The organism is Paenibacillus sp. Y916, from assembly GCF_056786435.1.
Genome location: NZ_JBXCJA010000020.1, coordinates 1 through 48,229, shown reverse-complemented (window position 1 = coordinate 48,229; position 48,229 = coordinate 1). Strand labels below are relative to the sequence as shown.

At 41.9% G+C, this 48,229-nt stretch carries 49 protein-coding genes, 1 tRNA gene, 1 rRNA gene, 1 other RNA gene and 2 riboswitches; of the genes, 35 read left to right on the top strand and 17 right to left on the bottom strand.

Translation table 11 applies throughout. The annotated features are described in order from the left end of the window. The 10 genes from rrf to AC1TO9_RS24315 all read left to right on the top strand — a co-directional run. Positions 1 to 106, top strand: a 5S ribosomal RNA gene (rrf, locus tag AC1TO9_RS24360); the annotation flags it as partial. A 921-nt stretch (positions 107 to 1,027) separates the two neighbouring features. After that, positions 1,028 to 2,485 carry an IMP dehydrogenase gene (gene guaB, locus AC1TO9_RS24355; RefSeq protein ID WP_482057840.1) on the top strand — a complete coding sequence of 486 codons (1,458 nt, stop codon included), beginning with the start codon at positions 1,028 to 1,030 and terminating at the stop codon, positions 2,483 to 2,485. Positions 2,486 to 2,625: 140 nt separating this feature from the next. Then, positions 2,626 to 4,011, top strand: a complete 1,386-nt coding sequence (locus AC1TO9_RS24350) for a D-alanyl-D-alanine carboxypeptidase family protein (RefSeq protein WP_482060720.1) — start codon at positions 2,626 to 2,628, stop codon at positions 4,009 to 4,011. Positions 4,012 to 4,116: 105 nt separating this feature from the next. Next, positions 4,117 to 4,998 (top strand): pyridoxal 5'-phosphate synthase lyase subunit PdxS, encoded by an 882-nt coding sequence (pdxS, locus tag AC1TO9_RS24345; RefSeq protein WP_482057842.1) that lies wholly within the window; start codon positions 4,117 to 4,119, stop codon positions 4,996 to 4,998. Positions 4,999 to 5,017: 19 nt separating this feature from the next. Next, positions 5,018 to 5,593 carry a pyridoxal 5'-phosphate synthase glutaminase subunit PdxT gene (gene pdxT, locus AC1TO9_RS24340; RefSeq protein ID WP_482057843.1) on the top strand — a complete coding sequence of 192 codons (576 nt, stop codon included), beginning with the start codon at positions 5,018 to 5,020 and terminating at the stop codon, positions 5,591 to 5,593. Positions 5,594 to 5,674: 81 nt separating this feature from the next. Beyond that, entirely contained in the window at positions 5,675 to 6,952 is a 1,278-nt protein-coding gene (gene serS / locus AC1TO9_RS24335) for a serine--tRNA ligase (protein WP_482060719.1), read from the top strand. 293 nt (positions 6,953 to 7,245) lie between these two features. Then, positions 7,246 to 7,334: transfer RNA gene (locus AC1TO9_RS24330), tRNA-Ser, on the top strand. A gap of 99 nt (positions 7,335 to 7,433) precedes the next feature. After that, positions 7,434 to 7,637 (top strand): hypothetical protein, encoded by a 204-nt coding sequence (locus tag AC1TO9_RS24325; RefSeq protein WP_482060718.1) that lies wholly within the window; start codon positions 7,434 to 7,436, stop codon positions 7,635 to 7,637. A 47-nt stretch (positions 7,638 to 7,684) separates the two neighbouring features. After that, positions 7,685 to 7,840, top strand: a complete 156-nt coding sequence (locus AC1TO9_RS24320) for a small acid-soluble spore protein P (protein WP_482057846.1) — start codon at positions 7,685 to 7,687, stop codon at positions 7,838 to 7,840. A gap of 234 nt (positions 7,841 to 8,074) precedes the next feature. Further along, positions 8,075 to 9,154 carry a hypothetical protein gene (locus tag AC1TO9_RS24315; protein WP_482057847.1) on the top strand — a complete coding sequence of 360 codons (1,080 nt, stop codon included), beginning with the start codon at positions 8,075 to 8,077 and terminating at the stop codon, positions 9,152 to 9,154. A 73-nt stretch (positions 9,155 to 9,227) separates the two neighbouring features. Here the strand turns inward: AC1TO9_RS24315 and tadA are convergent, their stop codons facing one another. Continuing rightward, positions 9,228 to 9,725 carry a tRNA adenosine(34) deaminase TadA gene (gene tadA / locus AC1TO9_RS24310; RefSeq protein WP_482057848.1) on the bottom strand — a complete coding sequence of 166 codons (498 nt, stop codon included), beginning with the start codon at positions 9,723 to 9,725 and terminating at the stop codon, positions 9,228 to 9,230. A gap of 450 nt (positions 9,726 to 10,175) precedes the next feature. Here tadA and AC1TO9_RS24305 point away from each other — a divergent pair, with 450 nt between their 5' ends. Further along, the gene (locus AC1TO9_RS24305; RefSeq protein ID WP_482057849.1) at positions 10,176 to 10,877 is read left to right on the top strand and encodes a pseudouridine synthase; all 702 of its coding nucleotides are present in this window, start codon (positions 10,176 to 10,178) and stop codon (positions 10,875 to 10,877) included. Between the two features lie 108 nt (positions 10,878 to 10,985). On the opposite strand, the gene AC1TO9_RS24300 is transcribed toward AC1TO9_RS24305, so the two are convergent. Further along, positions 10,986 to 11,792 (bottom strand): flagellar motor protein MotB, encoded by an 807-nt coding sequence (locus AC1TO9_RS24300; RefSeq protein WP_482060717.1) that lies wholly within the window; start codon positions 11,790 to 11,792, stop codon positions 10,986 to 10,988. After that, complete coding sequence (gene motA, locus AC1TO9_RS24295) at positions 11,776 to 12,576, bottom strand: flagellar motor stator protein MotA (protein WP_482057851.1); 801 nt, start codon at positions 12,574 to 12,576, stop codon at positions 11,776 to 11,778. The genes AC1TO9_RS24300 and motA overlap by 17 nt, the downstream gene beginning before the upstream one ends. Positions 12,577 to 12,770: 194 nt before the next feature. On the opposite strand from motA, the gene AC1TO9_RS24290 reads away from it, so the two are divergent. Together AC1TO9_RS24290 and AC1TO9_RS24285 are read left to right on the top strand one after the other, a co-directional pair. Beyond that, on the top strand, positions 12,771 to 13,064 hold the full coding sequence (locus AC1TO9_RS24290) for a hypothetical protein (protein WP_482057852.1): 294 nt from the start codon (positions 12,771 to 12,773) through the stop codon (positions 13,062 to 13,064). Positions 13,065 to 13,205: 141 nt separating this feature from the next. Continuing rightward, a complete protein-coding gene (locus AC1TO9_RS24285; protein ID WP_482060716.1) occupies positions 13,206 to 13,508 on the top strand; it encodes a 4a-hydroxytetrahydrobiopterin dehydratase in 303 nt (100 codons plus the stop codon). Positions 13,509 to 13,577: 69 nt separating this feature from the next. On the opposite strand, the gene AC1TO9_RS24280 is transcribed toward AC1TO9_RS24285, so the two are convergent. The 6 genes from AC1TO9_RS24280 to AC1TO9_RS24255 all read right to left on the bottom strand — a co-directional run bounded on the left by AC1TO9_RS24280 (position 13,578) and on the right by AC1TO9_RS24255 (position 19,142). Next, on the bottom strand, positions 13,578 to 13,934 hold the full coding sequence (locus AC1TO9_RS24280) for a c-type cytochrome (RefSeq protein WP_482057854.1): 357 nt from the start codon (positions 13,932 to 13,934) through the stop codon (positions 13,578 to 13,580). 127 nt (positions 13,935 to 14,061) lie between these two features. Further along, positions 14,062 to 14,562, bottom strand: coding sequence for a GNAT family N-acetyltransferase (locus tag AC1TO9_RS24275; protein ID WP_482060715.1), 501 nt, complete (start codon positions 14,560 to 14,562; stop codon positions 14,062 to 14,064). Between the two features lie 130 nt (positions 14,563 to 14,692). Continuing rightward, positions 14,693 to 15,166: a C40 family peptidase gene (locus AC1TO9_RS24270; RefSeq protein WP_482057856.1), complete on the bottom strand. Its 474-nt coding sequence runs from the start codon at positions 15,164 to 15,166 to the stop codon at positions 14,693 to 14,695. A gap of 3 nt (positions 15,167 to 15,169) precedes the next feature. Further along, positions 15,170 to 15,307: riboswitch (cyclic di-AMP (ydaO/yuaA leader) on the bottom strand. A 195-nt stretch (positions 15,308 to 15,502) separates the two neighbouring features. After that, positions 15,503 to 15,970, bottom strand: coding sequence for a C40 family peptidase (locus AC1TO9_RS24265; RefSeq protein WP_482057857.1), 468 nt, complete (start codon positions 15,968 to 15,970; stop codon positions 15,503 to 15,505). Positions 15,971 to 15,974: 4 nt separating this feature from the next. Beyond that, a riboswitch (cyclic di-AMP (ydaO/yuaA leader) is annotated at positions 15,975 to 16,115 on the bottom strand. Positions 16,116 to 16,317: 202 nt separating this feature from the next. Then, entirely contained in the window at positions 16,318 to 17,142 is an 825-nt protein-coding gene (locus tag AC1TO9_RS24260) for a hypothetical protein (RefSeq protein ID WP_482057858.1), read from the bottom strand. A gap of 11 nt (positions 17,143 to 17,153) precedes the next feature. Beyond that, positions 17,154 to 19,142: a M1 family metallopeptidase gene (locus AC1TO9_RS24255; protein WP_482060714.1), complete on the bottom strand. Its 1,989-nt coding sequence runs from the start codon at positions 19,140 to 19,142 to the stop codon at positions 17,154 to 17,156. 153 nt (positions 19,143 to 19,295) lie between these two features. On the opposite strand from AC1TO9_RS24255, the gene AC1TO9_RS24250 reads away from it, so the two are divergent. Further along, entirely contained in the window at positions 19,296 to 19,805 is a 510-nt protein-coding gene (locus AC1TO9_RS24250) for a YwhD family protein (RefSeq protein ID WP_482057860.1), read from the top strand. A 470-nt stretch (positions 19,806 to 20,275) separates the two neighbouring features. On the opposite strand, the gene AC1TO9_RS24245 is transcribed toward AC1TO9_RS24250, so the two are convergent. Next, positions 20,276 to 20,860: an AraC family transcriptional regulator gene (locus AC1TO9_RS24245; RefSeq protein WP_482060713.1), complete on the bottom strand. Its 585-nt coding sequence runs from the start codon at positions 20,858 to 20,860 to the stop codon at positions 20,276 to 20,278. Between the two features lie 198 nt (positions 20,861 to 21,058). Here AC1TO9_RS24245 and AC1TO9_RS24240 point away from each other — a divergent pair, with 198 nt between their 5' ends. Beyond that, complete coding sequence (locus tag AC1TO9_RS24240; protein WP_482060712.1) at positions 21,059 to 21,400, top strand: hypothetical protein; 342 nt, start codon at positions 21,059 to 21,061, stop codon at positions 21,398 to 21,400. Between the two features lie 225 nt (positions 21,401 to 21,625). Here AC1TO9_RS24240 and AC1TO9_RS24235 read toward each other — a convergent pair whose 3' ends face one another. Further along, on the bottom strand, positions 21,626 to 21,835 hold the full coding sequence (locus tag AC1TO9_RS24235; protein ID WP_482057863.1) for a helix-turn-helix transcriptional regulator: 210 nt from the start codon (positions 21,833 to 21,835) through the stop codon (positions 21,626 to 21,628). Between the two features lie 6 nt (positions 21,836 to 21,841). After that, the gene (locus AC1TO9_RS24230) at positions 21,842 to 22,144 is read right to left on the bottom strand and encodes a hypothetical protein (protein ID WP_482060711.1); all 303 of its coding nucleotides are present in this window, start codon (positions 22,142 to 22,144) and stop codon (positions 21,842 to 21,844) included. A gap of 151 nt (positions 22,145 to 22,295) precedes the next feature. Between AC1TO9_RS24230 and AC1TO9_RS24225 the strand changes: the two genes are divergently transcribed. From AC1TO9_RS24225 to AC1TO9_RS24215, 3 genes are read left to right on the top strand one after another with little or no spacing between them, the layout of a single operon-like run. Next, entirely contained in the window at positions 22,296 to 22,640 is a 345-nt protein-coding gene (locus tag AC1TO9_RS24225; RefSeq protein ID WP_482060721.1) for an FtsW/RodA/SpoVE family cell cycle protein, read from the top strand. 43 nt (positions 22,641 to 22,683) lie between these two features. Then, positions 22,684 to 22,815, top strand: coding sequence for an FtsW/RodA/SpoVE family cell cycle protein (locus tag AC1TO9_RS24220; protein ID WP_482060710.1), 132 nt, complete (start codon positions 22,684 to 22,686; stop codon positions 22,813 to 22,815). Between the two features lie 49 nt (positions 22,816 to 22,864). Then, a complete protein-coding gene (locus AC1TO9_RS24215; RefSeq protein WP_482060709.1) occupies positions 22,865 to 22,993 on the top strand; it encodes an FtsW/RodA/SpoVE family cell cycle protein in 129 nt (42 codons plus the stop codon). Positions 22,994 to 23,070: 77 nt separating this feature from the next. Here AC1TO9_RS24215 and AC1TO9_RS24210 read toward each other — a convergent pair whose 3' ends face one another. The 3 genes from AC1TO9_RS24210 to AC1TO9_RS24200 all read right to left on the bottom strand — a co-directional run bounded on the left by AC1TO9_RS24210 (position 23,071) and on the right by AC1TO9_RS24200 (position 28,212). Continuing rightward, positions 23,071 to 25,251: a heavy metal translocating P-type ATPase gene (locus AC1TO9_RS24210; protein WP_482060708.1), complete on the bottom strand. Its 2,181-nt coding sequence runs from the start codon at positions 25,249 to 25,251 to the stop codon at positions 23,071 to 23,073. Beyond that, complete coding sequence (locus tag AC1TO9_RS24205) at positions 25,238 to 25,636, bottom strand: ArsR/SmtB family transcription factor (RefSeq protein ID WP_482060707.1); 399 nt, start codon at positions 25,634 to 25,636, stop codon at positions 25,238 to 25,240. The genes AC1TO9_RS24210 and AC1TO9_RS24205 overlap by 14 nt, the downstream gene beginning before the upstream one ends. Before the next feature lie 524 nt (positions 25,637 to 26,160). Then, positions 26,161 to 28,212, bottom strand: coding sequence for a transglycosylase domain-containing protein (locus tag AC1TO9_RS24200; RefSeq protein ID WP_482060706.1), 2,052 nt, complete (start codon positions 28,210 to 28,212; stop codon positions 26,161 to 26,163). 246 nt (positions 28,213 to 28,458) lie between these two features. On the opposite strand from AC1TO9_RS24200, the gene speB reads away from it, so the two are divergent. The 3 genes from speB to argS all read left to right on the top strand — a co-directional run bounded on the left by speB (position 28,459) and on the right by argS (position 31,749). Continuing rightward, positions 28,459 to 29,328, top strand: a complete 870-nt coding sequence (gene speB / locus AC1TO9_RS24195) for an agmatinase (protein ID WP_482057868.1) — start codon at positions 28,459 to 28,461, stop codon at positions 29,326 to 29,328. 319 nt (positions 29,329 to 29,647) lie between these two features. After that, the gene (locus AC1TO9_RS24190) at positions 29,648 to 30,070 is read left to right on the top strand and encodes a YwiB family protein (RefSeq protein WP_482057869.1); all 423 of its coding nucleotides are present in this window, start codon (positions 29,648 to 29,650) and stop codon (positions 30,068 to 30,070) included. Further along, positions 30,070 to 31,749, top strand: coding sequence for an arginine--tRNA ligase (argS, locus tag AC1TO9_RS24185; protein ID WP_482057870.1), 1,680 nt, complete (start codon positions 30,070 to 30,072; stop codon positions 31,747 to 31,749). Before AC1TO9_RS24190 ends, argS begins: the two co-directional genes overlap by 1 nt. Before the next feature lie 144 nt (positions 31,750 to 31,893). Here argS and AC1TO9_RS24180 read toward each other — a convergent pair whose 3' ends face one another. Continuing rightward, the gene (locus AC1TO9_RS24180) at positions 31,894 to 33,102 is read right to left on the bottom strand and encodes a S8 family peptidase (protein ID WP_482060705.1); all 1,209 of its coding nucleotides are present in this window, start codon (positions 33,100 to 33,102) and stop codon (positions 31,894 to 31,896) included. A 410-nt stretch (positions 33,103 to 33,512) separates the two neighbouring features. On the opposite strand from AC1TO9_RS24180, the gene rpoE reads away from it, so the two are divergent. From rpoE to rpmE, 8 genes are all read left to right on the top strand, one after another. Then, complete coding sequence (gene rpoE, locus AC1TO9_RS24175; RefSeq protein ID WP_482057872.1) at positions 33,513 to 34,043, top strand: DNA-directed RNA polymerase subunit delta; 531 nt, start codon at positions 33,513 to 33,515, stop codon at positions 34,041 to 34,043. Between the two features lie 294 nt (positions 34,044 to 34,337). After that, on the top strand, positions 34,338 to 35,939 hold the full coding sequence (locus AC1TO9_RS24170; protein WP_482057873.1) for a CTP synthase: 1,602 nt from the start codon (positions 34,338 to 34,340) through the stop codon (positions 35,937 to 35,939). A 219-nt stretch (positions 35,940 to 36,158) separates the two neighbouring features. Then, positions 36,159 to 36,542, top strand: coding sequence for a response regulator (locus tag AC1TO9_RS24165; protein ID WP_482057874.1), 384 nt, complete (start codon positions 36,159 to 36,161; stop codon positions 36,540 to 36,542). A 182-nt stretch (positions 36,543 to 36,724) separates the two neighbouring features. After that, a complete protein-coding gene (gene fba / locus AC1TO9_RS24160; RefSeq protein WP_482057875.1) occupies positions 36,725 to 37,579 on the top strand; it encodes a class II fructose-1,6-bisphosphate aldolase in 855 nt (284 codons plus the stop codon). Positions 37,580 to 37,794: 215 nt separating this feature from the next. Further along, positions 37,795 to 39,048: a UDP-N-acetylglucosamine 1-carboxyvinyltransferase gene (locus tag AC1TO9_RS24155; protein WP_482057876.1), complete on the top strand. Its 1,254-nt coding sequence runs from the start codon at positions 37,795 to 37,797 to the stop codon at positions 39,046 to 39,048. A 171-nt stretch (positions 39,049 to 39,219) separates the two neighbouring features. After that, positions 39,220 to 40,590, top strand: a complete 1,371-nt coding sequence (gene rho / locus AC1TO9_RS24150) for a transcription termination factor Rho (protein WP_482057877.1) — start codon at positions 39,220 to 39,222, stop codon at positions 40,588 to 40,590. A 72-nt stretch (positions 40,591 to 40,662) separates the two neighbouring features. Next, positions 40,663 to 41,940, top strand: coding sequence for a radical SAM family protein (locus tag AC1TO9_RS24145; protein WP_482057878.1), 1,278 nt, complete (start codon positions 40,663 to 40,665; stop codon positions 41,938 to 41,940). A 95-nt stretch (positions 41,941 to 42,035) separates the two neighbouring features. Continuing rightward, positions 42,036 to 42,233 carry a 50S ribosomal protein L31 gene (gene rpmE, locus AC1TO9_RS24140; RefSeq protein ID WP_438348243.1) on the top strand — a complete coding sequence of 66 codons (198 nt, stop codon included), beginning with the start codon at positions 42,036 to 42,038 and terminating at the stop codon, positions 42,231 to 42,233. Positions 42,234 to 42,403: 170 nt separating this feature from the next. On the opposite strand, the gene AC1TO9_RS24135 is transcribed toward rpmE, so the two are convergent. Beyond that, positions 42,404 to 43,363, bottom strand: coding sequence for an NAD(P)H-dependent flavin oxidoreductase (locus AC1TO9_RS24135; RefSeq protein WP_482057879.1), 960 nt, complete (start codon positions 43,361 to 43,363; stop codon positions 42,404 to 42,406). Between the two features lie 188 nt (positions 43,364 to 43,551). On the opposite strand from AC1TO9_RS24135, the gene ffs reads away from it, so the two are divergent. From ffs to AC1TO9_RS24105, 6 genes are all read left to right on the top strand, one after another. Continuing rightward, positions 43,552 to 43,819: signal recognition particle sRNA large type (gene ffs, locus AC1TO9_RS24130), an RNA gene on the top strand. A gap of 282 nt (positions 43,820 to 44,101) precedes the next feature. Beyond that, complete coding sequence (gene dnaX, locus AC1TO9_RS24125) at positions 44,102 to 45,865, top strand: DNA polymerase III subunit gamma/tau (RefSeq protein ID WP_482060704.1); 1,764 nt, start codon at positions 44,102 to 44,104, stop codon at positions 45,863 to 45,865. A gap of 35 nt (positions 45,866 to 45,900) precedes the next feature. Next, entirely contained in the window at positions 45,901 to 46,212 is a 312-nt protein-coding gene (locus AC1TO9_RS24120) for a YbaB/EbfC family nucleoid-associated protein (protein WP_482057881.1), read from the top strand. 27 nt (positions 46,213 to 46,239) lie between these two features. After that, positions 46,240 to 46,839 carry a recombination mediator RecR gene (gene recR / locus AC1TO9_RS24115; protein ID WP_482057882.1) on the top strand — a complete coding sequence of 200 codons (600 nt, stop codon included), beginning with the start codon at positions 46,240 to 46,242 and terminating at the stop codon, positions 46,837 to 46,839. A gap of 531 nt (positions 46,840 to 47,370) precedes the next feature. Then, complete coding sequence (locus AC1TO9_RS24110; RefSeq protein ID WP_482057883.1) at positions 47,371 to 47,691, top strand: hypothetical protein; 321 nt, start codon at positions 47,371 to 47,373, stop codon at positions 47,689 to 47,691. Continuing rightward, entirely contained in the window at positions 47,692 to 47,961 is a 270-nt protein-coding gene (locus AC1TO9_RS24105) for a pro-sigmaK processing inhibitor BofA family protein (protein ID WP_482057884.1), read from the top strand. Positions 47,962 to 48,229 lie beyond the last annotated feature (268 nt).

Below are 48,229 nucleotides of genomic sequence, written 5' to 3'. Positions count from 1 at the left end.
TAGCGGAGGGGTTCCACACGTACCCATCCCGAACACGACCGTTAAGCCCTCCAGCGCCGATGGTACTTGGACCGCAGGGTCCTGGGAGAGTAGGACGTCGCCAAGCATAAGAACCACTGTTGATTTCGATCAACGGTGGTTTTTCTTTTGTGTTTGAAGCTGTATAAGTATTAAGGAGTTCTATCCACCACTTCACCCAGCGTACTTTAACCACCAACCATTAACCATCAACTTCCCATTTGTCCCGCGCACCATCCAGTACCACTCACCAACTCCAATCATCAGTACCTCCTGATGCAGTAGTTGCACATAGTACAGCTAAATTCTTCTAAATTGCTTCTCACGCCAATCTAGTTGCAAATCTGCACTTAATTACTTGAAAATCACCACTTATTCGCGGATCGCAACATTTAACTGTCCTTTCTGCAACTAAAACTCACATTAGCTACTTTTCCTTCAAACTAACTGCCCTTTCTACAACTAATTATTTATTTGCTTTTCTACAGCGGCTCAAGGCTTCATTTTTCTGCGCTTCGACCACTGCTACCCAACAACTGCACCTCAGCTCACAATACATCAACTTGCCCCAACCGCTAGACTTCTTTCTCAACCCATCAACTCGCCCCAACGACTGACCTCAGCCCACAATCCATCAACTCGCTCCAACCACTAGACTTCATTCCCAACACTTCTCCTCACTCACCATGCAATTGCACAAACTACAACTAAATTTGGCTAAATTGCTTTAGGTACTGATCTAGTTGCAAAACTGCACTTAATTACTTGAAAATCACCATATATCCGCGGATCGCAACATTTAAATGTCCTTACTGCAACTAATCACTTCTCTGGATTACTGGTAAAAGTCGGTTATTGCTGGGATATAGGGGGAAACTGTACTGATCTTCTTGACAGTCCTAACCCCCTTTGCTAAGATGGCAATAATATATTTTCAGAAAATGAGTTTTCAGCTTTAATTATAGTAGTTTATTTAGTGGTTTGAAGAAAAAAGGGAGGCTTACACAAGGTGCGTGAAGATAAGTTTGGTAAAGAGGGATTAACATTTGATGATGTGCTACTAGTACCCCGAAAGTCAGAAGTGTTACCGAAGGAAGTGGATGTGTCCACAAGATTAAGTAAGCATGTGAAATTAAATATTCCATTGATTAGTGCTGGTATGGACACGGTGACAGAAGCTGCCATGGCTATTGCTATTGCTAGAGAAGGTGGAATAGGTATCATCCACAAGAATATGTCGGTAGAACAACAGGCTGAGGAAGTGGATCGTGTTAAACGGTCTGAGAGTGGGGTAATTACAAATCCCTTTTCACTAACACCTGATCATTTAGTATCTGATGCTGAGGAGATTATGGGTAAATTCCGTATTTCTGGTGTACCGATTGTGAATGAGGATAATAAATTAGTGGGGATTTTGACGAATCGCGATTTGCGGTTTATACATGATTACACGATTAAGATTAGTGATGTGATGACCAAAGAGAATTTGGTTACTGCTCCAGTGGGAACGACGCTTCAGCAAGCAGAAGTGCTATTGCAACAACATAAGATTGAGAAGCTACCCTTAGTTGATTCCAATAATATTCTTAAAGGTCTTATTACAATTAAGGACATTGAGAAGGTCATTCAGTTCCCTAACGCTGCTAAGGATGCACAAGGTCGCCTTTTGGTTGGTGCAGCAATTGGTATATCTAAAGATACATTAGAACGTACAGAGGCATTGGTTAAGGCTGGTGTAGATGTCATTACGATTGATTCTGCTCATGGACACCACATTAATATTATTGATGCTGTTCGCGATTTGCGTGAACGTTATCCAGAGCTCACCATCATTGCTGGTAATGTGGCAACAGGTGATGCAACGCGTGATTTGATTAAAGCTGGTGCATCCGTCGTTAAAGTAGGAATTGGGCCTGGTTCAATCTGTACGACACGAGTGATTGCTGGTATTGGGGTTCCACAAGTTACAGCGATTTATGATTGTGCGCTTGTTGCAGCGGAATATGGTATTCCAATTATCGCAGATGGTGGTATTAAGTATTCTGGCGAAATCGGCAAGGCTATTGCTGCCGGAGCACATGCAGTGATGTTAGGAAGTTTATTTGCGGGAACAGAAGAAAGTCCGGGTGAATCAGAAATTTATCAAGGACGTAAATATAAAGTGTATCGTGGAATGGGATCGATCAGTGCAATGAAACAAGGAAGTAAAGATAGATATTTCCAAGATGATGATAAGAAGCTTGTACCTGAAGGTATTGAAGGGCGCGTGGCATTTAAAGGTCCTATATCAGATACGATTCTGCAACTGATTGGCGGGTTACGCTCTGGAATGGGGTATTGTGGTACTCAAACGTTGGACGAGCTTCGTAATGATACGCAATTCATCAGAATAACGGGTGCTGGACTTCGCGAAAGCCATCCACATGATGTACAAATTACTAAGGAAGCACCCAATTATTCGGTATAATATTTGAATTTTCAACAATAATGACAATCTTCACACATAGACAGGGCGAATTTCGCTCTGTCTGTCTTTTTTTGATCAATACGCTGTGTTAGAATAGAACAAGTAAGCTATTTTTATAGATAGAGAGGAGTTCATATTCATTGAAGCATAAGAAAGTGAAACCAAGTAAACGTCAATGGGTTCAAAAGAGTATAGCTTCCGTTATACTATTAAATATGTTATTTATGTCATCAGTACCTCTTGTAGTGTTGGCTGAAGGGGAGCCAGCAACGACAGAGGCTACAACGACCAAGGTCGCAGCTAAAGAGGGCAAGATACCTGATGTAGCGAATTTAGGGTTACAAGTGGATTCAGCGGTACTGATCGAACCTACAACAGGTGAGGTATTGTTATCTGTGAACAGTGATGTTGCACTTCCGCCTGCAAGCATGACTAAGATGATGACGGAGTATATCGTAGCAGAACAAGTGAAACAGGGAAAGCTCACATGGGATGAAGTCGTTACGGTGGGGAAGAACGCTGCCAATACGATCGGCTCACGAATCTACTTGGCAGCAGGAGATCAGCATACTATTAGGGAATTATACATAGCTATGGCTGTTGGATCTGCGAATGATGCTACAGTGACTTTAGCTGAACGGGTAGCTGGTTCTGAAGCAGCTTTTGTCCAAATGATGAACGAAACAGCAGAGCGAATGGGAATGAAGACCGCATTCTTTATCAACTCTACGGGTCTAAGTCGTGCAGATATGCCAGAGGAATTTAGACCGAGTGCGGATCGGGAGACGGTTATGTCAGCGATGGATGTAGCCATTCTTGCCAAGTACATCATTCAGGATCATCCGGATTTCGCAGAGTTTACAGCGATTCAATCACATAAATTCCGCGCACGGGATAAAGACCCAATTATCAACTTAAATTGGATGTTAGAAGCGAATAAAGATATAACAAACTTTAAGGCTTATGCTTATCCTGGGTTAGATGGATTGAAGACAGGTCACACGAGTGCTGCGGGTTACTGTTTCGCGGGTACTGCAGAAATAGATGGTATGCGATTTATTAGTGTCGTCATGGGTGCAGATTCTAATAAAGCACGCTTCGTGGAGACGAAGAAAGTTCTTGATTACGGGTTTAATAATTTTGAAATCAAGCAAGTGATTGCACCCAAGACGACGGTAGAAGGTACTGAAACAGTATCTATCAAGAAGGGTGTGAAGACCACTGTTGCAGTGGTGACAGATTTAGACGTTAAGTTCATAGTCGCTAAAGGAACGCAAAATCCGACAGTTACTCCTGAAGTAACTCTTATGAGTCCAGATGAGCTTGTTGCTCCACTGGCCAAAGGAACTAAGGTGGGGACCATTACTTATACTTATAAGATAGACGGTATGAGTGATTCTCAAGAGAAGACGGTTAACCTGGTTACAGCTGATGAAGTAGAGAAAGGCGGCTGGTTCCGCTTGTTATTCCGAGGTATTAAAGATTTATTCGCCGATTTGTTTGACGGAATCAAGAATCTTTTTTAATATCAGTATAGAAGTGTACGTATAGTTCATGGAGTTACCATCCATTCATCATGCGAAATAGGTACTATGGATGGATTGAGCATATATATTTCAGGAGGCGTATAAATGGAGACGGGAACATCACGTGTAAAAAGAGGTATGGCGGAAATGCAAAAGGGCGGCGTCATTATGGACGTTATGAATGCTGAGCAAGCAAAAATTGCAGAAGCAGCAGGCGCAACAGCTGTTATGGCTTTGGAACGAGTTCCTTCTGATATTCGTGCAGCAGGTGGAGTCGCTCGGATGTCCGACCCTACCATTGTGGAGGAAATTATAAAGGTCGTATCTATTCCAGTTATGGCTAAAGCTCGTATTGGTCATTTTGTAGAAGCAAAGGTTTTGGAATCGCTTGGTGTGGATTACCTTGACGAGAGTGAAGTATTGACTCCAGCCGATGAAGTATATCATATTGATAAATGGGATTTCACAGTTCCTTTCGTATGTGGAGCCAAAGATCTTGGTGAAGCTTTACGTCGTATTGGCGAAGGTGCTTCCATGATCCGTACCAAAGGTGAGCCTGGAACAGGAAATATTGTCGAAGCTGTACGTCATATGCGTCAAATTAATGGTCAAATTCGTAGAGTTCAGAATATGTCGAAAGATGAGTTATATGCTGAAGCTAAAAATTTAGGTGTTTCCCATGACCTACTGGTTGAGGTTCAAAAATTAGGTAAATTGCCTGTCGTGAACTTTGCCGCAGGTGGTGTTGCAACACCTTCTGATGCGGCTTTGATGATGCATCTAGGTGCGGATGGCGTATTCGTAGGATCTGGTATTTTCAAATCGGAGAACCCAGAGAAATTCGCACGTGCTATCGTAGAAGCTACAACTCATTTCAACGACTATAAATTAATTGCTGAAGTATCTAAAAACTTAGGTGCAGCAATGAAAGGTATCGAAATTTCATCTTTAACGCCGTCACAGCGTATGTCTGATCGTGGCTGGTAAGAAAGAGGGATAGAGACAGATGAAGGTAGGCATATTAGCATTACAGGGTGCTGTCACAGAACATATCCGGAGCATTGAACTTGCAGGTGCGCAAGGGGTGGCAGTGAAAAGAATAGAGGAGCTTGACGGCGTTCAGGGACTTATTATTCCTGGTGGGGAAAGTACAACGATCGGTAAACTGATGCGTAAATATGGGTTTATTGAAGCGATTCGGGAATTCTCAGCCGCAGGCAAACCGATATTTGGAACATGTGCTGGCCTGATTGTGCTCGCTGCAAGAATTGAGGGTCAGGATGAAGCTCATTTGGAGTTGATGGACATGACCGTTGCCCGCAATGCATTCGGTCGTCAACGCGAAAGCTTCGAGACAGACTTAGACATTAAAGGAATCGATGAGCGTGTTAGGGCGGTATTCATACGTGCTCCACTCATTCGTGATGTCGGTCCTCAGGTCGAGATTCTGGCTACTCATCAGGATGAGATCGTTACCGCTAGACAAGGGAATCTGTTAGTGTCTTCGTTTCATCCAGAATTGACGGATGACTATCGTCTTCATCAGTTCTTTGTGAATATGGTCGAAGATAGCCAAGCATGATGGAGTTAAACTTACAAAGTGAAATAAGAACACCTTGACCTTATAAGGGTTGAGGTTGTTTTTCTTGAGGAGGATATTCCGATGTTAGATGTAAAAATATTGCGTGGCGACTATGCAAGGGTGGAAGAAGCATTGAAGAGCCGAGGTAAATCACTCGATCTCATTGCAGACTTTCCTAGATTAGATGGACGTCGCAGAGAACTGCTACAAGAAAGTGAAAATCTAAAGAGTCGTAGAAATAACGTATCGGGTGAAGTGGCTAAGCGCAAGAAGAATGGTGAAGATGCACAATCATTAATTGAAGAAATGCGCGAAGTGTCAGATCAGATCAAATCTTTGGACGAGGAAGTTCGAGAGCTGGAAGTAAGTATTGCCGACTTGACGATGTCGATTCCTAATATTCCTCATGAATCTGTGCCACTCGGGAAGTCTGAGGCTGATAATGTTGAAGTACGCCGCATTTCTGAACCTAGGGAGTTTCAATTCACTCCTAAAGCACATTGGGATATCGCGCAAGATCTAGGTATTCTTGATTTCGAGGCAGCTGCTAAGGTAACGGGTTCACGCTTTACTTTCTATAAGGGGTTAGGGGCGCGTCTAGAGCGGGCACTGATCAACTTTATGATGGATCTACACAGTGATGCTGGGTATGAAGAGATACTTCCACCGTACATCGTGAATGGGGATAGTCTGCGCGGCACAGGACAGCTTCCGAAATTCGAAGAAGATCTGTTTAAACTTAAAGATACGGATTATTATTTGATTCCAACAGCTGAAGTACCCGTAACGAATTATTACCGTGATGAGATTATGACTGCGGAAGATTTGCCGAAGTATTTCGTGGCATATAGTTCGTGTTTCCGTTCAGAGGCTGGTTCTGCAGGGAGAGATACGCGTGGACTCATTCGTCAACACCAATTCAACAAGGTAGAGCTGGTGAAGGTAGTACATCCAGATTCCTCCTATGAAGAATTAGAGAAGATGACAGCGAGCGCAGAGAAGGTTCTTCAGCTTCTGAAATTACCGTACCGTGTACTTGCGCTGAGTACTGGCGATATGGGTTTCTCAGCTTCGAAGACATATGACCTAGAAGTGTGGCTACCTGAGAGTGGTATGTATCGTGAGATATCCTCATGCTCGAATACGGGGGACTTTCAAGCTCGTCGTGCCAATATTCGATTCCGACCAGAAACCAAGGGGAAACCGGAATTCGTTCATACTTTGAATGGTTCTGCATTGGCAGTTGGACGTACTTTCGCTGCTATTCTAGAGAATTATCAGCAAGAAGATGGCAGTGTTATCGTTCCTGATGTGCTTCAGCCTTATATGGGAAATATAAAAATAATTTCTTTCAAGTAGAAACGGCTATACCGTCTTTTTCAAAGAGGTTATGCTTCCGATGCTAGCGATACTTCGTATCGCTTTAAGGTACCCGTTTCAGCGGAAATATAAGGAATAGAGTATCAAGAATCAATTTCATAATTACGCAACCCGATTTAGCTGCATCGGCAATTATGAGATTGATTCAAGTGAAACTTATACTTTCTTATATTTTAAAAAATAAGCTTGACCTTTGATGTTCAGTTGTGATAAGATAGTTTTTGTTGTTAAAGATTAATTATCTGTCGTTTGAAACAACTGAATATCATTTTGGAGAGGTACCGAAGCGGTCATAACGGGGCGGTCTTGAAAACCGTTAGGGGGCAACTCCACGTGGGTTCGAATCCCACCCTCTCCGCCATTATCTTAAATTACTAACCATTCTCACTTGATGAGAATGGTTTTTTTGTATAAAAATCATTCTGTATTCACACCTTATAGGGAAGAGGAGGTGCTCTTTATGAATCAAGACTTCGAGCTAAATCAAGGTCAACTTGTAGATGCCTGGCAGTCTAAACTGCTTGCGATTCTTAATCCATCGGATCAGAGCCAAGTATTCGCTGATGCGAGCGATCCGTGGACGAACATACCCATGTTATTCAGGAACTGGCAGGAGATTATACACGGCATATCCATGAATGTGCCCAATCGCTACATGACGTAACGAATCCATCTTGATGATGTGTAAATGATATGAATGGGGTGAACATCATGAGTAAACCAAAAACGATACCTGTTCCTGAAGCGCAGGAGAATCAAGGTCAACACCGACGTAAGGATGACTCTCACGCGATGCAAGAGCCACTCTCTGGATCCAAAAAGGTAAAGAACCGCAATCATGTCAGCCACTTGAACAAAGAGGGCTAGAAAGCGTATCAGAGAAAGGTTAGGATTATTGTGTGAAGCTTTACTTATAGGAGAGACTGTTCTTATTAGGCTTATCTACTAAGAACAGTCTCTTTTTATGTCTAATCATAAATGAAATAGGAAAAAATCATCGTTTTATAGAATAATTATCCAAAGGGGGTTTCGCATTGAGCCAATTTAGTTTATGATTGAAAAAGTGACTATATTGATAGAAAAAGAGGGGGAGAGAGCTGAATGAAGAAAAAGTTGTCTATTATGGTGCTTACATTGCTCTTAACAATGACAGTTGTATTAACGGGTTGTGGAAGTAAGCAAGGTCCGAAAGAAGCGTTACAAAGTGCTGCAGGAAACACCGCAATGATGACATCATACGAAATGAAAAGTAAGCTCATCATTGAAGATCTTAAATTTAATGCTCCAGAGTTAGTGGATGATGCAAGTGTTGGTATGGTTATGACCATGCTCAAAAATGCTGAATTGACGGTTGATGGTTATTATCAAGCGGATCCAATGCAAACAGAGCTAACGGTAGGTTTAAACCTTAAAGGTGATATGGCGATGAGTTTTACAATTCCAATGGTTATGACCAAAGAAAAGATATTTATTAAGATACCGAGTATTCCAATGCTTCCATTGCCAGAGAGTATCGTCAATAAGTATTTAGAATTAGATCTGAAGGAACTTGCTGAACAAAGCGGAACAGAGTTTAATCTAGATACTCTAGATACTGATAAATCTCAAAAGTTTGCGAGCGAGATTTCGGATGTTGTCTTCAAGGAGTATGAAGAGGCAAAGTATTTCAAGGATATCGCAGTGAAGGATGCCAATCTTCCAGAAGGCATCGAAGCTAAACAAGTGGTACAATTCCAAGTTACGAATGATAATGTAGAAGAAGCGATTAAGATTCTCGTTAATAAAGCGCTGCCGAATATGATCAGCGTTATTGATAAAGATGAGTACCGTGAATTGCTGGGGTTGAAGCCAGAAGACGTGAAAGAATTGAAGGATGAATTGGCTACTTTAGATGAAACTGAATTCAATCAAGGTCTTGAAGAAATGAAGAAGTATTTGAAGATCAACACATTTAATCTAAACACAGCAATTAATAAAAAGGACTTTACTAGCTATCAGGATTTCGTGATGGATATTGAAGTGAATGATCCTGAAACAAGTCAAGAAATGAAGATTGCTCTAAAGGGATCTAGTCAATACCTTAATATTAATGAAAAGCAAACGTTCAAGATAGGTATCCCTTCCGGGGATGATGTTATTACTATGGAACAATTTGAGGAAGAGTTCGGCGGCGGTTTCTAAAAATATAAGAATAATATACAAAGTACAAAGAAATGGCAGGCCAAGGAACATCTTGGTCTGCCATTGTGTGTTCTTATCTATTGCGTAATTTGCGGAAGAACTGAGTTAACAATTGGGAACACTCTTCTTGCAATACATTCGGAATGACCTCTGTTCTGTGGTTAAAGCGTGGCTCCTGTAGTAGATTCATTAATGTACCAGCACAGCCAGCCTTAGGGTCTGTAGTTCCGTAGATGACTTGTGGTATGCGGGACTGGACGATCGCTCCTGCGCACATTGGACAAGGCTCGAGCGTTACATATAGTCTGCATTCTAGAAGGCGCCAGGTATCAAGTTGTTGGCTAGCATCACGGATAGCGATCATTTCTGCATGTGCGGTAGGATCCATCGTCTGCTCTCTTAGATTATATCCTCGTCCGAGCACGTCATCGCCCCTGACAATAATAGCTCCAATAGGGACTTCACCGAGTTTCTCAGCTTCCTGGGCTAAAAGAATGGCTTGGCGCATCCAATACTCATGAATAGAGTGATCTATGGAGAATAATGTGGATTCATTTTGTGGACAACTCACTTTTCAATGCCCTCCTTAGATAAATAGTGCTTATTCAACGAACAAATATTCGGTTGTTAACATGTTGTGCACAAACATGTGCATAAGTATTGAAATATCAACAGAGTTATACACATAAAATAATATCGGTCTGTTAGTATGTGTATAAGTGTAGTCATTTCCCCTTTATTGAAATATAAGAAAGTATAAGTTTTACCTGAATCAATTTCATAATCGCCGATGCAGCTAAATCGGGTTGCGTAATTATGAAATTGGTTCTTGATACTCTATTCCTTATATTTCCTCTGAAACGGATACCGTCTTGAAAAAGACGGCATAGCCGTTTCTACTTGATTGTAGATAATGACGGGAATAATATCAATGTCTTTTCAAAGGTATTGGAAAATGTGGTATCCTTATCGGATAGTGGGTAGAATAATTAAACATAAACATAGAGGTGAGAAAACAGTCATGCGGATTAATAAATTCATCAGTGAGACAGGCTTCTGCTCCCGTAGAGAGGCAGATAAGAGAGTGGAGAATGGCGAAGTAACGATTAATGGCGTATTAGCTGTACTTGGTAGTCAGGCTGAAGAGGGTGATGACGTACGCGTAAATGGTCAACCACTGCTCTCTAAGAAGAATAATATCTATATTGCGCTGAATAAGCCGATAGGTATAACTTGTACAACAGAGCTGCATATTCAGGGAAATATCATCGACTTTGTAGGCCATTCGGAGCGTATATTTCCGATAGGAAGATTGGATAAGGATTCAGAAGGATTAATTCTTTTGACGAATGATGGGGATATCGTGAATAAAGTATTACGTTCAGAAGGTAAACATGAAAAGGAATACTTAGTAAGTGTGGATCGTCCGGTTACAGATTCCTTTGTCAGGGGAATGTCCTCTGGTGTGAGAATATTAGGTGAAATGACGCGACCTTGCGAAGTGACTATATTATCAGAGCGGAGATTCCGTATCGTTTTGACAGAAGGTAAGAATCGACAGATACGACGTATGTGCCAAGCTTTTGGGTATAAGGTGGAGGCGTTACAACGTATACGAATTATGAATATAGAACTAGGGAACCATAAGGTTGGAACTTGGCGGGACCTAACGACTGAAGAGAAACTGGAGCTTGGAAGCCTGCTTCATTATAATTTAGAATAATCGATGGGTACAATAGCTGCATAGAAATAGAAGAGGGTTCTAAAAGTCAATAAAAATGGCAGGCTGGGGATAATCCCTTGCCTGCCATTTTTAGAATATAAGAAAGTGTTAGTCTTGGACATCTGTGACATTCAGGACTTGATTATTATCTTGGTACTTACGAATAAGTGATACTTCCACGCGGCGATTCTTCGCTCGATTCAGGGCCGTATCATTATCGACTATCGGATGGTACTCACCATAACCGACAGGAGTGAACTTCTTAGGATCAAGCTTGCTATTGGTCAACAATATTTTCAAAAACTGTATGGCTCGATCGGAGCTTAGATCCCAGTTAGATTCGTATTCACTGTTGGAGATGGGAATAGTATCCGTATGTCCTGAAACCACAATGTCATAATCAGGGAATTCCTGTAGCATACCTGATATAGCAGTGGCCAATTGTTTGGACTCAGGCTTCACTGTAGCCTTACCAGAAGCGAAGAGTGCAGTGTCGCTAATTGAGATCATTAGCTGTGATTGATTAAGCTTGGTTTCGAGCTGATTGGTAAGCCCGTTCTGCTGGATATATTGATCTATTTGCTGCTTCAATTTCTCTAAATCTATCTGCTCTTGTCTGATAAGCGAAGCCTGTTGACTTTTAGTGACCTTCTTGGCTGGAGTGTCTTCAGCTGCTAGGTCTGAAGTAGTGTTATCTTTGGAAATAGAAGATGTATGGTTCAGAACACCAGTTCCAGTAGAAAAGGCGGCACTGAAGGCCTCACTCATCGCTTCGAATTTTTCTGCATCTGCAGCACTCATTGAATATAAAACAATGAATAGAGCTAGAAGAAGAGTCATAAGGTCAGAGTAAGGGAGAAGCCAAGACTCATCCGTATGTTCCTCTTCCTCATGACGTCTAGTCTTTTTGCTCACCTAAACCACCCTCCCTAGCTTTCATTTGTTCACGTTCAGAAGGGGTTAAGAATACGGAAAGCTTTTGATTAATAGCAATCGTAGACACACCTGATTGAATAGATAGAAGACCTTCAAGCATCATAAGTTTAAGCTCAATCTCAGCTTTTGATATACGTTTAAGCTTATTGGCAGTTGGGTGAAAGATAACATAACCGGTAAATATACCGAGTAGAGTTGCGATGAAAGCCGCACCTATCGCCTTCGCTAGTACAGCCATATCCTCCATATCACCTAGTGCAGCAATAAGACCTATAACGGCACCCAACACTCCAAGTGTAGGTGCGTACATACCCGCTTGAGAGAAAATAAGAGCCCCGCCCTTATGACGATCTTCGGTAGCATTAATATCTTCCATTAAGACATCGCGCACGAAGTCCTGATCATTACCATCAATAATCATTCGCATTCCGCTACGCAAGAACGTATCGTCAATTTCTTCTACTTTGGATTCCAGAGCGAGTAATCCTTCACGTCTAGTAATGGAGGCCCACTCCATAAATAAAGTGATCATTTCTTTCTTATCCATTGACTTCTTCTTAATAAAGACAATCTTGATTAACTTTGGAATCTTCTTGAGCTCTGACATAGGGAATCCCATAAAGATGGTTGCCGCAGTACCTCCAAAAATAATTAAATATGCTGCAGGTACCATAAGGGCACCTAATGGAGCACCTTTGAGAAACATCCCTACTACAACTGAAACTAAACCTAAAATTAATCCAATAATCGTTGAAATTTCCATTGTACACCTCATCCATGAGAAATAGAATTGAATCCTTTCATGCCGCCAAATGAAGATAGAAAAGATGGACTGTCGCACAAGAGACGCATTATAGTATATTATCGACATAAAGGGCTTTTTATTTAAGGTCTATTTTCCTGTATAATGAAATCAATTGTAAAAGTTCTGTTACAAACGAAATGGAGGGCTATAAATTGGGTGTAAAACATGGTCGTGATTACGAAGTTATTTTTCAAGAGTTGACGATTGCTGTAGGTCGAATTACAGATAGTTATTTATTTTTTGAGATGGAAGAAGAAGAATGGAACCAGCTATCGGTGGAGGATAAGGAAGAGGTCATGGAAGCTTTGGCAGAAGATTTATTCTATGGACTGGGGACAAATCCATCTATAGCAGTTGGAAGTGGGGTGGTTATCCACGATCAAGAGAACCATCGAATCAATATACTTATAGGTGATACAGAACTGGCCGTTGTGCCTTTAATTTAATAGAGGTAGTTCAATAAGTTCAGTTTTTTGACCATGGACTATAGAGATTGTTGCATGAAAGGTTATTTGAAAGAATACAATGATATAAGTGGCGGGGTTATCGTTAGATAACATTGGTCTGGAAAGGTGGCAGCTTAAAGAGTGACGTATACAAAGGAAGAAGTGGACGTGCATTTGAGTCAGCTTAAGGGCTGGGAGTTAGTTGAGGAGCGCTTTATAGAACGTAGATTCATTTTCTCAAGTTTTATGAAGGGAATTTCATTTGTAGATGATGTAGCAACCATCTCTGAGGCCTTTAACCATCATCCTCTGATCACCATTGATTATCAGAATGTTATTCTCCGTCTCACTTCTTGGGATGAAGGATATCTAACTGCCATAGATATGAAAGAGGCGAAGCAATATAATGAGGCCTTTGACAAGATGTGTGGAAATAGAAAGTGAAGAGTAGTGGAATTTCACGCAGAACGGGTACCTTCCAAATAAGGAAGGTACCCGTTTTTCTATGTTGTGTTATTTCTTTTGGGCTAACCACTGTGCGACATTAGCAATTTCTTCTTCGGCTAATGTATCTTTGAAGCCAGGCATAATTCCTTTACCTTTACTAACCAATGTGTACATTTCTTCAGCTGACATCGTGCTACCGATAGCTTGTAGGTTCGGACCTACTCCCCCTTGTAGCTGATCACCGTGGCAAGAAATACAACTCGCTTTAACTATTGCTTCAGCAGCCGAAGCATCGAATACAACCTCTGGCATACTAGGTTTTGCTACTTTGTCTACTTCCCCTTGACCAGGAAGAGTAAACATAAGTACGATGGCTAGAATACATGCAGTAAAGAAGAAACCACTCATAATATATTTTTGCATCTTGTTCATCCTTTCTTATGTAGGCTGATAATTTTATTATAACGGATAGGAAACGTACATCATAGCTATTGTGTCAAATAAGTGATGAAAAATCCAGTATATATTATATAAAGGATGTAATTGAGTGCTATTTATCATAGAAATCGTAAGATTTTCTTAAAACCATGCAAAAAAAGGGCTTCATACCATCTGGAGTTAGTCGTTCATAAGTATCCGTAATCTCAAACCCTGCTTTGAGGTATACCTGGATGGCACGTTTGTTCCAGGTTAGAACCTCTAGGTCAATTTCATCATGGGGGCTGCGTCGTACTGCCTCACGAGCAATAGATTGTACAACAATATTTCCTAATCCCTGTCCACATAAGTCAGGTCGCATGCTGATCCCAAGACGGGTTACACCCTCTAACGGAAAGAACTGTGCAAATCCGTAGAGTTCTCCTTGTACATCCGTAACAGAAGCATACTGTTCTCTACGAATAATCGGATCGCCAAATTCAATGCCTAGCGCTTCCATTTGGTCCCAAGACATCCATCCGTAAATATCGTATGGAATGGGATAAGTCCATTCCGATATAGCGCGAGCATGATCAATCTCCATTGGGATAATGATTAAATGTTGGTGATTCATACACAGATTCCCTTCTGTAAGTAATAGTTCAAACCTGACTTTTTTAAACTCGCATTGTATATAGAGGTGAAAAAACCTGCAGTTGAGATTCAATTGAAATCTCCTCCACAGGCCCGTTAATAAGTATTATTTAATTATCGAGTGCAACAGACTCATATGTATTATCACTCATAATTCTTTTAGCGCCAACGTAACCGTTTTTATAATAGGCTTGGCTAAGTGAGTTAATAATGACACCCCTAGAAGAGGAAGCATGTGCAAAATCTCCATCACCTACATAAATTCCAACGTGCGATACAAGACCTTTACTAGTAAAGTTAAAGAAGACAAGATCTCCTTCTCTTAAGTCCTTCTGTGCAATCGCTGTACCCATACTAAATTGGGAACCAGACTGATGTGGTAATTCAATACCTAGCTTATCGAAAATATACATTGTAAATCCTGAGCAATCGAATCCATTGGTGTTTACACCACCACCTACATATGCAGTTCCAATCGTAGGCTCAATAGCCTTGTCCATCTTAGAGTCTGCGAAAGCGCTTCCGGTTCCAATGGACAACAATAATGTCATTCCTAGAGCTACTGATATTAATTTCTTCTTCAACAAGATAACTCCTTCCGGTGCCTGCGAGGTTAGCTTAAGGATTCGGTTGAAGGTTCCCTATGATCCCTCTGAAGCAAGATCAATTCACCCAAGACGGTTCCCCCACTTCCCGTTGTATCGGGAATTCGGCAGATATAGTTAACGTAAATGTTACAAAACTTATTACAAAGTTGTTACTATGTACTTACTTGAACTATTGTAGCAAAGGAATACCGGTTTGGCAATTGTTTTTTGTCATATTTGATGTAAATGATTTAATTTTGTTGAAAAAGGAAGACCTACGCAAGGGATGTCGAGTCCTTCATAGGTCTTCTTAAGGTACTATTTATCGTATTGTTAATTGTAGGCAGCAGCTTGATATTTGGCAGTACTCATGACACGTTTAGCACCAATATAGCGCTTGGCATAGTAACTTTCGTTAAGGGAGCTGATGATGACACCACGTGAAGTAGATGCATGTGCAAATTTACCACTACCGACAAATATGCCAACATGAGAGACACCTTTTCCTGAAGTGTTGAAAAAGACTAGATCTCCAGGTCTCATCTCATTACGGGATACAGCTGTACCTGTTTTGAACTGTGCTGAAGACTGTCGTGGCAAGGTGATGCCTAATTTGGAGAAGACATACCGAGAGAAGCCAGAACAATCAAATCCATTGGTGGTTGTTCCACCGGTCTTATAAGTAACTCCAATAGTACGGTCAATGACCGAATCCATCGTTGAGTCTGCAAATACGCTACCTGTTCCAATGGTTAACGCAAGAGCCATACTTAATACGCTAGCAGTTAACTTCTTGTTCAATTACGTTTTCCCCTTCCAATGCCTGCGAGGTTAGCTTAAGGATTCGGTTGAAGGTTCCCCTATGATCCCTATGTTGCAAGATCAATTCACCCATATAATTGGATCCCCCGCCTCCTGGTGCTTAGGAATTCGGCTGTATGATGCACCAATAAGTGACAATCGTCAATAACTAATAATATGAATAGCTATAAAGGTTACAAAGTTGTTATAAGTGTTATCTTAACAGAGGATTTACACTTTGGCAAATTCCAATAACCCAGTAAAGACAAGAAACCCCCGCCCTTTTTGTTGAAAAGGGCGGGGGTTTCTCGTAACAAGCAATTATAGAGAGAAATAAAGGAGAATGATTACGACTTGTAAAATCTGGAGTGCCATACATGATAATGAGAGGTGATATGCCACATTTTGAATAAACAAGTTATGAGTGGATAGGACTGTTGAAGTATGAGAGCAAGAAGCCCTGACCACACAAGTGAAAGACCGGTAAATAAGCAGAAGAAAAGTAAACTGAGTACACCCAAGATGAGGGATATTCCAATAACAGGAAGTGCACTACGCAAACATACTAGGGCAGAGGAGATGATACCTGTTGATCCTGTTTTTCCAAATTGCATAAAAAGGATGACGTGATGTATGACATATCGATATATGATCCAACCCAGAACATAAGGAATAGCCTGAAGCAGAATAGATGGTGTCATATAACCACTAATAGCTAACGTATAGAGCTTAGGGATTAACCAGTATGCGGGAAGAAGAACTAATAGTGCCTCACTCCAATAGAACAGCATCACTGGTTTGGCGTACAATGCCATACCTTTGAAAAAGAAAAGTCCTGTCTCACCCTTTTGTTCTTGGTGAAGCCCATAGAATATGCCTGAATGAATCAAAGGAGTGAGAAGCATACGAAAGAGTAACATGCCCAGTAGAATCCACATGTAGTTATGAACGGTTTGGCTATGCATGAGATTCAATTGTCCTTCAACGTAGAATAAGATCTGACTTAATTCAGTGGGAGGTGGGTCTGGGTAGCGCTGAAGTAAAGGAACTACGACTGAATTAACCAAACGGTACAGAAAGTAACTGAAGAGAAGTTGGTACAGAAATAGAATGATAACGACGTAGAATTGATTCTTGACACTGATCCAGCCATTGGCGATATTCGTCCTCACCGTTCTTCACCTCACCAGGACAGACTTCCAAGCCATACTTCAAGCAGCTTGGTCATGCTAATGTTCCAGCGGGAGACCTTCTTGGTATCTAGCTCCGCTGTTAAATAGTTATTGATATATTTGTTCTCAAGTACAAGTGTGTAATCTGGATCAATGAGAGCCGAGGAAAGAGGCGATGTATATTGTAGCTTGAACTGGATCGTATCGCCTGTTCCATTCCATACTCTTTGTAAGGTGTGACCATCTGCAAATGTGAACTGTATTGGGATATTGGAGTAAGTACCGCCTAATCGACTTACAGTTACGTTCGATTCGTATTGTGTCTCAGAGGCAACGTCTATCTTCTGTACTGTGATGCTATCAATAGCAAAGTCGGTCATTTGTTTACCATAGACATATTGATCGAAAAAGAATTGCCATGATTTGTGAGTGACCTGCTCCACAACCAGTTGGAAATCACGGGTTGATGGGTGGGAAAAGCGGTACTTTTGAGCATAGGTCGCCATGATCTTATTCATCTTTTGCTGACCGACTTGTCTCTCAATACTTTTTAATACTAATTTGCCACGGTAATAGACATTTTGAGCATAATGTTCCTGAGAGCCATATTTCCATGCTTCCTGTGTGAGTGAAGCGGGTGAAGAGATGATCGTGGCTTGGACAGGAAGATTGGGAATCAGTCCGAATTCCTGCTCCATTAGCTGGTCTTCTGCGTATGAAGTGAACCCCTCATCTAGCCAGGCCTCTTCAAATTCATTACTTGCAATCATCCCATAGAAATATTGATGGCCAATTTCATGAATAACCGTTCGCTCCAGTTCATAACCAGGTGAATCGTTGTTGGCACCGAAGGCTGTAATTAAGGTCGGATACTCCATACCACCTGCGCCATTGCCCGCATTAGGAGGGACAACGATCGATAAGGTGGAATAAGGATAGGGACCATACCACTTGCTGAAGTATTTTAAGGCAACCTCAGCGGCATAGAAATAGCGATCTTTCATATCCTTATGAGCAGGGTCTAAATATAGCTTGATTCGTACACCAGGAACCTCAGGAGATGAGAAGGGCTTCTCTGCTACAATGAAATCGGGAGATGCCGACCAAGCAAAGTCGTGAACATCATCCGCGTAGAACTGGTAGATCTTCTCTCCCTTTAGGAACTGAGCTGTTTTAATAGGAAAGCCTGTAGAAGCAACAATATAGTTCTCTGGAACATGAATACGCACATTGTAGATACCGAAATCAGAATAGAATTCAGAATTTCCGTGGTATTGATGAAGATTCCAGCCTTCAGAGGTTCTGTTTCTTAAACCAACAGGTTCATATACGCTGATCTTGGGAAACCATTGTCCCGCCATAACAAATTTGTCGGCGACTCCCATACGGGCGAATATTTGAGGAAGCTTTACTTCAAACTTCATGTTAAGTGTAATACTCTCCCCTCCCTTTACAGGTCGTGGAAGACGTATTTTGACCAAGGTTGTGTCTTTGCTATTGCCATCATCGGGCTGTACGTACTGGATACGGTGCATCAGTGAGATGCCATCTTCAGTCTTGAGATCTGTGAGAGTCATGGAACCGAAGCCATCGGAGGGCATGGTATCGTTACGGAGTCTCCCACCGGATTCTTTCATAAATGTTGTATCCATAGATGAGAATGCATTCGGATAGAGGTGGAAATATAGCTCCGTAACGGTGTTCTTACCGGGATGGGTCCAGGTGAGGTTCTGTTCTCCTTTCAGTAAGTTAGCTTCTGGATCAAGAGAAACATCAATGTGGTACTCTACAATTCGTTTACTCAGTACTTCAGCTGTAGGCTGCTGAATGCTTTCCTTTTGAATTTCTGGAGTAGTTGTACTTGTGGGCTTGGCCTGAATGGGCGCATAAACGGTCTTGGATTCGGGTGAATCCTTGAGAAGCATCCACCACCAGGTTCCACTGAGAAGAAATAGGGTAATGATCATAACGGCAATTTTTTTGGAGCGAGCTGGGGTCATACTTGAATACCTCCCGTTGACAAGCATCTACAGCATGTATATGTTTGCAATTCGTCAATTATTAGTTAAAATAATAGGAATCGCCGTAATAAATAACTGGATGCAGAAATACGGGATTACATTTCTGTTTCATGGTAGGGGGATAATGAATAAATGGATAACAAAGAACCAAGTGGCAAGAAACAGATTGCCCTGAATATTGTGAGTAGCAAGAGAAGTAAACATACCGGATTTGGAGCGGGTTCGATTGACCTAAACAACGTATCACCGGTCATCATTGACGAGGGTGAAGCTAAGGTGGATGTAGGAGCAATCCATGCTAAGAGTAAAGTGGAGAAGGGCATTAAGTTCTCTGCGAATCGTGAGGATGTACCGAATGGCCGTCTAGTATGGGTAGTGTGGGTCGCGGTGGACCGTACGCCAGAAGGGCAGCTTTATGGAGGCGCTACAGCTTGTGAGATGTGGATCGATACAGAAGCTCGTAGAGGTTACAAAATTCTAGCGGATCACGTTAATAACCTAGATGCCGCTTTGAAGCGCAAAATCATATTGGATAGATTGTCTGATGAGGAAAAGACTGCTCTTAAGGAGTTACTAGTGACTCGTAATGAAGAATGGTGGGAAGCTTCGTCTGAGGAATTGAAAAAGGCGTTAGAAGTGTAATGGAACTATAGTGGAATAGATCTTTATACAGCTATGAAAGACTCGGGAGATCGTTCTCGAGTCTTTGTTGTGAACATAAGGTGTTGAAATCACTTGAATAGCCGATACGACACCGGCCCCAAACCATCCATATTCCATGTAATATCCTAAATTAAGCATGGCATTCAGTGGAATAGACGTAAAGCCGGGTTGTTAGAGTGACGAACAAAGCTTCGCGCTTGAAGGTAGTGAAGGTGCGGCTAGAGTAGATGTAAAAGTACACTTAATAAGCAGGAAAAGTTGAGGTCAAAGGAGATAGTTGCAAAACTACACTTAAAAATGGCGATAACGCTGAAAAGTGGAATTTCTATTAAATTAGATGTAGGTTGTGCAATTAAAATTGGCTGAAGAGGGATATGGCTGAATTTAGATGTACTTAATGCAACTGCGTGCCTAGCAAAGCTAGGTACATCTAACTGAGGAAGGATGGTTCATTCTTTAACGTTATCAATCATCTGGATATATTGTAGATCCCCTAATCCATACTGTGGAAAAAGGCGAAATAAATGTTCTAATAATTGATCCTGTGGTTGATCTATATGTTCGCGGATATAGGCTGTGATTCTATTGTCGCCCTGTACATATTCTAGATACAATCGAATGCCCTGATCCATGACTGGCATGAGTTTGGCTGCAGGAAGATGATGATCTAACAATGCTTCGCGGTAGATTTCGTGATAGTGATTTGGGTCAATCGCTGTTTCTTCAACATCATAGGTTAGCTCCTGAACCATGTGATAGCAGACAGTCCCTTGAAAACTGATTTGTTCGAGATAAGCCAAAATCGTTAATAAATTCATTTGACAAAACATATCATCGCCAAACCATAGCACAATGCATCTGTATTTCTTATTTAGCAAACATGCCAATGGTTTCATCGTTATATCTTCATATTTAGCTAAAGAAACGTGATGTCCTGCAGCCCTCAATCGGTTAAATGCCGGACTGAAAATATCTGCACAAGACTCATTATCGCACATCGCCTCATTGAAGGGGATGTAATCAACAGTCTCCATTAACTGATGTCTTGAAAAATGCTCATACATGGTTTCTCCATTTCTACTAAACTAATAGTAATTGTTAGCGTTATATAAGTGTAATGCTAACTTAATCCAATAGGAAGAGTTTGTTAATGAACAAGCTATTTGGAACAACGCAAGTAGTAATGTTGGTAATAAATTTGAAATCATTTCTTTTAAAAGTGAGGTGTCATTATGAATAAGAAGAATAAGGCGATTATCATCTTAAGTCTAGCTATAATCTTAGGAGGTTCATTAACCGTAGGAATTATGAGTAGTAAAGCGGTTGCTGAAGAATCTAAGCCAATTGAATCGACGGAATTGATCACTCCCGACAGTGAGAGAGGAAAAGAGTTGATAAATCATGCTCTGACTCAACCTGCTAAAGATATTCAATCAGAACATGGTGATTTTAATTATGTTGAAGTGCCAAGTACGTATCCGAGCAATGAAGTAGCGAATTTAGATCGTGAGGATGAAATAACGTCTGATACAAGACAGGTCATTCTTAGAGGTTATATTTACGAAAAGGAATAATCCCCAAATACTTATCAAAGATATCGCGTGTGCCTACTCTCAGCAGATTTACTCACCATGTGAAACAGCAACAATAGACGAAAATAGAAAAATGGCAGATCGGGGATAGTTTCCTGAACTGCCATTTTTCTATTTCTTTCATGATTTTCAATTAAAGCGAGTTTCTAAGCGAGCGTACCACTTTTGATAGAGCTTATAGCGTTCATTCTTCCTTTGTTTAGAGTCTTACTTTGAATTCTTTTCATATTTATATAAAAATAACTCATTGACCGTGGTACCTAAAACCGAAGCCATATCAAAAGCTAATTTTAAAGTTGGATCATATTTATTGTTTTCTATAGCATTGATCGTCTGTCTGGTAACTTGACATAGATTAGCTAAATCCTCTTGGGACAATTTTTTTGCTTTTCGTAATTGTTGAATATTATTTTTCATACATAATCATCCACCGTATCTCTTTTTATTAATTAAAAGTGCTACAAAGTAAACTATAGTAATTGTTACAAGAAAAGTAAACGGATTTAATCCATTTGTTCCTGAACCATTAGTCATAGATGTATACAAGGAAACACCTATTTCTATTATTAATACACCTACTATAACAGCAAATGTTTGGGACATTGCCTTTTGTTTAATGTAATTTTTCCTTTCATCTCCTTGTTTTGATAATGAGTAAAGGAAAAAAGCAATGAGTGTGATGGTTAATAAAAAGATGCCAACTAACAAAATAAAAATCCAATTCATTTTGATCCCCTCCTGCAAATATGTAAAATACTTTTTACATTTATAATTATAAATGAACCAGTCGAAATGTCAAACTCTTTTTACATTTTGACTGGTTTCCTGAAATCAACTTTTATATGTTTTTTTGGAGTGTCCCTTTTTTATTGGAGATGTGGTGAACGGGGCACAAGGTTGGATCAAAGTCCCAGGGGTTGGTCTTAAACTTCAGCCAGCTGAACTATTTAAGCTTGTTCTTATCATTTCCCTTTCTGCATTAGTCACTCGGGAGAATAACTTAGAACTCTCTCTTTGGAGGGATGTTGTACCTCTTTCATTATTAACAATCATCCCTTTTGGGATCGTTATAGCTCAAAATGATATGGGAAATGCGCTTTGTTACTTTGTTATATTGCTAGGGATCCTATGGATGGGAAACATAAAATACTCACATGCTATCATTCTACTGCTACTAATTTTTGTTTCACTTTACTTAGGGATTAAATCATATATTTCATGATCAGATTTCATCTTATCTAGAGAGTACGAATAGACAGCATTGGTTGAATCGAATCGACCCATGGCTTCTACCTGATCAAGCTAGTAAGGACGCATCTTATCATACCCAAAATGCTCTGATAGCAATCGCGTCCGGAGGAATGTTCGGAGAAGGATACATGAAGGATCAATCATGATCATTGGAATAATTTCGATGTTTTTATATCAGATTTTGAAAATATCGGAATGTTCCTAGGCTTAATGCCTTTAACAGGAATTACGCTACCGTTTATCAGTTTCGGAGGAAGTTCTTTGCTGATTAATATGGTTAGTTTTGGTTTGGTGATGAGCATTCAAGTGCACAAAGATGAATAGATCTTTTGGATAAGTGCGTATTCAAAAGTCACCTCTTGATATACTTCATAATCAAAAGGTGACTTTTTGAACAAGCTCTATGATTTATCTTTACCTAATAGAATCGACATGCCGAGCAGCGTAACGATAATCGTTGCACCCATATCGGATAATATAGCAATCCAGAGCGTGAGCCAGCCCGGAATGGTTAGTAGAAGTGCAATGGCTTTCAGTGTTAGGGAAATTCCTATGTTCCAGCCGATAATCCGATTGACCCGTCGTGCCATATGGATCGCACTTGGTAACTTACCGAGATGATCTTGCATGAGAACAATATCAGCGGTCTCCATGGCGCTGTCTGTTCCTTTACCCATCGCTATTCCTAACTGGGCAGTAGCAATGGCAGGGGCGTCGTTAATACCGTCACCGACCATGGCGACCTTCCAATGAGAGGCAAGGCTCTTAATTTGTTCAACTTTCTGTTCGGGTAGAAGCTTGGCATAATAACTAGAGACGCCTGCCTCTGCGGCAATCATTCGTGCCGATTGCTCATGATCACCCGTAAGCATGACCGTCTGAGTGATGCCAGCTTTATGAAGCAGCTTAATGACGTGTTTCGTCTCCGGTCGTATTGTATCTGCAAGTCCAAGTAGGCCAAGTACGTGGTTCTCATCTGCCGTAATGATCAGTGTGAGACCTTGCTCCTTCAGACGGTGTATATCATGTTTCACCTGATCTAGATGCTGGAGATCGGCTGCTACCACATGCGCTAATATATCTTCACTACCCATCCAAAAGGTAGTTCCCTCTACCTCGCCTTGAATGCCTGACCCTGGTAAAGTCGTCAATTGAAGCGGCTCAGGGAAGTGGTTGGATTCTCGTTGACCCTTGATATGGCGAACGACCGCTTTAGCCAAGGGATGGAGAGAGGATTGTTCCAACGAACCCGCAACATCATAGAATCGCCCGGAATCATAAATAACTTCCTCAATAACAGAGGGCACACCTTGAGTTAGAGTACCGGTTTTGTCGAAGGCGATAACGTCTATTTTACCTAACTGCTCAAGATGAACCCCGCCTTTGATGAGAATGCCGTTACGTGCACTGCGTGTCATACCGCTTACCAGAGCAATTGGAGAGGAGAGCACGAGTGAACAAGGGCATCCTACTATGAGAATAGCGAGTCCTTGGTATAACCATTTCATCCATGGTTGCCCGAATAGGAGGGGAGGGATAAGAATGACCAAGAGAGCAGCAATCATAATGGCAGGTGTATAATATTTGGCGAATTTATCGATAAATAATTCTGTAGGTGTTTTGCTATCCTGTGCTTCTTGTACTAAATGCATAATTTTAGCTAATGAGGAATCTTCGTAGGCTTTCTCAATCCGAATATCTAGTAATCCATCTGCATTCACACTACCACCATAGACAGCATCCCCTTGTTTCTTAGATACCGGTATGGATTCGCCTGTAATCGCGGCTTCGTTAACTGCGCTATTACCCTCATATATAATGCCATCCGAAGGAATCTTCTCACCTGCTCTAACTCGCACGAGGTCCCCGACACGCAGATCAGAGATAGGAACGTGAATAACCTCTCCATTACGCAGAACCGCAGCTTCCTTAGGAGCATTGGCAAGTAACGCTTCTATCGACTTGCGCGCACGGTTCATACCATAGCCTTCGAGCCATTCATTCACACCAAATAGAATCGCAACGAGTGTCGCTTCTTTCCATTCACCAATCGCAACAGCTCCCGTTAGCGCAACGGTCATTAAAGTATCCATATTGAATTTAAAGCGCATCAGATTGTTCAATCCACGCCAAAAGGTGGAGTAACCACTAAGAACAATAGCTATAATATAGAAGGAAATAAGTAAGGATTGTGGAAGGACGCTATTTAACACAAACGTGAGCAGATAGAAAATAATAGCTATTCCGAGCAGCCATTTAATTAGTTGATTTCCATCATGACTGTGGCCGTGGTGAGAATCTGAGCCATGTTTCTGATCATGTCCGTGCTCGTGATCAGGTCCCTTACTTCGTACAAGACGGGCGCCATCACTTTTGAGAACACGCTCAATGCGCGATATATCTACGCTTGGATGTACCGTTAATTTACGATTAACGAAGCTCAGTCGGGCATCTGACCCATACTCTAATTTCTGAATAGCTTCCTGCATTTCTCGCGCACAGTTAGCACAACTCAAGCCTTCGATAGGGTATTCAACATGAGGTGAATCAGGAATCTTCGGGTTGTTATTATTCGTGCTCATCGTCGATCTTCTCCCTCTGATGTTCTAATGTCATCTGAATAAGCGTTCGGATATGATCATCTTTTAAAGAATAGATGACGTTCTTGCCATCCTTGCGTGACGTAGTAATATGCATATTCTTCAAGGTGCGTAAATGGTGCGAGGTGGTTGCCATGCTACTACCAAGAACGGCGGCTACATCGCATACACATAACTCATGCTCATGATCTAACATGAATGCGATCTTCATGCGTGTTGGATCGGATAGCGCTTTGAATATATCCACCATTCCCAGAATTTCATCTTCTTGTATTAAGTTCTGCAGCCGCTGGATTCTATCTAGATTGACGTTAGTTACTTCGCATACATCTTCGGTAGGTGTTTGGGGTATCTTTAATAGGTTCATTGGGCGTAGGTCCCTCCTTCACAATAAGTAAGATTATTATTCATATTCAAATGGACGTTTGATTGTTACTTTAATATACATGTGAATAATACAATAATCAAACCAATGTTTGAATGATGGGGGAAAGGCATAACCATTCAAGTAGAAACGGCTTCGCCGTCCTCTTTTAAGGACGGCGAAGCCGTTTCGGCTTTAAGTGTCGTTTATGCAATTACTCGCCAGCGGTAGATTTCTAACGGAAGTCACAGACCTTATTTCACGAAAAAACACCAAAATAGAATTCTAACGGAAATACAGGCCTCTATATGCACATTAACAGCTTAAATCTGAAGAAAAAGACCAAATAAGGTCTCTCATTTCCGTTAGATTTTCAAAAGTGACGATTTGAGCAAAATAGAGGCTGCTAGTTCCGTTAGAGAATGTACGTAGTTCCTCTCCACGATGCTGCCACAGGCGATGTCTCTATTTGGGTTGTTAATATGGTGCATTTAGGCACTTATTTCGTCCCCATGGCTCCCACCTGCTTACTCCATCCACCACCGCTTCAGGTTGGACCACCAGGATTGATCTTGTGTCTGCACCTCTAAAGGTACTGGTTCAGGTTCGCCAGCGCCGTGCAGTGTACAATACTCTGTGGGCTCTGTGCCCTGAATGAACACTTCAAGCGTCTTATTGGGGCAATCCGCTGTAGCTAATCGTCCTGATTCTGGATTAATGTAGACACTAACGACACCATCTGGAATAGGGAAAATTTTCGGTGGAACATTCTCAAGTGCTCTTTCCGTATATTGTGCAAAAATAGGTGCTGCTCGGCGTCCATCCGCATTCTCAATATTGCGTCCTTTGTCGTAACCGACCCATACGGCCGTGGCTAACTCAGGTGTAAACCCTACAAGCCATGCATCTGTATTGGTCGTTCCTGTCTTGCCTGCCACAGGTCTCTTCATGATGGATGATACCCGATTGCCTGTTCCGCCCGCCTCAAAGACACTTTCCATGAGATGCGTTAATACGTAGGCGGCAGCGGCGTCCACAACTTGTTCACCTTGACTTGGGCTTGCTTCGTAAATGATCTCACCTGTGGAATCGGTTATTTTTAACACGGCAACAGGGGGCTTGAGTAGACCCGCGTTACTAATTACCCCGAAGGCGGAAGCCATCTCTAATGGGCTAATCGGAGAAGTCCCTAGTGCAAGTGAAGGTACCGCTTGAAGCGGACTCGCAATCCCCATCTTTCGTGCTGTTTCTAAGACCTTTTCAGATCCAAGAGTCATAATCGTATTTACGGCATAAATATTGTCACTCGCTGCAATAGCTTGTCGCATATCAATCTCACCTAGATATTTATCACCGAAATTGCTGGGTTGGTAGGTTTTACGGTTATTATCGTAATGAAATAATGTTGGTTCGCTTTTGAATGTGCTAAGAGGATTCATTTGTAATGAGGAAAGAGCGCTCAAATACATAATGGGCTTGAAGGCTGATCCTGGTTGGCGGGTCGTAGCCAGCGTATGATTATACTGGTTATTCTGATAATTCGTACCTCCAACCATAGCTTTGATATAACCCGTTCGTGGGTCCAAAGAGATGAGAGCCGTCTCAAGCTCACTACCTGGGTCCATTTCTTTGGCTACAGCCTCTTCAGCTACCTGTTGGGCATGAGCATCCAAGGTGGTATATATATTTAATCCACCATGATCCAACTGTTCCTCCGTAATTCCGAGCTCATCAATGACGAGCTGACGAACATAATCACGGAAATAGGGGGCAATAACGATAGTCTTCTTTTCCCCCTGAGGTAGGAATACTAGCTTCTCGCGTGCTGCAGTATTCGCTTCCTGTTTCGTTATATAACCCGTCTTGACCATCGTGGAGAGCACAATTTTTTGTCGTGACAGTGCGTTGTCCATATGATTGTAAGGGGAGTAATAAGTAGGTCCTTTGGGAATACCAGCAAGCATGGCACTTTCTGCAAGGATTAGATCACTAGAAGATTTACCGAAATACATACGTGAAGCTGCTTCGATTCCGTAGGCCCCGTGTCCGTAATATATTTCGTTAAGGTACATTTGGAAAATTTCTGTTTTGCTGTACTTCATCTCGAGTTGAATCGTATATAAGGCTTCCCTTATTTTACGTGACCAGGTTTTGGCATGGGATAGATACAAGTTCCGAGCAAGCTGCTGCGTAAGAGTGCTAGCACCCTGTGAACGATCCATTTTCTCTATATTGACCAAGACGGCACGACCCATTCCTTTGATATCAAATCCTGAATGATCATAGAACTTCCGATCCTCTACCGATAGCGTGGCTTCCATAAGAGTGGATGAGATGTGATCTAAAGTCACGGGCTCATAACTACGCCCACTGGTTGAGAAGGTAGCCATAATTCGGTCTTGGCTGTCTAGAATACGGGAATTGCGATCCGTATCCGCTACGGGCAGCCCTGTATTATATAAATATAGTAGCAGAACACCGCCAGTTAGAAGGACGATGAATGTCACGCCGAACAGCAGTTTAACGACGGTGCGTAACCGATTCTTGCGTTTAGGTGGTTTATGGGATGGTCGCGACATGACAGGTTGGCCTCCGTTCTTTCCTTTTCTTCTCATTATGGGAATGGAATGGACTAGATATTCACAATTAACTGAAAGTTTCCTTATATGATGATAGATGTAATTCAGAACGCTCATGTAAATAGGCAACATACCCCGAATGATAGTTGCTTTTTTATGATGATTTTATATAATGTGACTGTTACAATAAGAGGAAATGTGAAATATGTTGATGATCTTATGAAGTAAAGGGGATATATGTAGACGATGAAATTAGATCAAGCTTATTCAGGTAATGTATTTATTTGTAGCTCTGAAGATTACGAAGGTTCAAAAGCTGTCATATACGGAATGCCGATGGATTATACGGTTAGTTACCGTCCGGGTTCACGCTTCGGTCCTTCTCATATACGTCAGGCATCAGTAGGATTAGAGGAATATAGTCCTTATCTTGATAAAAGTATTGAGGAAATGATCTATTTCGATGCTGGTGATCTCCTGTTACCGTTCGGTAATGCAGGGCGTAGCCTTGAAGTTATTAGTGAATATGTAGGCAAGTTGCTAGCAGATGATAAATTTCCAATCGGTCTTGGCGGAGAGCATTTAGTTACGTGGCCTGTCATTCAGCAGGTATATGCGAAATATCCTGACCTGATCTTGATCCATATTGATGCGCATGCCGATCTTCGGGAGCATTATGAGGGCGAGCCACTCTCGCATTCTACACCTGTGCGTAAGGCTGCTGCACTTATGGGAGGAAGTAATATTTATCAATTTGGTATCCGTTCCGGATCACGTGAAGAGTTTCAATTCGGTCATAAGAACATTAACTTCTATCCATTTGATGTAGCTGCTCCTCTAAAAGAAGCACTACCGAAGATGGGGAACCGCCCTGTGTATGTCACTATAGACATTGATGTGCTAGATCCTTCAGCAGCCCCGGGAACAGGGACAGCAGAAGCGGGAGGAATCACATCGAAGGAGCTACTTGAAGCAGTGCATCTCATTGCTAACTCTGAAGTCAATGTTGTAGGATGTGATCTGGTAGAAGTTGCACCTATCTACGACCCATCACAACAGACGCAGATTGTGGCCGCTAAGCTCATTCGTGAAATGTTGCTAGGGTTTGTGAAATAAAGATTAGACCATCAGTAGACACCGTTAGATAAGCCGCGAGAGCTGACACTTTCATAAGGCATCTAAAGGTGTCTTTCTTCAAATATAAGAAAGTATAAGTTTCACTTGAATCAATTTCATAATCGCCGATGCAGCTAAATCGGGTTGCGTAATTATGAAATTGATTCTTGATACTCTATTCCTTATATTTCCGCTGAAACGGGTGTCGTCTTGAAAAAGACGGCATAGCCGTTTCTACTTGTTAATTTTATTTGAATTGAATGGGCGAACTGGATATAGTAGTACAATAGGAATGTACAGATTGGAGAATGTTCGACATATGTCACACAAAACACAAGCACTCATAACACTTCAGAGTCGTTATGATGGGGAAGAAGTAGTACAGGAGTTGTCTGCTGAGTTGATCGTGAAGGGTCCAGATTTATATGTGCGTTACGAGGAACCCGAGAAAGGTCCGCAAGGAGGCACCACCAGAACTACCATGAAGATAACAGAGAATGGGATCAAAATTATGCGCCACGGTGAAGTACAATCAGAGCATTCTTTTCAACTTGGAGAAAGACTGCCCGGATTTTATCGTTCACCGTATACCACATTTAATCTTTCGACGGATACGACAAAGATGGATATGAAGCTCGAGGGAATATACGGGCATGTGAGTTGGGCATATGATTTATACGTTTATGAGGATCTTTCAGGACAATTTGAAATTCATTTACATATACAGGAGGAACTAAAATAATGATAATTAACCCCTTAGAGCAGATCAACCAGTTGGTGTCGGAGGCGATTGCTGATGCCGTGGTGTCTGCTGGATTAGTCACTCGTGAAGAGATCCCAACGGTTACGCTTGAAGTTCCGAAGGATAAAGCTCACGGAGATCTAGCTACGAATATTGCAATGCAATTGACGAAGATTGCGAAGAAGAACCCTCGGCAGATTGCGGAGGCGATCATAGATCACTTGGACTTGAAAAAGGCCAATATAGAGAAGGCGGAAATTGCAGGGCCTGGATTTATCAACTTTACCTTGCTGAAGAGCTACCTATATCCAGTATTGCAACAGGTACAGACTCAAGGCAGTGATTATGGTCGGAGTAACATAGGTCAAGGGCAAAGAGTACAGATAGAGTTCGTCAGTGCTAATCCAACGGGAACATTACATTTAGGACATGCCCGTGGAGCAGCAGTAGGAGATGCTTTGTGTAATGTGCTGGATTATGCCGGATACGAAGTGACTCGTGAATATTATATTAATGATGCGGGTAACCAGATCGTTAATCTGTGTAGATCGATCGAGGCTCGATACCTTCAAGAATTGGGGAAACCGGTAGAAATGCCTGAGGATGGTTATCACGGTGCAGATATTAAGGGATTTGCTAAAGAATTGGTAGCAGAGAAAGGCGAAACGTTACTGGCTATGACCGAAGAGGAGCGCACAGCCTTTTTGCGTACTTTTGGTTTAGAGAAAGAATTGGCTAAGATCAAACGTGACCTTTCTCGATTTAGAGTGCATTTTGACGAATGGTTTAGCGAAACGTCACTGTATGAGAATGGACAAGTGGAGGTTGCCCTCTCCGAATTGAAGGCAAGAGGAGAAGTCTATGAATTGGATGAAGCTACTTGGCTCCGTACAACAAATTATGGAGATGACAAGGACCGCGTATTGGTGAAGAATGACGGAACGTATACGTATCTGACGCCAGATATTGCCTACCATCGTAATAAATATAGTAGAGGGTTCGACCAGATGATCAACATTTGGGGTGCAGATCATCATGGGTATATTCCACGTGTGAAGGCTGCTATGGATTCGTTAGGTTATGATTCTGGGAAATTGACCGTATTGATTGCTCAAATGGTGAGCTTATTCCAAGACGGTGAAAAGGTGAAAATGTCTAAGCGCACAGGTAAGGCTGTTACGATGATAGATCTGATGGATGAAGTTGGCGTCGACGCCATTCGCTATTTCTTTACGATGCGTAGCATGGACTCCCACCTAGATTTCGATATGGATCTAGCTATTTCAACGTCTAATGAGAATCCTGTATTCTATGTTCAGTATGCCCATGCTCGTATTTGTAGCATTTTCCGTCAGGCAGAAGAACAGAATATTACATTACTACCTTTAGCAGATCTTGATTTGAATGTGCTGAATACGGAGCGGGAGTATGATCTCCTTCGCAAAATAGGTGAATTACCTGAAGAGATCGCCGCAGCTGCTGAGAACTATGCACCGCACCGTATGGTACGTTATGTATACGAACTCGCTTCCATGCTTCATAGTTATTATAAGGCAGAGCGTGTAATTACTGAGGATGCCATGCAGACACAAGCTCGGCTTGTATTGCTTGACGCTGTTCGTACAGTCATTGGCAATGTACTACAAATGATTGGCGTAACTGCACCGCAAAAAATGTAAAACAACACAAAAAACCTAAGAAGAGGACGGCACAGCCGTCTCTACTTAAAATATAAGAAAGCATAAGTTTCACTTGATACTCTATATCTTATATTTCCGCTGAAACGGATACCGCCTTTGAAAAAAAGGACGGTATAGCCGTCTCTACTTGGGAGTAGCGGTTTTACGTTGCTTGAGGCTGGCTGTTAAAGATTTCGCTCCATTGGGCGCTCCCTTCATTCCTTCACGAAGTAGACGAAGGGCGTTAACTTCACCACCATTACGGTCCAGACGTTGCCCTTTTCTTAAACGTAAAGGTGATGCTGTTCGCTGAAGGAGGAGCTTGATATCTAAGGGCTTCAGGTTGCTGTTCTGTGCAAGTAATAGAGCGATGGCTCCACTGACATGTGACGTAGCCATAGAAGTACCGCTCATTTCATGATATTTACCTTGTGTCCATGAAGATATAATTTTATCCCCAGGAGCATAGATATCAATATACTGTCCTCGATTACTAAATGTGGCAATGCGCTTGTTGTGATCGGTTGCTCCAACAGATATCGTCTGTGCATACCGTGCAGGGTAGTCAATCGTTCGTCGCTTACTGTCGTTTCCTGAAGAAGCGATAATCGGAATACCGGCAAGGTACACTTTATTGACCATTTCTTGTAGAGCACGACTGCGTGTCTTCATTCCGAAACTCATGTTAATGAGATGGACGTGGTTGCGAGCGCACCAATCGATGCCTAGAATAATATCAGACACATAGGCAGATCCATTATGGTCAAATGCTTTGACAGGATAGATGAGGGCTCGAGGAGCAACTCCCATCATACCTTCTGTGCTATTTGCAGCAGCAATTGTACCGGCAATATGGGTACCATGACCATTATCATCAAGGGGTAACATATTTCGATTCAACAGATTAATACCTCTGGCCAATGATTGTCGAAGGTCAGGGTGTTGGTAATCGACACCCGTATCGATGACGCCAATTTTGATACGATGTCCTGTGGAGGTTGACCAAGCTCGGTGAGCATGAATTTGCTTCACTCCATAAGGAATTCCTGGATTGAATTCGGTCTTACTTTGAATAGCGTGAATTTTTAAAGGCATATTCTGTTCGATGATCAGAGAATCCTTAAATTGATTCGTGAATTTGCTACGACATGTTACAGGAGCGATAATAGATTTAATAAGATGGGATGATTGAATGAAGGGAATCTGGACACCAGTAGCCTTTAACCTGCTTAACTCCCGTTGGCATGCATAGTAGCTTTTAGGATTGAGAAAGGTCAGGATACGTTGTTCCTCGATCGGGGTGCGAGTATCCACTTCTTCAATCAACATCTGTATAAATCGAGAGTAGTCCATGCTGAGTCGTCCCCCTCGTGATCAACCGTGCTGAGATATTCTATGAACGTAGAGCTCAACGGGAGTGGGAACTTGCCCTTATTTACGTAAAAATAGGCACGTATTCGTTGTCAATAATGAAGCCGTGTACATAATATAAAGAGAAGAGACCAGATATCTCTTACACACTCCCGCAAGGAGTTACTTCCGCGAGGGGAAGGATACAGTCAGAAGGCAGAGAAACCTCTGCCTTTTTTAACATTTTATGATGCAAGAAGTGATTGTTAAAGCTAGTCGGACTAGGTGTAACAAACACTTCAATATAAAAACTTGCATTTTAATCCCAAATAGGTTTTACTTGATTGTGTTAACGGTAATCCAGATAAATATTACGTGTATTATGCACATTGCGTGAGAGGAAGTGTTCATAAGTGAGTGCACCGCTCCTATTGAAACTTGATCCAGAAGTAATCAAAGAAATGCCAATGGTAGATTTGGCCTTTGTCATTTTGAAAACTGTAAATACGCCCTTCTATTATCTTGATCTAATGGCAGAGGTAGCGAAACAGCGTGGTTTGAATGAGAAGCAGATGAATGATCTGATTGCACAGTTATATACCGAGATCAATATTGACGGACGGTTTGCTTGTGTTGGAACTAATCTTTGGGGTCTGAAACGGTGGTATCCTGCTGATCGATCTGAAGATCCTATTGCTAATGCCAAGCGTCCGCGCATCATTAATGATGAAGATGATTTGGAAGATGATGACTTCGCCGAAGAAGAAGAGACCGAGGCAGAAGACTTTGACAGAATTGATGAAGATCATGATGACGCTTATGGCGATGATGATTCTGAAGAAGAAGCTGAAGATGAAGATGTTGTAATAGAAGACGAGGATTTGGATGATGCTGACGAGGAATCTGATGAAGAATCTGATGATACCGAAGATGACGACAAATAAATATTCAGTGAATTTATTATTGGTTCAATGCTACAGTTGTGAATAATTTATTCCTCTCTTGACAGAGCACATATGACGGAGTAAACTATTGCATGGGCTTATGATTGAACTTGAATAATATTTGAAATGATAAAAAGTGCCCCCGTACTACGGGTGTCACTTTTTTGTTTTTTTAGATGGGTTTGTGAAGGGTGTATTGCTATATAACATCAGGAGTAAGGAAATGTTTATAGGTCAGGATAAACATCATATGTCGCCTGAATTTCGGGACTTAAAATAGGAGGTTAATTTACAGTGACAAAGTATATTTTTGTAACGGGTGGAGTTGTATCTTCCTTAGGTAAAGGGATTACCGCTGCATCATTAGGGAGACTACTCAAGAATAGAGGTTTAAAAGTAACGATTCAGAAATTTGACCCATATTTGAATATAGATCCTGGAACGATGAGTCCTTACCAGCACGGTGAAGTGTTTGTGACAGATGATGGCGCAGAGACCGATCTGGATCTTGGTCACTATGAAAGATTTATTGATATCAATCTATCTAAGAATAGCAACGTAACTATGGGTAAAATATATTCCTCGGTCATCAGCAAAGAACGTCGAGGTGAGTACTTAGGGGCGACAGTTCAGGTTATCCCTCATATTACGAACGAGATCAAAGAGCGTGTATATCGTGCGGGTCGTGAAGCTGGCTCTGACGTTGTCATTACAGAGATTGGCGGAACCGTAGGCGATATCGAAAGTCTTCCAATTCTAGAGGCTATTCGCCAAATCAAGAGTGAAATTGGTCGCGAGAATGTGATGTATATTCACGTTACCCTCATTCCATATATTAAAGCTGCTGGTGAAGTGAAGACGAAGCCAACTCAACATAGCGTGAAAGAATTACGTAGCATCGGTATTCAACCAAATGTGATTGTTTGTCGTACAGAGCATGAACTTTCTGCAGATATGAAAGCGAAGATTGCGCTATTCTGTGATATTGATGAAGGTGCAGTCGTTGAATGTCGTGATGCAGCTACATTGTATGAAGTACCTCTTAACCTACGTGATGAAGGGCTTGACGAGATTGTTGTCAATTATCTGAAGTTGACTACTCCTAAGGCAGATATGACAGAGTGGGAAAGCCTTGTGGAGCGGGTCCAGAAGCTGGATAAAGTCGTGGAGATTGCGATTGTAGGTAAATACGTAGCCTTGCATGATGCTTATTTGAGCGTTGTAGAATCTCTATCTCATGCAGGCTTTGATGCGAATGCTGAAGTGAAGATCCGTTGGGTTAATGCAGAAGAGATTACAGAAGATAATGTGAATGATATGCTTGGTGGTATAAGTGGTGTTCTCGTACCGGGCGGATTTGGGGATCGTGGTATCGAAGGCAAGATTACGGCTATTCGATATGTTCGTGAGAACAATATTCCTTTCTTTGGTATTTGTCTTGGTATGCAAGTGGGCGTTATTGAGTACGCTCGTTCTGTTATGGGTCTTGAAGGTGCGAACAGCTCAGAGATTAACCCTTCAACCGAGTACCCTGTCATTGATTTGTTGCCAGAACAGAAGGATATTGAAGATCTAGGTGGTACAATGCGCTTAGGATTATATCCTTGTAAATTACAACCTGGTTCATTAGCTATGAGCTGCTATGATGATGAACTGGTCTATGAAAGACATCGTCATCGCTACGAATTCAATAATGAATATCGTGAAGCAATAGAACAAGCAGGACTAGTTGTATCAGGGACTTCTCCTGATGGACGTCTTGTTGAAATTGTTGAACTTCCTGAACACCCTTGGTTCTTGGCAGTACAATTCCATCCGGAATTCATTTCTCGCCCGAACCGTCCTCAACCATTGTTCCGTGAATTTGTTAAAGCATCTGTTAAATATCAAGGTTAATCCATTATATAAGAGCCTCTTGGGACATCATTGCGAGACTTAGATTTTACTAAGTAGCATTTCGCGATGAGGTACCTAAAAGAGGCTTTTTTTGTTAATATTACTGATGTTGCAGGAGTTTTGATAACAAAGAGAGAATAGCACAAATTGGAACTAATTCAGAATAGAGGAAGATAATTAAGAAGCGAATAGAATATATTTTTAGGAGGATATTAATAAATGGACAAGAAGAAGTTATTAATTGTAGATGACCAGAATGGCATTCGTATTCTATTGATGGAGGTATTTAACGGCGAGGGATATAATACTTTTCAAGCAGCGAATGGCAAACTTGCATTAGAGCTTGTTCAGCGTGAATCACCGGATCTAGTGTTACTTGATATGAAAATACCAGGGATGGATGGACTGGAAATTCTGAAATACATCAAAGAGATCAATGCTGATATTAACGTTATCATGATGACAGCATACGGAGAGCTGGATATGATTAAAGAGGCAACTGAATTGGGTGCGTTGATGCATTTTACGAAACCTTTTGATATTGACGAAATGAGAGTAGCGGTAAATACACAATTGAATAAACCACTGGAGAAACACAACTGACTACATCAGCTCGATTACATACGGTAAGTTTAGTAGACGGCTTCAAACCGTCGAGTTCAATATGTTTATAATGCGGAAAATGCATGTTTAGTATTTTGGATGCAATGTGGTATAATATAGCTTGTATGAGATGTCGGCTTAATAAAATAGACAAAACCAACATTTTTAGGAGGATTGAAACCATGCCATTAGTATCTATGACAGACATGTTAAACAAAGCACTAAAAGGGAAGTACGCAGTGGGTCAATACAACATCAATAACCTGGAGTGGACGCAAGCGATTCTTGGTGCCGCAGAAGAAGAGAAGTCACCAGTAATCCTTGGTGTTTCCGAGGGTGCAGCACGTCACATGGGCGGATTTACGACGATTGTTAAGATGGTAGAAGGACTCTTGATCGATATGAAGATCACAGTACCTGTAGCTATTCACCTTGACCACGGTTCAAGCTTCGAGAAATGTAAAGAAGCCATCGACGCTGGATTCCCATCCGTTATGATTGATGGTTCACATAGCCCAATCGATGAGAATATCGCAATGACGAAGAAAGTTGTTGAATATGCTCACTCCAAAGGAGCTTCCGTTGAAGCAGAAGTTGGAATGGTTGGTGGTCAAGAAGACGACGTTATCGGTGATGTAATGTATGCGAAGCTTGAAGATTGCGTACGTATCGTTAATGAGACAGGTATTGATACATTGGCTCCAGCACTAGGTTCAGTTCATGGACCGTACAAGGGTGAACCGAACCTAGGTTTCGAACAAATGGAAGAAATCTGTAATGCAGTTAGCCTTCCACTCGTTCTTCACGGTGGAACAGGTATCCCAACACATGATATTAAAAAGGCGATCTCATTGGGTACTTCCAAGATCAACGTAAACACAGAGAATCAAATCGTATTCGCAAAAGCAGTTCGTGAAACACTTGCTGCGAAGCCAGATGCGTATGATCCTCGTACGTTCATCGTACCGGGTCGTGAAGCGATCAAACAAACGGTTATCGGTAAAATGCGTGAGTTTGGTTCAAGTAACCAAGCGTAATTGTTTTCTATAATGTAGTACAATCAGGACAGATGAAAGAACACTGTCCAGCTGAATAGTTTGATGTGGAGAGTACACCGCTAAGCCGGTGTCTTTCCATTTTCATATGATGGATTGGTAGCAATTGCGTCATGGATTATTCATCCAACATGACCCAAAATCTGACGGCACTTGTTGTTACTGACTGCAAAACACGTAGGAGGACATTTGAGCTTATGGAAAAATTGATGATTACTGGTGGGCGTCCACTGCAGGGCACGGTATCCATTAGTGGTGCCAAGAACAGCGCTATTGCCTTGATTCCTGCTGCTATATTGGCAGAATCTGAAGTTGTTCTGGACAACTTGCCTTTTCTTAGTGATGTTGCGGTATTTGCTGATATTCTGGAGGAATTAGGGGCGAAGGTAACACGAGAAGGCGCTCAGATGAGAATTGACCCAACCGAGATTAAATCTATACCTATGCCCAACGGATCAGTTAAGAAATTACGGGCCTCCTATTATATGATGGGAGCACTTCTTGGGAAATTTAAAGAAGCTACGATTGGATTGCCAGGTGGTTGCAACTTTGAGCCACGTCCAATAGATCAACATATTAAAGGGTTTGAAGCTTTAGGTGCGACGGTAACGAATGAACATGGTTCTATTCACTTGTATGCTAAAGAGCTCAGAGGAGCCAAAATTTATTTAGACGTTTCTAGCGTTGGAGCCACGATTAATATTATGTTGGCTGCAGCTCGAGCTATCGGTTCCACTACTATTGAAAATGCGGCTAAAGAGCCTGAGATTATAGATGTAGCAACACTCCTCAATTCCATGGGAGCCGTAATCAAAGGCGCTGGTACGGAAACTATCCGTATCGAGGGTGTCTCTGAACTTCACGGTTGCCGACATTCCATTATTCCCGATCGAATTCAAGCTGGTACTTATATGATCGCAGCGGCCGCCACACGTGGTGATGTCGTTATCGACAATGTGATCCCTAAACATATGGAAGCGATGACTGCTAAATTGTTAGAGATGGGTGTGCGCATTGAAGAACTAGATGAGAGTATTCGCGTTATTGGTCATGCAAATTATGAGCCAGTAGACGTGAAGGCATTGGTGTACCCTGGGTTTCCAACAGATCTACAGTCACCTATGACGAGTCTTCTTACACAGGCTGACGGAGTTAGTGTGCTTAGTGATTTTGTCTACAGTAGCCGATTCAAGCATGTTCCTGAGTTAGTTCGTATGGGAGCGAAGATTCGCGTTGAAGGGCGATCTGCTATTATTGAGGGAAGTCGCTTGAATGCTGCGAAGGTAACTGCGACGGATTTACGTGCAGGAGCTGCGCTTGTTATTGCTGGGCTAACGGTAGAAGAAGGAATTACGGAAGTTAGCGGTGTCGAGTTTATTGATCGTGGATATGACTATTTAGTTGAGAACTTTCGCCGTTTAGGTGCAGAGATTTGGCGCGAAACTGAATAAAGAATAACTTCGAGGGTTCCCAAAAGGGGGTATATTCACGTTAATATTTCTGTGAAAATTGCATATCCCCTTCATTTTTGGGTAAAGATGAATAAGAGATTTTCATAGACTCATAGATTGAATTATAATGAATAATATTTGGACTTATAAAATTGAATAGGTGGTTATTAAATGGATTTGCAAATTTCCGATTTGGAAGAAATGAAGCTAACCGATCTGTATAAACTGGCGAAGCAATACCAGATACCGTATTATGGTCAGTTGAAGAAGAGAGAATTGATATTTGCTATATTGCGTGCACAAGCGGAGCAAAGTGGATTAATGTTTATGGAAGGGATACTGGAGATACTTTCCGAAGGGTATGGATTTCTTAGACCGATTAATTATCTTCCGAGTACACAAGATATATATATTTCCGCTTCGCAAATTCGCAAGTTTGATTTACGGACAGGAGATTTAGTATCTGGTAAATGTAGAACCCCGAAAGAGAATGAACGATATTTTGGATTGCTTCAGGTTAACGCCGTAAATGGAGAGAATCCCCAGACCGCAGCAGAACGACTACATTTTCCAGCATTAACTCCTCTATACCCAGAAAAGAAAATTGTACTTGAAACATCCCCAACTCATTTGTCTACACGTATTATGGATTTACTCGCACCTGTAGGGTTAGGGCAACGGGGACTCATTGTAGCACCTCCAAAGGCAGGAAAAACGCTCCTCTTGAAAGAAATTGCCAACAGCATCTCAACAAACTACCCTGAAATTTCACTTTTTGTACTACTCATTGATGAACGACCTGAAGAAGTGACGGATATGCAACGTTCTGTAAAAGGGGAAGTTATTGCCTCCACATTTGATGAATTACCAGAAAATCATATTAAAGTGGCAGAGTTGGTCTTAGAACGTGCGTTACGGTTAGTTGAACATAAAAAGGATGTTGTCATCCTTATGGATAGTCTCACTCGGTTAGCTCGTGCATATAACTTAGTGGTTCCTCCATCTGGTCGCACACTTAGCGGAGGGATTGATCCTGCAGCATTTCATCGCCCCAAAAGGTTCTTTGGTGCAGCACGAAATGTGGAAGAGGGCGGTAGCTTAACCATCCTTGCAACAGCTTTGGTCGATACGGGTTCGCGGATGGATGATATTATATATGAAGAATTTAAAGGTACGGGGAACATGGAGTTACATCTTGATCGTAAGCTGGCAGAACGTCGTATTTTCCCAGCGATTGATATTCGCCGTTCAGGTACACGTCGTGAGGAAGTCTTATTGGAAAAAGAAGAACTAGATACAATCTGGGCTATTCGTAAAAATATGAATGATTCGATTGAATTTGTTGATGGATTCCTGAAGAAGTTACGTGACTGTAAGACAAATGATGAGTTTATTGCTTCTTTTGATGCTACGTCTACGGCGAAACCAAGCAACAGTGCTGGAAATAGTAGTAGTAATAGCAACAACAGCAACAACAGTAAACCTAGTGCTGCACGTAGAACTCCTCGTACGACCTCAACTTCTGTGACTTCATCGTCATAGGTTTTGACAATCCATTATGAATGAAATTTAATGTGATAAAATATAGTATTATAGTTAAAAAAGGAGAACATCATGTATCTGGTATATGCAGACGAACAAGGAAATGTATTCGATCATCCTACGCTCCATGGGCTTGCCCGAAGCGGAGATATGATCGTTGAAATAATGGAAGATGAGCTTATCCCGTTACCTGAGGGCGCAACATTAGTAGGGCTACCAAGTACCCGTGCTGTGGGAATGGATCCAGTAAGTGGTGAAATGATGTCGTTGCCAAACGACGCCCAAGCCGTTGGAGCACTTCTACCGCAAGGGTATACAAGACTATGTCTTCCAGGCTATGTAAAGGCAGATAAAGAGTATAAATTACCTTTATTCGGTTATTCAGCTGTCGTATGGAAGGACGGTAAGTTCTTCGTTGCAGCCCATTTAACGGATGATCCTGAGAAATGGAATCCTTTAAATTGCGATACAGATGCTCTGAATGTCGGTGTGCAACGGTTAACTGAGAAATACCCAGACAACAGGTTGTATAGCCATTTATCCAATTGCGCTCTAGGGTATGAATGTCTCACGTCGTCCAATACATTTCTTAATCGCTGGGAAGGTGCGGTACCTGTGTCGCACTCTTGTAATGCGGGATGTTTCGGTTGTATTTCTGAGCAACCGGATGACAGTGGCTTTGTGTCACCTCAGACCCGGATGGATTTCCGTCCAAGAGTCGATGAATTAGTAGAAGTGATGCTCGAGCATCTTCAGGCGCCCGATTCTATCGTTAGCTTCGGGCAAGGCTGTGAGGGTGAACCATCGACACAAGCTAAAATTATTATCGATGCAATCCGCGAGGTTAGATCGATTACGGATATGGGTTATATCAATATTAATACGAATGCAGGACTTAGTGATCATATTCGTGGCATCGTGGATGCAGGTCTCGACCTGATGCGTGTTAGTACGATAAGCGCACTAGACGATCATTACAACCCCTACTATAAGCCAAGAGGATATAATTTGGCTAACGTAGAGAAGTCATTGCGCTATGCAACGGATCAAGGTGTCTACACTTCGATTAACTATTTGATCTTCCCTGGTGTAACAGATCGCGAAGAAGAGATCGAAGCTATGGTGGAATTCTGCCGGCGTACAGGATTGAAATTGATTCAAATGCGTAATTTGAACATTGATCCCGAAAGTTATCTGGAAATCATTCCTCCTGCTCAAGGTGAGATATTAGGTATGAAACAGATGATTGATATATTTAAGGCGGAGTTACCAGATGTTGTGATCGGTTCCTTTACGCATGTTCCTCCAGCGGGCATGGCGCGTCCCAAAACAATCGTTATAAATAAATAATATATTGCACATGATAAGGTAACCTGCTAAAATGCTATTATGTGTCCTATAACTCTGTGTCCACATGAGACTCAGGGCGGAAAGAGGTGAAAGTCATGCAAGAATCAATCCAACCGAAATTTCACGTTACTACAGCAACTTGTGCTTGTGGTAATACATTTGAAGCGGGTTCTGTTAAAGAAAACCTTCGTGTAGAAATTTGCTCCAACTGCCATCCATTCTATACTGGGAAACAAAAATTCCTGGATGCTGGTGGTCGCGTTGATAAATTTAAGAAGAAATACGGTATCTAATTTTGACGTATGCTTCTTAGCAGCTTAAGCAACCAAACATGCAAAATCCCCTACTCTTTATAGAGATAGGGGATTTTTTTGAAATATAAGAAAGTATAAGTTTCTACTTGATCGCATGTGTGCCTAGGATCGGATCCATATCTAGGATGTGTTTTTCCGAGCGATGCAAGTTAAGTAATCGCAACACGATGGTATTCTTCCATGATATGATCGATAATTTGCTGTACAGACAAAATTTCTTTAATCTCATGCACTCTCGACCCGGCAAAAAGCAAACCATTCTGAACCTCACCTCTAAGAGGGGCGAGTAAAGACTCCATAGTGCAAAATCGATACGAACAAACTTTGAGGCAACTATAGCATTTGGCTATTTTTAGTTTGGCATCCCCACGTATCTGATCTGTAAATTCATTTCTGATCGCCCTCGCCTGTAATCCTACCGTGGTCTTAACCAAGACGGTATCTCCTTGCTGAGCTTCCACGTACTTCTGTTTGAATGCCAAAGGGGCATCGCATTCATGACTTGCTACGAAACGGGTACCCATTTGAACACCAGCTGCACCAATTCGGAGTGCTTTGGCAACATCTTCACCTGTCAGAATACCACCTGCAGCAATGACTGGAATAGTAACGGCCTCCACTACTTCTGGAAGAATATCAAACATGGATCTGTCTGTACCCAGATGGCCTCCAGCTTCACAACCTTCTACAACAACAGCTGAAGCGCCTAATTTTTCAGAGAGTCTAGCTAATTTGGCAGATGAAACGATAGAGATTACGGGTGTACCATGCTCTTTTCCCCATGCATACATATCTCTCGAGATTCCAGCCCCAGAAATAATGAAATCCACCTTTTCTTCCAAGGCGGTCTTCATCTTCTCGGAAAAGTCCTTCACTGCAAATAATACGTTTACTCCAATAAATCCAATTCCTTTGGTTAGTTCCCTTGTTCTGCGAATATGCATTCTTAATTCCTCGGTAGAAATGCCTGTACCAGAAATAGTGCCAATTCCACCTGCATTAGCTACAGCAGCGGCAAGTCCACTCAAGGAAATGCCAACACCCATACCTCCTTGAATAATAGGAACTCTCGATTTAATATGCCCGAATTGGATTGTTGGTAAGTTCAATTGCACACCCCTGTTCACTGTTTTTATAAATCTATTATACAACTCGAAAGAGTAATATTTATGAAATGTATCATAGTTAAAAGGTAGAGGATGTGATACAACGCATGTTCGATTGGGTACTTCTGATAAAACTTTGGACTGCACTACTGGGTTGATTTTTGTACACTCATGATATATACTTATTTTCACCGTGCTAGACGGGGAGGTAGCGGTGCCCTGTAACTCGCAATCCGCTGTAGCGAGGTTGAATTCCCGTTAGAGGTTTTGTTGATGTAAGGTCTTGGTCCCTGTGTGCTACGCTGACAGTTGGGTCCTTCGCAATGAGTGCTCGTGAACCTGGTCAGGTCCGGAAGGAAGCAGCCATAAGCAAGTTACTCTTGTGCCGAAGGGAAGCCTAGCTCGAGTAGCTACACAGGGTTGCCGCTTGGATCGCAATTATCAATAACGGGTGCACGGTCTTGTTATTTATATTAGAAATTTTCTTGCATCTTTGCCAATTGGTGAAGGTGCTTTTTAATTTATTGAAGCATAAGTTGAAGTTCAAAAAGTTAGCTTTTCAGCACTAAAGCATTTGCTTTCGATGTGGAATATACTTCTTGCTATACTTCGTGATTAAAAGATGACTTTTTGAACATCCATTATAAGAATGTGAAATGAAGTTTTGCAGATGCCGGGAATATAGTATACTAATGAAGCGACTAAGCGTCATGAAGTGGAAGTTGAAAGAGGGTAAGCAAAGTGGAACATATAGCGCTGTATCGTGCTTGGCGGCCGCAGTCTTTTCAAGACATGGTAGGACAACAGCATATTATTCAAACGCTGCAGAACGCAATACGTGAACAGCGGGTTTCTCATGCCTACCTGTTCAATGGGCCACGGGGAACTGGGAAGACGAGTGCAGCCAAAATTTTAGCGAAAGCGGTAAACTGCGAGCGAGGGTCTGAGCCTGAACCTTGCAATGAGTGTGAATCCTGTCGTCGGATAACGGCTGGAGCGGTCATGGATGTTCAAGAGATTGATGCCGCATCCAATCGGGGTGTGGATGAAATCCGCGATTTGCGCGAGAAGGTTAAATATGCGCCTACGGAAGTCAGGAAAAAGGTTTATATTATTGACGAAGTGCATATGCTGACGACGGAAGCCTTTAATGCTTTGTTGAAGACATTAGAGGAGCCACCTCCGCATGTGATGTTTATTCTGGCGACAACGGAGCCGCATAAGTTACCAGCTACAATTATTTCGCGGTGTCAGCGTTTTGACTTCCGTAGAGTATCTCTTGATGAACAGACAGAGAGATTACGTCGTATTTGCAAAGAAGAAGGTATTAAGGCGGAAGAAGATGCGCTCCAATACATTGCCCGATTGTCGGATGGTGGGATGCGGGATGCACTTAGTATTCTAGATCAAATTGCATCTTTTACAGAGGATGTTGTATCCTATCAGCAAGTTCTGAATATGACGGGTGGCATCGCCTCTGAACAGTTCGGACTATTGGCCCAAGGACTAATGAATGGAGACATCGGTGTAGTGTTACAGATGGTAGAGGATTTCATGCAGGAGGGAAAGAGTGCTGATAAGTGCATGGAGAACCTGCTGTTCTATTTCCGAGATCTACTGATGATTAAGATGGTTCCTCATGCGGATAAGTTGACGGACAGGGTGTTGAATCCGCAAGAGTATAAAGGTATGGCAGAGACATTCTCTCGGGAGCAATTATTCCAAATGATTGATGTTTTGAATCACTATCAAAGTGAGATGAAATATGCCTCACAGCCGCAAATGCTGTTTGAAGTGGCACTTCTCAAGTTGTGCAACATACCGCAGGGTGCTCAAGAGTTGGTTAAGATGGAGTTCTCCAATGAAAGACCGCAGGTTTCCTTGCCCGCGGATTCAGGGGAGATAGCCCTCCTGAAACAGCAGGTGGTCGCACTTGAGAAGAAACTTGAACGCTTTATGAAATCAGGAGGAACGCCATCTAGTAATGGCCGTGATTCCGGTGCAAGTTCGAGATCATCTGGAAGTGGGATGCCTCCACCTCGATTATCCTCAACCACGAAGCTTCCTCAACATTTGGATCAATACTTGGTTCATTTGAATAGTGATCCGTTTATTGCCATTCAAAAACAGTGGGGTCATATTCTTCAAGGCGTTAAAGAGGAGAAGGTTACCGTTCATGCTTGGTTTATGGATGGCGAACCTGTATCCATGTTGGATGATGCTATTCTGGTGGCTTTTAAGAATACGATCCACCGAGAGACAACTGAGAAGCCGGCGAACAGGCAGGTTATTGAGCATGTGATAGAGTCGAAGCTTGGGAAGCCTTATCGCTTGGTTACGATTATGCAGCGAGACTGGATGAAAGAGATCGAGGGATCTACTCAGAAGGCCAAAGAAGAACTCAAGTTAGAGCATGAGCATGAAGATGGTGAAACGAAAACAGAGCCATGGATTGACGAGGCTCTTCAATTATTTGGAGAAGACCTTGTAGTCATAAAAGAATAGCGCAGAGATGTGCATCCAAAAAGGAGAGATTACTCATGAATAATATGAATCAAATGATGAAACAAGTGAAGAAAATGCAAGAGCAAATGCTGAAAGCGCAAGAAGGACTCGCTACGAAGATGGTGGAAGGTAGTTCTGGTGGCGGTGTAGTCACCGTAGAAGTGAATGGACATAAGAAATTGATATCTATTACAATTAAGCCGGAAGCAGTTGATCCGGAAGATGTTGAAATGCTGCAGGATCTGGTGATGACAGCGGTGAATGATGCCCTGACTAAAGCGGATGAGCTTGCCAATGATGATATGGGTAAATTCACAGGCGGAATGAAAATCCCTGGCCTGTTCTAATTTCACAGCAGAAGGAGATTTTTAGTTTTGTATTATCCCGAACCTATTGCAAGGCTGATCGAATCCTTTACGCGACTACCCGGTATTGGTCCAAAGACAGCAAGTCGGTTGGCATTTCATGTCATTACGATGAAGGAAGACGATGTTATTGATTTCGCTAAGGCGCTCGTTAGTGTGAAGAGAAACCTTCACTACTGTTCTATCTGTTGCAACATTACGGATACGGATCCTTGTCGTATATGTCAGGATAAGACACGTGATCGTTCTGTCATCTGTGTCGTACAAGATCACAAGGATGTCGTAGCGATGGAACGGACTAAGGAGTTTAATGGGTATTATCATATTCTTCAAGGTGCGATCTCTCCTATGGAGGGGATCGGTCCAGATGACATTCGCCTAAAGGAACTGTTGAACAGACTCAGTGATGAGCGAGTGACGGAACTTATTTTAGCTACGAATGCTAATATTGAGGGCGAAGCAACATCGATGTATCTTTCTAGGCTGATTCGCCCTTTTGGTATTAAAGTGACTCGTATTGCACACGGATTGCCTGTAGGCGGAGATTTGGAGTACGCGGATGAAGTGACTTTATCTAAGGCGCTGGAAGGTCGGCGCGAGATACACTGATGCTAATGTGAAAGCTGAGGAGTCCTGTGAAGGGCTTCTTTTTTTTTGTGTAAGAAAACGTATGTTTCAAGCAATAACTTAAGGATAGCTCCGTTCTAAATAGAATAGAAGACATGCCATTCCAAGGAAAAAAGGTTGAGTGGTGGCGGGGGAACGCAATGGAGAGATGACCTCGTAAACATTCTAACGGAGCCAGCAGACCTTATTCTGCCTGAAACGTCACTTTTGAAATTCTAACGGACCGGGGTGACGTTATTTGATCTTCTTTCTCGGATTTGGGCTGTTTATTTGCATATAGTGGCCAGTGCGCTCCGTTAAAAAAATCACCACTGCAATCTGCTCACAGTTCACCCTCCATCCTGCCCGCCTCTAAAATCTCTTGGCTAAGACAATCGAAATATGGGATAGCACTCGCAAAGGTGAGGTGGAGAGAAATAGATGCTGTTTCATTTTGGTTCTAAGATTGTCCCTTTCTCGATAAGTATGAAGTAGGAGATACGAGAGAGAAGGGGGATTTACATTATGGTAGGGATGAAGAGGTACTGGGCTAGTGTGTTTAAAAAGGATGAGTTCGCTAGGGATGAGGAAAATAGTGAAATCTATAAGGATATTACCGATGCGCTCATTCGTTGGGAAGAGGCGCGTATGTATTTTGAAGAAGCAGTGAGTGAGGATCAGGTGGACTACGCTATATATATGTTGGAAGCGGCTGAGCTTAAATACCAAATACACTTGAAGAAGGCAAAAGCTCTAGGGCTAGATCGTAGATCTCTTTTAGGTGAGAAGCAAACAGTCGGTATCATTGTAGACCATTCTGTACAAGAAGATATGAAGAAAGGAGAATGCAATTAGATGAAATGGATCGTGATGGGTGTTCTCGCCGTGTCTTTATGCGCTCTAACGTATATTGTTTTTAAGAAGAAACTAGGTTTCGGCTGGTTAACTGTATTTGGAACACATATGATATTAGCTTCCCTTGGAATATATCTAGTTAACTTCTCAGGATTGATGACAGCTGTATATATTCCATTAAACCCGGTTACTATAGGAACTGTTGCGATATTAGGCCTTCCTGGGGTGGCTCTTTTGTATGGTTTAAAAATATTTATCATGAACAGTTGACGTCTACTGTGCTGATGTGTTACATTATAAATCGCCCCTTTGAAAGGCAGACAAGCTTGCTGAAAGGCAAAAATAATCGATTGAAAATATCGAAAAATAAAGCTTGACGAAATGCCGGGCAGCATGATATATTATAGAAGTTGTCGCCGAGAACAATCGGAGACAAACGAAAGAGAAATTGATCTTTGAAAACTGAACAACGAGTGAGTGGTTTTCACGAAAGTGAGAACAAAACAAATGAGAAATCATTTGGATTGAGAATGTAATA

Bases quoted from the DNA above. Each gene is read 5' to 3' on its own strand.
- AC1TO9_RS24250 (WP_482057860.1), top strand. From the start codon at position 19,296: ATGGATAACAAAGAACCAAGTGGCAAGAAACAGATTGCCCTGAATATT.
- AC1TO9_RS24240 (WP_482060712.1), top strand. From the start codon at position 21,059: ATGAATAAGAAGAATAAGGCGATTATCATCTTAAGTCTAGCTATAATC.
- AC1TO9_RS24180 (WP_482060705.1), bottom strand. From the start codon at position 33,102: ATGGACTACTCTCGATTTATACAGATGTTGATTGAAGAAGTGGATACT.
- AC1TO9_RS24210 (WP_482060708.1), bottom strand. From the start codon at position 25,251: ATGAGCACGAATAATAACAACCCGAAGATTCCTGATTCACCTCATGTT.
- AC1TO9_RS24190 (WP_482057869.1), top strand. From the start codon at position 29,648: ATGTCACACAAAACACAAGCACTCATAACACTTCAGAGTCGTTATGAT.
- AC1TO9_RS24245 (WP_482060713.1), bottom strand. From the start codon at position 20,860: ATGGAGACTGTTGATTACATCCCCTTCAATGAGGCGATGTGCGATAAT.
- AC1TO9_RS24320 (WP_482057846.1), top strand. From the start codon at position 7,685: ATGAGTAAACCAAAAACGATACCTGTTCCTGAAGCGCAGGAGAATCAA.
- AC1TO9_RS24205 (WP_482060707.1), bottom strand. From the start codon at position 25,636: ATGAACCTATTAAAGATACCCCAAACACCTACCGAAGATGTATGCGAA.
- AC1TO9_RS24155 (WP_482057876.1), top strand. From the start codon at position 37,795: ATGGAAAAATTGATGATTACTGGTGGGCGTCCACTGCAGGGCACGGTA.
- pdxS (WP_482057842.1), top strand. From the start codon at position 4,117: ATGGAGACGGGAACATCACGTGTAAAAAGAGGTATGGCGGAAATGCAA.
- fba (WP_482057875.1), top strand. From the start codon at position 36,725: ATGCCATTAGTATCTATGACAGACATGTTAAACAAAGCACTAAAAGGG.
- AC1TO9_RS24275 (WP_482060715.1), bottom strand. From the start codon at position 14,562: ATGAATCACCAACATTTAATCATTATCCCAATGGAGATTGATCATGCT.
- AC1TO9_RS24120 (WP_482057881.1), top strand. From the start codon at position 45,901: ATGAATAATATGAATCAAATGATGAAACAAGTGAAGAAAATGCAAGAG.
- AC1TO9_RS24235 (WP_482057863.1), bottom strand. From the start codon at position 21,835: ATGAAAAATAATATTCAACAATTACGAAAAGCAAAAAAATTGTCCCAA.
- AC1TO9_RS24215 (WP_482060709.1), top strand. From the start codon at position 22,865: ATGTTCCTAGGCTTAATGCCTTTAACAGGAATTACGCTACCGTTTATC.
- rpmE (WP_438348243.1), top strand. From the start codon at position 42,036: ATGCAAGAATCAATCCAACCGAAATTTCACGTTACTACAGCAACTTGT.
- AC1TO9_RS24145 (WP_482057878.1), top strand. From the start codon at position 40,663: ATGTATCTGGTATATGCAGACGAACAAGGAAATGTATTCGATCATCCT.
- AC1TO9_RS24105 (WP_482057884.1), top strand. From the start codon at position 47,692: ATGAAATGGATCGTGATGGGTGTTCTCGCCGTGTCTTTATGCGCTCTA.
- motA (WP_482057851.1), bottom strand. From the start codon at position 12,576: ATGGAAATTTCAACGATTATTGGATTAATTTTAGGTTTAGTTTCAGTT.
- AC1TO9_RS24110 (WP_482057883.1), top strand. From the start codon at position 47,371: ATGAAGAGGTACTGGGCTAGTGTGTTTAAAAAGGATGAGTTCGCTAGG.
- AC1TO9_RS24315 (WP_482057847.1), top strand. From the start codon at position 8,075: ATGAAGAAAAAGTTGTCTATTATGGTGCTTACATTGCTCTTAACAATG.
- AC1TO9_RS24165 (WP_482057874.1), top strand. From the start codon at position 36,159: ATGGACAAGAAGAAGTTATTAATTGTAGATGACCAGAATGGCATTCGT.
- AC1TO9_RS24280 (WP_482057854.1), bottom strand. From the start codon at position 13,934: ATGCAAAAATATATTATGAGTGGTTTCTTCTTTACTGCATGTATTCTA.
- AC1TO9_RS24255 (WP_482060714.1), bottom strand. From the start codon at position 19,142: ATGACCCCAGCTCGCTCCAAAAAAATTGCCGTTATGATCATTACCCTA.
- argS (WP_482057870.1), top strand. From the start codon at position 30,070: ATGATAATTAACCCCTTAGAGCAGATCAACCAGTTGGTGTCGGAGGCG.
- serS (WP_482060719.1), top strand. From the start codon at position 5,675: ATGTTAGATGTAAAAATATTGCGTGGCGACTATGCAAGGGTGGAAGAA.
- rho (WP_482057877.1), top strand. From the start codon at position 39,220: ATGGATTTGCAAATTTCCGATTTGGAAGAAATGAAGCTAACCGATCTG.
- speB (WP_482057868.1), top strand. From the start codon at position 28,459: ATGAAATTAGATCAAGCTTATTCAGGTAATGTATTTATTTGTAGCTCT.
- AC1TO9_RS24325 (WP_482060718.1), top strand. From the start codon at position 7,434: ATGAATCAAGACTTCGAGCTAAATCAAGGTCAACTTGTAGATGCCTGG.
- AC1TO9_RS24200 (WP_482060706.1), bottom strand. From the start codon at position 28,212: ATGTCGCGACCATCCCATAAACCACCTAAACGCAAGAATCGGTTACGC.
- AC1TO9_RS24230 (WP_482060711.1), bottom strand. From the start codon at position 22,144: ATGAATTGGATTTTTATTTTGTTAGTTGGCATCTTTTTATTAACCATC.
- AC1TO9_RS24305 (WP_482057849.1), top strand. From the start codon at position 10,176: ATGCGGATTAATAAATTCATCAGTGAGACAGGCTTCTGCTCCCGTAGA.
- pdxT (WP_482057843.1), top strand. From the start codon at position 5,018: ATGAAGGTAGGCATATTAGCATTACAGGGTGCTGTCACAGAACATATC.